We start from the raw sequence: 57,671 nt of genomic DNA, 5'->3' as shown, positions 1-57,671 counted from the left end.
TATCTTTAGTAACTTATGCATTTTTATCATCTCCCATAGTTTTTAAGTATTTTTGTTCTAAGCTTTCTTTTACCTCGTATACGCTTCTAATTGGTATGTTCTTTTTGCTTATACTTAAAACTAAATTTTCTAATTCATTAGGATTTAATGCAACATGCAATTTATCTTCACCTAATATTTTATAATTCAGCTTTTTATCATTAAAAAAGCTCTTTAATTCTTCTAATTTACTTGTTACAAAAGCAATGACAGCAGTATCTTTTTCACTTTTCTTTAAACTTTCAATTTTAATTATTTTTCCTTCTTGTATAAATGCAACTTTGTCACACATTAGTTCTATCTCAGAAAGAATATGACTTGATATAAGTACTGCCGTTTTCTTTTCCTTTGCTATATACTTTATGAATTTCCTAAGCTCTGGCACTATGGCAGGATCTAATCCATTAGTAGGTTCATCTAATATTAATATAGGTGGATACGTTAAAACTGCCTGAGCTACTCCCAGTCTTTGTTTCATTCCTAAAGAATATTTTTTTGCTTTTTTATTCACATAACTTTCAATGCCTAATTTTTTAACTATTTCATTGATTTCATTTTTATCTTTTAATCCAGATATTTCAGCGAAAAATAATAAATTTTCATAGCCTGTTAAGTCTGGATAAAAGCCAGGTGTTTCTATTACACAACCTATTTGCTTTGTATTATGTTTTTTCTTGTTTTTTATATCTTCATCTTTTATATAAACATCCCCATCATATTTTTTAATAAGTCCTGTAATGATTTTCATAAGGGTAGTCTTTCCTGCACCATTAGGTCCTACCAGCCCCATAATTTCACCTTGCTTTAAGGATAAATTAACATTATCAAGTACCGTTTGTTTTCCGTAAACTTTAGTTACATCATTAACTTTTAAAACTTCATTCATAAATAATCTCCCCCTAAATCTAAAAAATTCAGATTTAATTTAATCTGTTAAGATTATTCTATAGCCCAAAACATAAAAAAACTTAAAGGATTCCTTAAGAAAATCTTAAGTTTGTCCTTTAAGTTTATACCCCATTCCCCATAAAGTTTCTATATACTCTTCTTTTGGATTAGCTTTTTGTAATTTGTTTCTTAAATTACTCATATGAACATTTATCGTATTATCATCGCCTAAATATTCTTCTTTCCATACACTTTCAAATAAATTTGCCTTTGAAAATACCTTTTTCGGATAACTCAAAAATAACTGGAGTATATTAAATTCTCTTGCTGTGAAATTAATTTCCTTATTGTTTACATAAACCTCTTTGGTTTCTTTATTCAAGGTTATATTTTTATAAACTAAATTTTGGTTTTCATCATTGTTATTATTAAACTTCATGTACCTTCTAAGATTTGAATAAACTCTAGCTGATACTTCCTCTATATCAAAAGGCTTAGTAATATAGTCATCTGCGCCTAGATTAAGTAGCTCCACCTTATCTTTTTTATCAACTTTAGCTGAGATTACAATTACAGGCATTTCTTTAGTTTTTCTTATATTTTTAATTAATTCATCCCCTGCTATTCCAGGCAACATCAAATCCAAAATTATTAATTGAAAATCCTTAGCTTCAATACATAACATAGCCTCTGTACCTGAATAAGCTTGAACTACATTATATCCCTTTTTCTCCATAAGCCTAGCGAGTAAAGTATTTATGGTATTATCATCTTCTACTATTAGTATATTAATATTTTTATTCATATTCTCTCCTCAGAGCACAGGTGCCACTACCCGGCAAGTTTATTAGTTATTCCTGTGAATCCATTTTACTGGAATATTCTATATTTTTAATACCATTATAAATTCTCCACTAATATCTAATTCTCCATTAAACCTAAAATTAAATTCTTCATATAATCTTTGTGCATTAACATTGTCTTTTAAAATACTTAAATAAATTTCATCACATTTATACTCTGATATAATGTGATTTATTAATAACTTTAGTACAATCTTACCGTAACCTTTCCCTTGATGATTCTTATCAATCATAAGTCTATCAAGCCACACACGTTTTTCACAATGAAAATACCCATACATTGCAAATCCAATAATATCATTATCATTGTATATAGCAACCGGCCTCCAATGATCTCCTGTTTTTGATTCTTCCAAAGAAACTTCATTACTTTCAATAAAGTTTCTCTGACTTTCTTCTACTGATAGTAATATTACCTTTTTATAATTTTCACTTGTTACTTTTTTAAAATATATATTCATACATTATTCCCTCCAGGGTTTCAGACAAATTCTCTTAAGCTACTCAGCACTTAAGAGATGAAATCTTCTCTATCTATTTATTCTTGTATATTAAATTCATTCTTATCAGCCTTATATTCTTTAGTAAATATGAAAGGTAAATAAACTATAGCAAACAATAAAATTGAAATAGCCACATCTTTTAAGGTCAATATTGCTCCATAACCCGCTCCAGCTGACAAGGAAGAATTGTTAATTATATGAATAATTATAACGGACCAAAGGTTGCCTGTTTTCATATAAACATATCCTAAAAACACTCCAATTATAGTACAATAAAAAACATGAGAAATAACGCAGAGTATAGGTGTAGCTGGACTGTATAACATAAAACATAATGGAAAATGCCAAAATCCCCAAATAAACCCTAAAATTATCACTCCTAGCTTTTTACCAAACATAACCTGAAGTCTTGGTTGTAAATATCCTCTCCATGCAAATTCTTCACCAAAAAACATAATCCAAATTAGTACAATGTTAATTGGAATTGTAATTATTGATAAGATAGTTTTTGAAATATCATTACCAGATATTGAAAATACTTGCCCCGGTAAGATTGCATATACAAGTGAAACAACTAATTTCAGTATAAAAAATATTACTGCTAATATAATTACCATTTTAAAATTCTTACCAAAAACCATATTTATTTTTTCGAAACAATTTTCTTTATTTTTTATAACCAAACTAAAAGTTACTATGCTAAATATGCTAAGCACTATTGCTTGTATAATCTCTAATTTATGCGGAAAAAGAAAGACTCCTAGTATTTGAATAGCAAATGAAATTATAAATAACCCTATATAAATTTTGTAAAATATCAATATGTTATTGTTTATTTCTTCTTTATAGTAAAACATCTTTAAAGCAATAACAACAAAAGCTGGATAAAACATTTGCACCTCTGCAAATGTTGCTAAGTTAACATTTATCATGGTTTTATGAACATAGAGCATAAAACCGCCCATAAGAAAAGTGATTAAAAATGTTATAAATAAAAATAGTGAGACTTCATCTTTTGTTTGTTTTAAATTTTCGCCCATAAAAATTCCTCCAATTTTTCTAAAACATACTATATACTATATTCTACATTAAGTATATAATTCCTTTTCATGTAAATGTACACCTAAGTATCAATAAATTTATAAACTAAAATAAGGAGATAACTTAAAGTTACCTCCTTTCCAAAATTTTTAAGAGAATGCTACTTCGTCACTTATAAAATCCACAGAACTTTTATTGTTAAATAATTCTAATAGTTTAGGTATAGTCAAATTTTTCTTTTCCTCACCACTAATATCTAGTAGTATTTCTCCAGCATGGAGCATTATTAACCTATTTCCTATATCTATAGCATAATTTAAATTGTGAGTTATCATCACTGTAGTTATATTTTTTTCACTAACAGTACTTTTAGTTAATTTTATTATATTTTCAGAAGTTTTAGGATCTAAGGCTGCTGTATGTTCATCCAGCAGCAATAAGTCTGGATTAGATATGGTTGATATAAGTAGCGACAAAGCTTGTCTTTGACCCCCAGATAACAAACCAACCTTTTTACTTAAATTATTTTCAAGGCCTAAAGATAGTCCTGATAATGATTCCTTAAATAGAGCTATTTTTTTCTTGTTAATGCCAGGAGTTAATCCAAACTTACGTCCTTTATTAGAAGCCATGGATAAGTTTTCTAATATAGACATAGAAGGGGATGTACCTAAAGTTGGATTTTGGAATACCCTACCTATAAATTTTGTTCTTTTATGTTCAGGAAGGGCTGATATATCTCTTCCATTTAAAGAAATAGATCCTCCAGTCGGTAATATTGAACCAGATATTAAATTTAAAAGGGTTGATTTTCCGGCACCGTTGCTACCTATTACAGTAATGAAATCCCCTTTATTTATATGAAGGTTAAAATTGTTGAATATTACTTTTTCATTTATTGTGCCTTTATTGAAAACTTTTTTAAGATTATTTATTTGGAGCAATTGGCACACCTCCCAAATTAACTCTTTTTAACATTTTAAAATTCAAATTAAATTTTCGCCCGTTTAAAGCCAAAGCAAATATAACAATTATACAAGTTACAAGTTTTAAATCTGTTGGTGGTAAACCTAATTTTAAAGCGAAAGATATACTACCTTTGTATAATATTGAGCCTAAAATTGCCGTAGTTGTTGGAACCCACCATGAAGCTTTTTTGAAAATAGCTTCTCCTAATATAACAGAAGCTAGCCCCATAACTATAATTCCAGTTCCCATACCTACATCAGAAAATTTTTGGTATTGGGCCATCATAGAACCTGAAACTGCTACAAGACCATTTGAAATCATAAGACCAAGTATTTTAATAGTTCCTATATCAACGCCTAGTGAAGTTACCATTTGAGGATTATCCCCTGTAGCTCTTAATATAAAACCAAGTTTTGTTTTTAAAAACAAATCTAAAGCTATCTTAACTAAAATAGCAAATAGTGCAATTATGATTACCGGGGAAATATCATTAGAAAAAATAGTGTTTTGTGAAAATAGTGGTATATTAGCTTTGCCCATTATTCTAAGATTTATAGAGTAAAGTCCAATCATAACTAGAATACCCGAAAGTAAATTTGTTATTTTAAGCTTTACATGAAGTATCCCAGTAACCCCTCCAGCCATCATACCTGAAATAAAAGCTAAAAGTAGTGATATATAAGGATTTACACCTTTTATTAGTGCAGCTGCTGTAACTGCAGCACCTAATGCAAAGGTTCCATCTACAGATAAATCAGGAAAATCTAATATTCTATAAGTTATATAAACACCTATAGCCATTATTGCAAATATAAATCCTTGTTCTAATATATTTATAATTAAGCCATCCATTACTTAGCACCACCCTTAACTAGCACTGCTTTTGACTTTAAATCACTAGGTATAGTAATCTTAAGTTTGCTTGCAACGACTTCATTTATGGTAAGTGTTGTTTCCTTTAACGTCTGCACTGGCATATCTTTTGGCTTTTTACCATTTATGATATCAACTGCCATAAGACCTGTTTGAAAACCAAGTTTGTAGTAGTCTATACCCTCTGTAGCTAGTGCACCAGCCTCAACGTGGGCTTTTTCAGCGCCTATTACAGGAATTCCTTTTTCAATGGCTTTAGAACTAATGAGAGGCATTGAAGATGCTACCAAATTATCCGTTAGTGTATATAAAGCATCAATTTTAGGAATCAATGAATTTAATGCTTGTGATATCTCATTAGAACTTGAAATCCCCACAGCTATTATTTCTAAATTCATCTTTAACCCTTTTTCTTTTGCCATATTTACTTGGATTTCTGAATTTGCTTCACTAGTATTATACAATATACCTACCTTTTTGCAGTTAGGTATTAATTTTTTCATTAACTGAAATTGTTTATCCATAGGCAATATATCACTAGTGCCTGTAACATTTGTACCTGGTTTATTTAGAGATTTTACAAGACCGGATTTTACAGGATCAGTTACAGCAGTTATAAGTATAGGAATATTTTTAGTACCGCTATATGCTGCCTGCGCGCTAGGTGTTGCTATAGCAAATATTAAATCCTTCTTTTCGGAAATGAAGTTGCTTGCAATAGTTTGAGCTGTTGGTATGTCCCCTTGGGCATTTTGAAAGTCTATCTTGATTTTTTCGCCATCTTTAAACCCCTTAGAGCTAAGGGCATCTATAAATCCTTTGCGAGTTTTGTCTAATGCTGGATGTTCTACGAGTTGACTTATTCCGATATTTATCACCTTATCAGAATTACTTTGATTTTTTGTTTTAGCAGATAAACACCCTGTTAAAACAAAGGCACCTAAAAAAGACATGCCTATTACACCTAATAATAATTTTTTTGCTACCATACTACCATCCTCCTAAAATATTTAGTTATAAAAATAAAAGCTACTATTTAATTTATAGCCAGCTTTATTTACGTATTAATTCCTACCATTTAATGCCTACCATGCTACGCTACCATTCTACATTATCTACATTACCTACATTACCTACATTACCTACATTATGTTCTTCCTCAAATTTGTTACTACTACCTCTTTAAAACTTTATAGATATAGTATAACAATATATTTGAAATGTCAATATATTTTAAAATACGAAACTTTTAAATGCTAAATCCTAATTAATAAATATCAGGTATAGAACGATGTGCAAGTCCTATTACAACTTCATTCAAATGGAGTAGTCCTATACTTAAAAATATACACACACTTATATGTTCACCAGATCTAGCTATTCCTATTTTACCGCCCACATTTAAGCCGTTTGCTTTAGATGCAATCTGCGATAAGGCTTCTTTAGTAGCACCCGCTACAGCACCCTCATGAACGTGACAATCCTTTATAAGTCCACCTCTTTTAGATGCTACAATAGCACTTTCAATTACCTTTGTAGTAAATCCCGAAAAATTACCTCCAATATCTATTGCAGTAACTATTACTCCTTTTTCTTTGTAAGCTATTATGAGCTTTTCTTCACTAGCTCTTGAACATAGGGACATTTTTACAGAAACTTTAGCAATGTCTGTACTTTTATGATCCATAAGTATCACCTCTACCTTAATATTTTTTACTTGTATTATAACATATATTATAGTAGCATCCAAAATTTAAAAACAACAAATAATTAATCTAATATAATAATTAATATTTGTTCACAATCACTGATATAATTTAGATTTAGGGTTATAGTATAGTAAATAAGCTAATACTATTAAAAAAGGAGAGGATTACAAATGACAGATAAAGAAATACAACCTAAAAATTTGAGCCCAGAGGAATCAGTAAAAATAGAAAAAGCTAAACTTGAAAAAGCAAAAAAAGAGGCAAATTTTGTGCCAGAACCATCAGATTCCGAGTTTGACATATGTGGGCCTTTAGATTGTGACAAACAACTTTAAACAATCTAAAAAAAGCAATCTCTTTACCTTAAATTTATTTCAGGTAAAGAGATTGCTTTTTTTTAAGCTTAAGTTCAATGCAACACTTTTGACACATATATCTAGCTCTATTAAATCATCATATGCGATGCTACTACATTGACAATTTTACGCACTAACCTACAACACTGCCTAGGGTTAACTACAAGAACCAACCATATACAATATAGGTGGACCTCAAGATGCACTTGACTGGAAGGCAAAACTTCAAGATTTTTCAAAAGAGCCTTGGGTAGCACAAGCTTACCCTGGAACCTTAGACGCTGTGAAAATGGATGGCAAACTTGTGGGTATGCCATTTAACCAGGAAGGATATGGACTTATTTACAATAAAGAAATATTCACAAAAGCAGGAATTGATGCTTCAAAAATTAAAACCTATGCAGATTTAGAAGCTGCATCAAAAACATTGGATTCAAAGAAAAAAGACTTAAAACTAGATGCGGTATTTGCTTTGCCTGGCAAGGAAACTTGGGTAACTGGACTCCACTTATCTAACATTGCTTTTGCAAATGAATTTCCAACAGTTTTAGATGCATTTAATGCAAAAACAACAACATTTAAACAAAATCAACCATTAAAAAAACTATTAGATCTTCAAATTAAATATGCATATAAACCAGATGGTTCTAATAAATCAATTAATAGCTTAGATTATTCAACGCAAGTTGAAAAAATGTTCTCTATGGGTAAAGTAGCAATTATTCAACAAGGAAACTGGGCTTTTGGATCAATCGATGGTATCGACCCAGAATTATCTAAAAATATTGGTATATTACCAACGCCTTTAGATGGTGTTAAAGAAGGTTGGATTTACAAATTATGTAACCGCTTTTAATGATCCAACTTTTCTTGATTCATTCAAATTTACAGCTTTATTTACTGTAGTTTCAGTAGTAGTAATAAATTGTATCGGATTTGGGCTTGCTTTACTTGTAACAACTGGAATGAAAGGTAACAATCTACTTAGAACTATATTTTTTATGCCTAACTTAATTGGTGGACTTATACTTGGATTTATTTGGCAGTTTATTTTCACACAAGTTTTTGCCGGACTTGGAAATGTCCTTCATCAGAGACACAAACATTACCACTGCGAACTTTCTTCTTCTTCTTTGGTGAATATACCAAGCAATGGCATTTAGCTCTTGCTGGGTTAACTCTCGCAATTATTCCCTATTGTTTCGTGCAAACGCGTGCACAAACTACTGAAAAATAAAAGACAAGGATTTCAAAGTAATTATACTTGAAATCCTTGCTTCCTTTACTCCTCAGATAAAGTCCATAATTCTTGTTTTGTTGTTGAAATTGCCATGGCTCCTGCACTAATTGATTCCATTATATCCTTTTTAGTTTGAATTAAGCCCCCTGCTATAATTGGTACTCGAACTTGATTTTCCATACTTTTAATAATCTTGCTTGCAACTCCTGGCATAACTTCTACAGCATCTGGCAGCACAGATTGTATATTATGTATTCCTGTTTTAAGGGAAAGTGAATCCACCACAAATATTCTCTGTATAACACAAAAATTTAATTTTTTTCCATTTTTTATATTTGTTGCTTTTGTAGTTATAATACCGTAGGGCTCTCCGCATTGCTTTATAAAAAGCAGTCCAGTATAATCCCCTTTTAATCCTTCTATCAAATCCACATGAACAAATACTACTTTGCCTGCCTCTTTAAGCCTCACACATATTTTCTTTAGACTTATTATGCTTCCATACAATACAAACACAATAAGAACACCACTATGAATTACTTTTTCTAAATCTTCTTCATTTCTTATTGCTGCAATAACCGGGTTTTCTATTAGTAATTGATCTAAGTTTTCCAATAATATATCCCCCAAAAATTTATTTTAGTTTCCATAATATAACCTAATATAATAAAACAAAATATCAAGAATACGCTACCTTAAATTATAGTTCCCTTATCTTCAACCTTATATTAATAAAATTAATTTTATCACACTGCTATTTTTCTTTCAAGTTTATTTATTTGTTATGCTTTTATACCAAATACACAAATATAATCTTTAGGTTTTAATCATAACATTCTAATTAAATCATCTATGGGAATTATATTTATATATACATTATTTGGTTTTATAATTATTTGCTCTTGCAATTGTTTAATTATTATGCTAGTATTAAATTAAATAATTTAGAGGCGAAGAGAAGAGAGCCTTGATCTATAGGTATTTTATACCTATTTTTCAAGGTTCTCTTTTTGTTTGCGTTTAGGAGGTAATATGATGTTTGATGTAACTATTATTGGTGCTGGTATTGTGGGATGCTCCATTTCAAGAGAGCTATCTAAATATAATTTGAAAACATGTGTGCTTGATAAATCTAGTGATGTGGGTTCTGGAACCTCAAAGGCAAATAGTGCTATTGTTCATGCAGGGCATGATGCAGATCCAAGTACTCTGAAGGGGAAATTAAACGCCCTAGGTAATGCAATGTATACAGACCTTGCCAAGGAATTAGATTTCCCATTTAAGAGAAATGGATCATTGGTTTTATGTTTTGACAAACAGCACCTAGGAGATCTAGAAAATTTACTTCATCAAGGACAAAAAAACGGAGTACCTGGTTTAGTTATTCTTACTGGCGATCAGGTTCGCGAAATGGAACCTAATATAACTAAAAAATGTGTTGCTGCATTATATGCTCCAACAGGTGGAATAGTTTGTCCATATGAAATGACTATTGCTATGGCAGAGAACGCATATAACAACGGTGTCAAATTTGAATTTGAAACTGGAGTCACTTCCATAGAAAAAAAATCAAATAATTATATTATAAAAACTAATAAAGGTCCCATTGAAACAAAAATAATCATAAACGCAGCTGGTTTGTTCTCGGATGAAATTAATAATATGGTAAGCGATCACAAATTTAAAATACTTCCCAAACGAGGAGAGTACGTTTTATTTGATAAAGCTGTAGGAGATTTAGTTACAAAAACAATTTTCCAACTTCCAACTAAACTTGGAAAAGGCGTTTTAGTTACACCTACTGTGGATGGCAATCTGCTCGTTGGTCCTGATGCTGTAGATGTAGAAAGCAAAGATAATCTTTGTACAACTAAGGAAGGTATTGATGATATTTTATTGAACGCAGGACTAAGCATTCAAGAGCCACTTCCTATGAATATGGTAATAACCTCTTTTGCAGGCAATAGAGCAAAAAATAGTGGAAATGATTTTATAATTGGGGAGGCAATTGATGCTAAAAACTTTATTAATGTAGCATCAATTGATTCACCAGGTTTAACTAGTGCTCCAAGCATTGCTGTAATGGTAGCTGATATAGTAATAGGAAAATTAGCACCTGAAAAAAATTCAGAATTTAATCCTATACGACAAGGTATAAGAAAATTTAGAGAAATGTCAAATGAAGAGCGAAAAGAAATAATTAAAGAAATACCTGAATACGGTAAAATTATTTGCAGGTGTGAAACCGTAACTGAAGGCGAAATTATAGATTCAATAAGAAGACCCCTTGGAGCAACAACACTTGATGGCGTTAAAAGACGTACAAGAGCTGGAATGGGGAGATGCCAATCAGGCTTTTGTGCTACAAGAGTTGTAGACATACTATCAAAAGAACTTAATATACCTCGCGACCAGGTTACAAAATCAGGTGGGAATTCTATTTTAATAACTGGCAAAAATAAAGACTTACTATAAATTGGAGGAATAAATATGCAAGAATATGATTTAGTCATAATAGGTGGCGGTCCAGCAGGACTTGCAGCTGCGGTTTCTGCAAAGGATCAAGGCATAAATAGCATTTTAATTATAGAAAGAGATGACCAATTAGGTGGTATTCTCAATCAATGTATTCATAATGGTTTCGGTCTTCATACCTTTAAAGAAGAATTAACTGGTCCTGAATATTCAAAACGATTTATTGACAAGGTTGTTAGTCTTGGCATTGAGTATAAGCTGGATACTATGGTTTTGGATGTAAATGATAATAAACAAGTTACTGCAGTAAATGCGAAAGACGGTATTCTTGAGATTAAGGCAAAAGCAATAATACTTGCAATGGGCTGTCGTGAAAGACCAAGGGGAGCTTTAAACATACCAGGCTCAAGATGTTCAGGTATTTATACAGCAGGAACAGCTCAAAAATATGTTAATGTGGAAGGCTTAATGCCAGGCAAAGAAGTAGTAATCCTTGGTTCCGGAGATATCGGACTTATAATGGCAAGAAGAATGACCCTAGAAGGAGCAAAAGTAAAAGCTTGTATAGAACTTATGCCACATTCAAGTGGACTTAAGAGGAATATTGTACAGTGCTTAGACGATTTTGATATTCCACTAAAATTAAGCCACACTATAATAAATATACATGGTGGAGATAGACTTTCTGGAGTTACAATAGCCGCAGTTGATGATAAGAGAAAGGTAATTGCTGGCACTGAGGAATATATTCCTTGCGATACATTACTCTTATCTGTTGGACTTCTACCTGAAAATGAACTTTCTAGAAAAGCAAATGTTAAACTTTCTAGAGTTACTGGAGGACCTGAGGTTGATGAAAGTATGCAGACAAGTATCTCTGGTATATTTACCTGTGGTAATGTGCTTCATGTTCACGATTTGGTAGACAATGTAACCACTGAAAGCTACACTGCCGGTAGAAATGCCGCAGATTATATAAATGGAATTCACCATGAGGGAGCTTCGATTCCAATTTTCGCAACAGGTGGTGTTAGATATACAGTACCAACGACTATCAATGCTGAAAATATCGGTAATGGAATAGATGTTAGATTTAGAGTAGGCGAGGTCTATAAAAATTCTTATATATCTGTATACTTTGATGATGCTTTAGAAATGCATTTGAAAAAGAAGATTTTGACCCCTGGCGAAATGGAAAGTGTTAAATTAACTAAAGCAGTTTTTGATAAATATAGTGAATGTACGAAGATTACTATAAAAGTAGAAAAGGAGTAGTATATTATGAGTACTAGAGAATTGACTTGCATAGGCTGTCCAGTGGGTTGTGCTCTTACAGTAGAGCTTTCTGGCAATGAAGTTATAAGTGTATCCGGCAATACCTGTAAAATCGGTGAAAACTATGGTAAGAAGGAATGTACAAATCCAACAAGAGTTGTTACATCATCTGTTTTAGTAACAAACGGAAAAAGTGCGATACTTCCTGTAAAGACTGAGAAGGATATTCCAAAGAATTTGATTTATGACTGTGTAGGAGCATTAAAAAATCTTTCAGTGAAAGCTCCCATCCATATAGGTGATGTAGTACTTAAAAACGTACTTAACACAGGCGTAAATATTATAGCAACTAAGGATATTGAAGAGGCATAATGTTCTTTATAGCATAGTACCATCAAGGTGGCAAATGGCATGTGTCAAGTTCCACCTTGGTGGCAAATTAATTATTGTTAAATTCACGGTATTAATGAGTATAATACCGTGTTTCTACAAACTTCAAGTAAACGTTTTCCAATAAATTCAAGAAGGAGTGTAAAAATTTATGGCTAAGTATGTAATGGCATTAGACCAAGGAACAACAAGTTCAAGATGCATTTTGTTTAACAAAGAAGGACTAATTGCAAGTGTAGCACAAAAAGAATTTACACAGATATTTCCAAGTGCAGGTTGGGTTGAGCATGATCCTATGGAAATTTGGGCTACTCAACTAGGTGTGGCACAAGAAGCTATGGCTAAAATCAATGTAACAGCAGAAGATATCGCCTCTATCGGTATCACAAACCAAAGAGAAACTACAGTAGTTTGGAATAAACACACTGGAGTTCCTGTATACAACGCAATAGTTTGGCAGTGCAGAAGAACAGCTGGTACTTGTGATGAATTAAAAGCAACTGGTTTTGATAAAGTGGTAAGAGAGAAAACCGGCCTTATACTTGATGCTTATTTTTCTGGAACAAAGATAAAATGGATACTTGATAACGTTAATGGTGCTAGAGACGAAGCTGAAAAAGGCAATTTAATATTTGGTACTATAGATACTTGGTTAATTTGGAAATTAACCAGAGGAGAGGTTCATGTAACAGATTATACAAACGCTTCCAGAACAATGCTATATAACATTCATAAACTTACATGGGACGATGAACTACTTAGTACTTTAGATATCCCTAAATCAATGCTTGCGCAGGTAAAACCATCAAGTTGTGTTTATGGATATACTGATAATTCAATATTTGGTTCTCCTATAGCAATAGCAGGAGCCGCAGGAGATCAACAAGCTGCTTTATTTGGACAAACCTGTTATCAAGCAGGAACAGCTAAAAACACCTATGGTACTGGTTGCTTCTTATTAATGAACACTGGTGAAAAAGCAGTTGATTCCCACAACGGTTTGCTTACAACTATAGCCTATGGTATTAATGGCAAAGTTAACTACGCTCTTGAAGGAAGTGTATTTGTTGCAGGAGCAACTATTCAATGGTTAAGAGATGAACTTCGAATGATAAAGACCGCACCTGAATCAGAAGAATATGCTACCGCTGTTGAAGATACAAACGGTGTATACATGGTTCCGGCCTTCGTCGGACTTGGCGCACCTTATTGGGATCCATATGCAAGAGGAGCCGTAGTCGGGTTAACTCGCGGCACTAAGAAAGAACACTTCATAAGAGCCGCTCTTGAATCCTTAGCTTATCAGACAAATGATGTATTAAAAGCTATGCAAGAAGATTCAGGTATTACACTTAAGGCTTTAAAAGTTGATGGTGGTGCCTGTGCTAATAACTTCTTAATGCAGTTCCAGTCAGATATATTAGATGTTCAAGTTGACAGACCAGAAGTTATTGAAACAACAGCCCTTGGTGCTGCATATTTGGCAGGACTTGCAGTTGGCTATTGGAAAGATCAAGAAGAAATCGCAAAAAACTGGGCACTTTCAAAATCCTTTGAATCAAAAATGGGAGAAGAAAAAAGAGTGGAACTTTTAAAAGGTTGGCACAAAGCTGTTGGAAGATCAATGGACTGGGAAGAAAAATAAGTTTATCATAGGGAATGTATTAATAATACTTAATATAAATATTGATAAACTAAGGGGGAAATAAGATGTCAACAAAATTATTAGCTGAATTTTTCGGTACTATGATACTTATTCTTTTAGGCGACGGTGTAGTTGCAGGAGTTGTACTAGGCAAAAGTAAATCTCAAAATGCTGGCTGGATGGTAGTTGCATCTGGTTGGGCAATGGCAGTTATGTTACCAGCCTTCATTTTTGGTGCAATAAGTGGTGCCCATTTTAACCCAGCACTTACTATAGCACTAGCGGTTGTTCATAAATTCTCATGGGCACAGGTGCCTGGTTATGTTATAGCTCAACTACTAGGCGCAATGGTTGGTGCTGTGCTAGTATGGCTTGCATACTTAGACCACTGGAAGGCAACAGATGATAAAGCAGGAAAGCTTGCAGTATTCTGTACAGGACCAGCAATTAGAAATTATTCTTCAAACTTTATAACTGAAGTTATTGGAACATTTGTATTGGTTTTTGTTATATTAGGTATAGGCGGAGTTAAAGCCGCTGATGGAATACCAACATTTGTTGTTGGTGGATTAATTTTAGGTTTAGGTCTTTCTTTAGGTGGCCCAACTGGCTATGCAATTAATCCAGCAAGGGACCTGGGACCAAGAATTGCTCATGCTCTATTACCAATAGCTGGTAAAGGAGATTCTGATTGGTCATATTCATGGGTTCCAGTAATTGCACCCATAGTTGGTGCAATCCTTGCGGCATTAGTTTGGGTAGCAGTATTTTAAAATAATAAATATAATTTAACAAAAGCTGAAGCCTCTATCAGATTGGAGGCTTCAGCTTTAATATTGTAGTATTTAGGATTGTGAATAGCTGTGGATGCAATTATTTAATGTTCATTTATAAAATCATTAATCTGCCCATGCCACTCATCTGGTTCAAAAGTACCAGGGATTGTATCCTCTCCAAATAAAAGGTCTACTAAATATCTAGGTTTCTTACCTCCTATATATATTGATTTAGAGCATGAAACACAATAAACAACAACATCAGTAGCTGGCATCTCTCCAGCACGCTTTTTCATTTTATCTTTAACTTGCTCCAGAGGAAGAACACCGTAAAAACTATCTCCACAGCAAGTACCCTTTGTTCTTGTTTTTTCTGGCTCTAACACAATGATATTCATCCTTTTCAATAACACTCTTACTGCATTATGAACCCTTTCCTGATGCCTTGTAGGACATGCATCCAGAATTGCCATTTCTTTTCCTTTATAATCTGGAAATGAAAATGTTTTACTCTCAGCTAATACCTCCCAAAGTGAAATTGTTGTTACCCCTTCATATAGTTCTCTATACCGCTTATCACAACCGGCACAAGTATTTATTATTTGTGTCCTCTTGTCCAAAGTTGGTTCATGTCTACAGCAAACTAGATATTCATCTATCTTTCCTAAATCACTATTTAAAAAATCCAGCACTTTTCTCCCTAGCTCTGGTTTGTAAATCATTAAAGCACACCCTGGTGCAAATACTTTTTTCATAATAATCTCCTAACAATCTTCTTAAATTTTTAATCCCCAAGGTTGGTTTTCATAGCAAACTTTAACTTTTCCTGAAACATCATTATTATACACATAGACATAAGCTTCTTGAGTCTCATTCTTATAATTGACTACATTAATTAATTTTTTTATATATAAACTGCCTTCTTCCTCAAGTATATCTAGTTCTCTCAATATTCTACTATCGATAATATAAAGCTGGCCTTTAACATTATCATTCTCACTGTGAATTATTCCAGGATAACTACCTAAATCGTATAGTGCAAATCCTTCTGCTATAGCATCTCCTACAAATCTAGCCTTTGACAGGTATCTTTCATGATTACTATTTCCACTCATAAGTGTTCCATAGACAAAAACCACTATTGATTCAGATAATTCATCTACAGCTTCTTTGATTTTACTAATGTATTCCTCTAAACTACTTCCTGATTGAATATTTTCTCCCCCTGTTTGAAATTCACCTACCATATTATACCCCTCCATAAATTGTTATTTTTAATTGCGTTATATAGATTATATCACTTTAAATAATCCAGTTGTGAGCAAAAAATTATAGTAGGTGTGTTGATATATGCAGTTCCTAGTTATTTTATAATAAATTATGATTTAAAAAGATATATTAACTCTAAAAAAACAATATGAATACCTCACTCTCGTGCTAATACCAAATGAAACAACTTGATAATTTATTAACATAATGATATTATTCTTATGTAATTAAAACAATTTACCTGGAGTAATATATATATATTTATGAAAACAGTAAATATACTTTGCTCCCTGTTTGAATTTTAGAATTTAGTATTTATATCACAATATTGTAAAAATAGGAGCGGCGATAAATATGAAAACTTTCGATAATGATATACAGCTTATAAAATATGAGGTAATAAGAGAAGTAGTTAAGCTTTCTATTAAAGGAACTCTAAAAAAAGAAGGTAAAAATCTATTTAAGGTACTTGTTCCAGGACCCAAAGCAAGAACCCGTTGTTGCATTCATAAAGAAAGAGCAATTATTGGTGAGAGAATAAAGCTTGTAATGGGTGGAGATAAAAAAAATAAAAATGTTGTTGAAGTAATAAATATTGCTTGTGATGAATGCCCCATACAACGATTTACTGTTACTGAAGCTTGCAGAGGTTGTCTAACCCACAAATGTGTTCAAGTATGCCCAGTTGGTGCAATTCACTCCATAAATAGACGTTCTTATATTGACACCAACAAATGTATTGAATGCGGTAAATGCAGAGATGTTTGTCCATACAATGCAATCTCTGATGTTAAAAGGCCTTGTATTAGGGCTTGTAATGCAGGTGCTTTAAGCATTGATGAAGATAAAAAAGCGGTAATTAATAATGAGAAATGTATACAATGCGGTGCTTGCGTTTATCAATGCCCTTTTGGTGCAATTATGGATAAATCTTCAGTAGTAGAGATTACTAATTTATTGCTAGCAGCAAAAGAAGATAAAAATAAACATGTATATGCCATAGTTGCACCTGCAATTTCTAGCCAATTTACTTATGCTAAAATTGGTCAAGTAGTCTCAGGAATAAAGAAAATGGGTTTTCAAGATGTCATAGAGGTAGCCCTTGGTGCAGATATGGTAGCACAAAATGAAACAAGCGAATTTTTAGAAAATATTGAGCAGCTCAAAGCTATGACAAGCTCTTGTTGCCCAGCTTTTGTGTCTTACATTAAGAAAAATTACCCAGAACTCGGTAAATATGTTTCAAACACAGTTTCACCAATGATAGCAATTTCTAAACTAATTAGAAATACAGACCCACTAGCTAAAATTGTATTTATGGGACCTTGTACGGCTAAAAAAATGGAAATAAATGAGGCCGATATAAAAGGCATTACTGATTATGCAATGACTTTTGAAGAGCTTCAGGCAATGCTTGATGCTTTTGACATAGATCTTCTAGAATGCGAAGAACTTCCCTTGAACAATGCTTCTTTCTATGGAAGAATTTTTGCTAAATCAGGTGGTCTTACAGAAGCTGTAAAACATTTAGTAGAAGCTGAAAATACTTCACTTGAGTTTACACCTATAAGTTGTGATGGCCTTATTGAATGCGATAAAGCACTAAAATTATTGAAATTCAACAGATTAAATGGTAATTTCATAGAAGGAATGGCTTGTAGTGGTGGATGTATAGGTGGGCCAGCCTCCCTTAATCATGGTCCAAAGGATAAAAAAGAAGTAGATAAATATGGGCAGTTAGCCTTAGAAAAAGATGTCAGTGATTCATTAAGAGTAATTAAATTAGATGAAATTGATTTACATCGTGGCAAAGACTTTATGTCTAAATAATAATTTATCTTTAAAATTAATATTCTATCCAATTATAAAATAATCTTTATAAAAGAGCATAAACTAAAAATAGTTTATGCTCTTTTATACATTATTTCATTAATTCCCTTTAAAAATCTAGATACTATAACTTCAGATTCTATTTTATATAAAAAACAATAGCTTCATATGGTCTTAAAGTTAGTTTTTCAATATTATTTTCAGTATCTTTATAATTTGATATTAAAATAGTGGATTTGCCCTTAAATTTTAAACCTTCTGGCAATATAAAATTAACTTCTTTCCCATAAAAATTATTTATAACTAAAAGTCTTTCCTTCTTCATTGAACGAACATAAGCAAATATCTGAGAATCCTCTTCTAATATAATCTCAAAATCGCCATAAGCAATTATATCATATTTTTTTCTAAGCTCTATAAGCTTCTTGTAGTGATAAAAAATAGAATCTTCGTCCTGTAATGCATTCTCAGCATTTATTCTCTTATAATTACTACTTATTGATATAAGCGGTGTCCCTGTAGTAAAACCAGCATTTACATTATCATTCCATTGAACTGGAGTACGGGAATTATCTCTTGATTTTGATTGCAAGATTTTAATTATTTCTTTATTATCCATACCCTCATCTTTTAAAGTATTATAACAATTAATCGATTCTACATCTTTATATAACTCAATTTTATCAAAATATGGATTTGTCATACCAAACTCTTCACCTTGATAAATATAAGGTGTTCCTCTTAACATATGTAGCGTTGTTGCCAGCATTTTTGCAGATTCACTATGGTATTTTTTATCATCTCCAAAACGAGACACAATCCGAGGCTGATCATGGTTGCACCAAAATAGTGCATTCCAACCATTACTTTCCTCCATACCAACCTGCCAGTCATTAAGAATTTGTTTTAACCCTAAAAAATCAAAATCCATCAAACTCCACTTATCACCATTTTTATAATCCACTTTAAGATGATGAAAATTAAATACCATAGACAATTCTTTTTCCTTAGGATTTGAATATTTGCCACAATTTTCTATAGTTGTTGAAGACATTTCTCCAACTGTAATAATATCTTCATTTTTTCCAAAACTCTCCTTATTAAGTTGTTTTAAATATTCATGAATTTTAGGACCATCTGTATAAAAACGGCGACCATCGCCTGTATAATCATCTTCATATTTTTCAGGTTTTGAAATTAAGTTAATTACATCAAAGCGAAATCCCTTTACACCTTTTTCCATCCAAAAATTAACCACTTGAAATACTTCTTGTTTCAATTCTTGATTTTCCCAATTAAGGTCTGCTTGTGTTTTGTCAAATAAATGCAAATAGTATTCATTGAATTCTTCTGTATATTCCCAAGCAGAACCTCCAAACTTAGAAATCCAATTAGTTGGTTGTTTCCCATCCACAGCTTGTTTAAATATATAGTAATTTTTATATTTTTCATCACCCTTTATAGCCTTTTGAAACCATTTATGCTTTGTAGATGTATGGTTAAATACCATATCTAGCATAACATCTATGCCTAATCTTTCAGCTGCTATAACCATTTCATCAAAATCTTCCATAGTTCCAAAACTACTATCAATACTACAATAATCCGCTACATCATAACCATTGTCCTTTTGAGGTGAATTATAAAATGGTGTTAACCATATATAATCTACTCCCAATTCTTTCAAGTAATTTAATTTTTCAGTAACACCTTTTAAATCACCAATTCCATCTCCATTTGAATCCTTAAAGGATCTAGGATAAATTTGATAAACCACACTTTTTTTAAAATCTTTCATAAACTCTGATACTCCTTTAAATGAATGCATATAAAAGGATTTACATGAAATATTCCTTTTATATACATTATAAATTTATAGTTACTTAACTACTAATTTTATTAGTAATTAATCCTCTGGCGCAAACTTTGCTGCAAATTTTGTTTTAGAAAGAAGAAGAGTTAATATAAAGGGAACCACTATTGCAACCAGCATTGCCAATGAGAAAACCAACATATATTTAGGTTGAATAGATAATATACCAGGAAGTCCACCAACACCAATGGAGTTTGCCATAACTCCTGAGGCTACAGATATTACCCCTGCAATTGCTGATCCTACCATAGCTGCTAGGAATGGATATACGTATTTTAAATTAATACCAAACATAGCTGGCTCAGTTACTCCTAGGTAACATGAAATAGCAGCTGGAATTGACACTTGTTCTTCTTCTGGTTTAGTTTTTTTGTTTATAAATATCATTGCTACAACTGCAGATCCTTGAGCTATGTTTGACAATGCAATCATTGGCCATAAATTTGTTCCGCCAAACTCAGCCATAAGTTGCAGATCAATAGCATTTGACATATGATGTAGCCCAGTAATTACTAATGGGGCATAAAAGAATCCAAAAACCGCTGCAAATAGCCATCCAAAAGCAGAAGTTAAACTGCTGTACACTACCCCTGATATAGCTGAACCTATTGCCCAACCTATTGGGCCTAAAACAGTATGTGCTATTATTACAGTTGGCACCAATGCTAGGAAAGGTACTACTATCATAGATATATATTCTGGAACGATCTTGCGCACATTCTTTTCTAATATTGCTAAAACAAAACCTGCAAGGATGGCTGGGATAACTTGCGCCTGATACCCTATCATTTGAATGTGGAAAGTCCCAAAATCCCAAAAGGGAATTTTATCTGCAGCAGTCTTTGCTACATCATAGGCATTTAAAAGCTGAGGAGATACTAAAGTAAGACCTAATACAATTCCTAGTATTTGAGTTGTGCCCATCTTTTTAGAAATAGACCAAGTTATTCCTACTGGTAAGTAGAAAAATATAGCTTCACCAATTAACCACAAGAAGGAATGAACTCCAGCCCAAAATGGATACAACTGAGTTATTGTTTTAGTTCCACCTTCAAGTAATTTGATATCTCCAATTACGTTACGAAAACCTAATATCAAACCTCCAACTATTAGTGCTGGAATAAGTGGTGTAAATATTTCTGCTAAATTAGCAAGCATTCGTTGAATAAAATTCATGTTACCTTTTGCTGCATCCTTTGCCTTATCCTTACTAACCCCATCTACTCCTGACACTCCCACAAACTCATTGTAAAAATCAGGAACTTCATTCCCTATAATAACTTGAAATTGTCCAGCCTGTGCAAATGTTCCTTTTACAGATTTAATATTTTTGATTTTTTTAATATCTGCTTTTTTATCCTCCTTTAAAACAAATCTCATACGGGTGGCACAATGGGATACTGCTACAATGTTTTCACTACCACCAATGTGTTCTAGTAATTGTTTCGAATCTTCTGTGAATTTACTCATAAAAATTCCCCCTATATAATTTTTTTATCTTTAATGCACTTCAATGCTGAAATTCCGCTAAAACTTATATGCACAGCTTGTCTGTACAAGTTCTTTATATTTTTATATTAACTCATATATACAAGTTAGTCAATAGATTTAACTGAAAAAATGTAAACGATACAAAAATGTTTAGTTTATATATTAAAGCATAAAAAAAATCGCCTTATCGGCGACGAGCAAAATCAGAAAACACAAAACGATCTGGGCGATGGCGTGATTCAGTATATTCAAATTGTGTTCCATCACTTAAGTATACATAATTTTTAACCACCACAACAAAATTATAAGATTTCATATCTAAATTTAATTTATCTCTTGAAGTAGCAGTTTCAACTTGAATAACTTTACTAGCAAAACCTATTTTTACATTTAAACTCTCTTCAATATATTCATAAATAGATTTTTCTCCAATTTCCACTGTTAATCCTTGTACTACATCCTTCAAAAAATAATTAATATCAAAAATTATTTTTTCATCTTCTAAACTGCGCACTCTATATAATTTATAAGCTTCTTTTCCAATAGTTAAATTACTTTTTTTGCTTATTGCTCCATCTATAATAACTTCCTCAAATTTAGGTACCATGGTACTAAATTTTTGCTTGCTACTTTCACTGGCTTCCTTAAAACTTACGAGCCCACCAAAAGAGAAATTAATAAAATCATTTTCTAAAACAAATACGCCTTTTCCATGAAGACTATTAACAAGGCCTTCCTCTGCAAGCATCTCAAGTGCTTTTCTAACAGTTCCACGACTTGCTCCAAACTCTTTACAAAAATCATTTTCTGAAGGTAGCTTTTCTCCTGGTGTATAAATTCCCTTAACAATATTTTTTTTTATATTATCATATATATCTGTGTATAGTTTTTTCATTTCAATCCTCCATAAAGTAAAATCATATAAAATTAATTATATCATAAAACCCCTCAAAATTAAGAGTGTTTTAATTTTCACTGGGTTGTTTAATACTGTGTTATAATTTTAATAAGCTTAATATTACACAGGAGATGATAAAACATGGATACAAACATGCTAATAAAACTACTACTACTATTAGTTCCAGCTGGTCTATTTATTTACTTTGATAAAAAACTATTAATTAGCAATAAAGTGCAAACAAAGCTTAAGATAACTAATTTTTTAGGATTATTTGCTTTTATAACAATATCTTTAGTACTTAGTGCAATAGTAGTCGGAACATTATCAATGATTTTGCGCATATCTAACACTTTTACCTATGGGATTCAATCCATTCTAATGGGAGTTCTTTTGGGGTTATTCTCAAATATACAAAAGATAATACGAAAAAAAACTAAAATTTAGAATATTTTTCTTAAGCAGAATGATTTAATTTTTGATAATTCGAATACAAAATTGAGTATAAGCAAAAAAAATATAGAAAAATCTATTTATTTGCAATAAAACCCTTTAGAAATATATAATTAACACGATAATATATACATAAATGTCATATATTCAATAATGATAATAATATGAAATAATTTAATATGTTATGCTAAAAAACCAAATATGAGGTGAATTTATGTTATCGTTCAAAAAAACATTACCAATTAATGAACTACAGGTAGGAATGATTTCTGCCAACGATATAACCATTCAAGGTAATATATTGCTAGGTAGTGGTATCGCTATTACAGAATCAATACTAATCAATCTAAAAAAGAACTATGCTATTGATGAGCTAGAGGTTTATTTAGAAGATAATTCAAGCAAGTCTTTGAAACTTAAAACCGTAAAAGAACTTGAAAGTACCTTTAATGAATTTTCTTCTAATTTAGAAAATATATTTGATAATATATCTACCTTAGATGTTCCTCAAATGAACGAACTAAGAACTTTCTCACAAAATATTCAGCAGGAATTCACAGCAACGGGGATAGTTATTAGAAATATAATCTTCTATGGTAGTGGAAATGATTCAATTTATAGGCATAGCGTAAATGTAGCCGCTATTAGTTTTATACTAGGCAAATGGTTAGGGCTTGATGAAAAAGAACTAGGTTTATTAACCTATTCGGCAATATTGCATGATTTTGGTAAACTAGAACTAAGTAAGGATATTCTAAACAAAAAAGAGAATCTAACCTCTGATGAATCTGATACTTTAAAGACACACCCCGTGGTAGGGTATCACTTTGTTAAACAAATTCCATATCTAGATCCTTCTGTGGGCCTTACAGTGCTGATGCACCATGAAAGAATGGACGGATCTGGGTACCCTCTACATGTTAGCAATGATAAAATACCAAAATTCGCTAAAATAATAGCAATTGCGGATGTGTTTGACGAACTTAACTCTAACAGATATGCTAAAAAAATCAAAGGCCCACTGGAAGCTCTAAAAGTGATTCAAGATGAGAGTATTACAGAACTTGATCCCATATATTGCAATATGTTTTTAAACCAGATAATAACTTACTATATGGGTGAAAATGTACTACTGAGCGATAAGCGTTCCTGCAAGATTATCCAAATTCAAATAAATGACTTAACAAATCCTATTATGCTTGATGATAATGGATTCATAGACTTAAAAAAAGAAAAAGATTTGTATGTTGAAAAATTGCTAATCTGATAATCACTTTAATGCTAAAGATGTAGGGCATTCATACATCTTTAGCATTTAACAAATGTAATAATAAATCTGGTTCCTACCTCCATCTTACTTCGCACTTCAATCATTCCATTATGCGCTTCAACTATTGATTTTGAAAGGGCAAGCCCTATTCCAATAGAATCGCTTTTCTTTGAGGTCTTTGCTTTATAAAACCGCTTAAATATATTAGGTAAATCAGCCTCATTTATCCCTTCTCCTGTATCTTCTATTGTAATTCTTGTATACAAAGGGTTTTCAAAAAGTTCCAAATCAATGGTTCCACCGCAAGGCGTATGTTCTATACCATTCTTAATAATATTAATAAGTGCCTCTTCAAGCCACAATCTATCATGCTTAAAAGCTATCTCTTCTTTTTCTTTAAAATCAATCACAACCTGTGCATCATATGCCTTGCTCTCCAGTGCATCTATTGCATCTTGCAATGTTTCATTTAAGCTTTGTTTTTCTTTCACTATTTCTATAGCTTTAGCATCTAATTTAGCAAGCTTAAGTATGTTTTTTATGAGCCAGTTCATCTTTTCTAGTTGATTTTGATTGTTTAATAAAAAGTCCTCCCTTTGCTTTGATGGCAACTGCTTTGTAAGCATAATATCATTATATAAAATTACAGATGAAAGTGGAGTTTTTAGCTGATGAGATATATCTGATAACAACTCTACTAGAAATTGTTTTTCTCGCCTAAGATCACTTAAATTACTCCTAATAATTCCTCTCATAGAGTTAAAAGAAATTGCTAGCTTTGAAAAATCTCCTTCTTTATTTTCATTTATAGCTATGTCATAATCACCCTCAACTACCTTCTTTGCAGCAAAGGTTAAACTTCTTATCCTTTTATAGAAAAAACCATATTGAAAATAATTAAGTGTGAATAATATAGCAGCCATAATAATAAAAATTAAAATAATTGAATAGTTGTTTTTTACAATCGCCCTATTTACATAGGGGAATAGCTCATCTTCCACACTTTCTGTTAACCCATATTGCTTTAAAAAAACACTTCCACGTGTAGCTTCTTCCTTAGAAACCTCCTTTGTAATAAGTGGTATAATCTCCTTTTCCATTTCAGGGTTCTTTTCAACTACCCTTGCGCTAATTGCTCCTAAACTTTTTATATAGTCAGCCTTTAAATTATCATTATGGGTTTTTAAACACAAGCAAGTAATTAGTAAAAATAGTGTCATTAACAACAAAAGAACAGCCGTGCTTATTTTCAGTCCAGAATTAATAAAATATCTCTTCATAGTAATTTGCTCCTTAATTATCTTCTTCTAAATTGTTTATCACCTAGGTTGCCACAACATTTTTATTCCATTTATACCCTAGTCCACGTTTATTAACTATATACTGAGGATCCTTAGGATTGTCTTCTATTTTCTCTCTTAATCTCTTAATATAAACAGATAGTGTGTTTTCATCAAAAAAAGGATCTTGTCCTTCTAATAATTCACACAATATCTCATCCCTCTTCATTAAAACATTAGGTTTATTCATAAATATTAATAAAAGCTTATATTCTTGTGCTGTTAGATTTATAATATCGCCATTTTTCCTTACTGCTCCTTTTATATTATCAATAAATATACTTTCGCTTTTCAATATATTTTCTAATGATCTATTTTCTAAGTTCATATTTTTAGAGTTGCGCCTTATTAAAACCTTTATTCTTGATAAAAGTTCTCTTACGCGAAAAGGCTTTGTTATATAATCATCTCCACCTATTTCTAGCCCCTGCACTATATTAACCTCATCATCACAGGCGGTTAAAAATATTATGAGCACATCACTTTTGCTCCTTATGTATTTACATAATTCATATCCATTTCCATCAGGCAGGTTAACATCTAATAAAATCAAATCAAACTTCTCTAAATGGAATAATTCTTTTCCACCTTCTACCGTTGAAGCTCTGGAAACCTCGTATCCACCATCTTCTAGTGAAAATTCTATGCCAATGGCCAAGGATTCATCATCTTCTACTAATAATAATCTATTCATACTTCTCACCTCATTTTAAAATATTGTAAAGTACTAGCACCTTAATAATACCTCAATTATGTCTTAAGTTAAATCTAACATATAGTTTTAAATTAGAAAAGAGAAGATTATTAATAATCTTCTCTAACTGCTTAAATCAAATTTTCTTTTCCCTTATTCCTTATATTGAATCTTAAACTTAGCTTGTGCATTACCTAAAAATACGATTGTTCCATCTTTAGGTAATTTAACTTTTTTAATCCCTGTAATTAAAGAATCATTCACTAAAACTCCCTTGCTGTCATAAACTGCAAAGGCTGCTTTTTCAGGTATATCTACAGTAATCTCCTTATCAGCTGATTCCTTACTTATTTTATACCAGCTACCATATCCATCTTTATTAATTGTACATTCGAATTTATTCTTTGTTGAAAAAGTTTCAATTGCATCTTCTTCTACAAAAATATAACCACCTGCACTTAGGTATTCAAACTTATCCTTTTTATAAAATGTGTAGTCGGCTATATCACGTGACAATACACCTGGCCCATCTAATATAGCAACAGCCGAATTATTATCCACAATTTTATTTGATTTAAAATATCCTTCAAGCCCTTTTGTAAAGCTAACTTGCAAATCGGGATATGCCATATATTGTAATGAGGAGTATTTCTCGTTTAATAAGAAGTATTTCTTGCCCTCTCTTTTTGACCAAGCTTGTGAAACACTTTCTGTTAATTTATTTACATTCTCCTTTTGTGCTATATATAAACTTGATATTGTTTGACCTAGGAATGGTATACTTGAACAGCTTGTTTCTTTTATATAAATTTTCCCATTTGTCTCTTCTACGAATTTTAAGCTTGTGCCTCCTTCGCTAGATACAAAAGTTCCGTCCTTTGTATAAACAAAAGTTTGCGAAGCATTTTGTGGTGCCTCAGGAGATGATAAACTTAATATACCTGTTTTATCAATTTTGATATCAATAAATCCTGATATTGATGCATATAAGCCCTCATATTTTTTTATCTCTGTCGGAACAGTTATTTTTTCTGGTGTAGTAAATGTCTTATCTGGTTTGATTTCACTAATTACACCTTTTTCTTTTAATGCAGCAAGAAGTATTTCTTGAGCCATTACTTGATCATAAATACTGCTTCCGCTAGAGCTTATTACAGCCACCGCCATATTTTGTTCTGGTAAAACAGTCAAATTACCGTGATAAAGAAAACTATCTCCGCCTTTTGATAAGGCTTTAATATTATACTGATTGAATGGATAAGCATTTACACTATCCCATCCTAGTCCGTAGCCCAATATATTATCAGTATCATCTGGCCAAATTCCATTTAGATATTCCTTATTCTCCATTGCCTTTATGGATTTTTGTGAAAGGATTCCATTTGAATTTTTAGTAAAAGTTGTTGCAAAAGTACATAAATCTTCTGCACTTGAATAAATCCCTCCAGCACCAATAGCATTTAAGTTTTCTACTGGTAACTCACTAGAAATTCCGTTAAAATATGTCTTTGCTAATCTAGCTCTATCAAATTTACTAACTGGTGTTTTAGTATCCTCCATTTTCAGAGGACTCACAAATGTATTTGTTACATAGCTTGTATAATCAATTCCTGACACATACTCTACTAGTATTTGAGCAAGCGTAAAACCATCATTACAGTATACGCAGTAAGCACCAGGATCTGCTTTGAGCCGTTGCGACTTTAATTGCTCTAAAAAAGTATCATGAGCATATGTGTCATTATCTCCGAAAAGCATTGTACTTAAAAAACTAGTTCCCATTAAGCCTGATGAATGATTTAACAACATTCTGGCTGTGATCTTCTTGTATCTGTCATCTGCCATTTTAAAATCTTTAATATATTCTATAATCGGTGTATCCAATTTAATTTTACCGTCATCTACCAATTTCATTACAGCAGCTGTTGTAAACATTTTACTGATTGAGGCTATACCATACATATTATCAGCCGTTAGCGCTGTAGTATTTTCTTTTGAATATACACCTGAATTACCAGATAACACAATCTTTCCATTATCTATTAAGGCATATTGTAAACTTATACTTCCGTAAGTAGTAGTCGTACACGAAGCTTTTTTCTCTGCAACAGCTTTCGTATCGGCGTAATAACTGGTTTGAACCCTTTTATCCTTCTTCCTTCTTTCTTTCTTTACTTTTACTTCACCGCTAGTTTTAATTTTCAAATCTGTTGCAATTGAATCAAATGTCGATTTTGTTGTCAAAGTTCCTATTGATGTATTACTTACAGCGAAAGCTGTCATTGATGATGATGTACACATTAGCACCATCAATAAAAATGTAAATATACGTCTCTTCATCTTCATTTTAATATCTTCCCCCTTTTGCTTATGAATGTCGTCTGACAATATCATATTACCACAAAATAATGGGATAAAAAGAAATATATTGAAAAAAGTTTAATATACCGCATTATATATCCCGACATAACACTTAAGGGACATTACTAAATTCAGATTAGAAAGTTATTAATAATCTTCTCTAACTGCTTCAATTAAATTTTCTTTTTTAATTCTTGAAAGTGGCGCTAATACTGAAATATAGCTTATTGCTATAGATGCAGCTCCCGCAATAGCTATTGCCTCAAAGGGTACCATCCATCCGAACTCTCTAAATGAGCCCATTGATAATCCTAGGAGGTAAGATACTCCGCAACCTATTATCGATCCGTATATAGACCCAACGATGCCATAGAGAAGTCCTTCTAGTACAATCATTTTCTTTAAACCCTTCTGAGTTAGCCCTATAGACTTTAATGTAGCAAACTCACTTTTTCTAAGAATAATATTTGTTGTTAATGTATTTATAATATTAACACTACCTATTAAGGTCACTACTAGTATAAATCCATAAAGTAATATTTGGACCATTAACATTGTGGATTTTTTAGTTCTATTATGATCTATATTATTTATTAACATTAAAGCGGGGTTTGATTTTATGGCATTTTCTATTCCTATTTTTCCTGCCTGTTCATTTTTTACATCTTTAAGAACTATATTTAAAATTAAAGGTTTAATGGCCTTGCCGCCTATCAATTTCTTTCCCATTTCTTCTGTTGTGATTATTTCAAGTCCATTAGAGTTTCCAAAATAATCAAAAGGCTCACCCTCAAGAATTGCCATAACCTTTACTTTATTAACTTTGCCTTTACCAAATACAGTCTTTGCCTTAGCATAATCATAATATTGAAGATCTATTTCATCTCCTACTTTTATATTTGCTATTGGTCCGAAATAATCTTTCTTTGTAGCTTCGTCATGTATTCTATTTTTGTTAATCAATATTACTCCATTTTCACTATTTAGTTTTTCTATATCAATATTACCAGACTCTAAATATTTTTTAGAAACTTCAAGTGAATCCTTATCATAAATTGCAATAGAACTTTCTATAAGGGTTTTCTCTACTCCACCTAAATTTGTTTTTTTGTATACACTTCCCATATCCTGAATTTCTTTTGCTTGACTATTTTTATTTATTGCCATATCGAAATCATATCGATCATAGACTCCATACACCTTATCCACGGACTTCAGTGATTTAATATCATCTTCTATTTTATTACTTATAGTTGCATTGTCTGCGCCACCTGGAACTCCTCCGAAAACTTGGAAGTGAATGTTTTTAGACTCATTAAGCTCATCTGATATCTTGAGTGACATATCCATGAAAGATTTAAAAGCAACAAATAACACCACACTTATTACTATAGAAAAAATAGTTAATCTATATCTTTTTCTATTTCGCTTAATATTTTTAGCTGCCAATGCTCCCTCAAACCCAAATATTTTTTGAATAACTTTATTCTTTCTTCTTTTTATTTTCTCCTTTGTTATAGATGTTCTACCACTTATAGCATTCAGCGGTGAAATTCTTCCTGCAAAATATGCTGGCACTAGTGCTGATATGTATATTGCTATAAGACCTACTGCTGCGCTTATGCATAAAACCATAGGTGATATAGAGATTTTCATATTCATAACTGAATCTGCACCAATTAATTTAAATGCAATATTTATTCCATATATAGCTATAATGCTGCATATGAGGCCTAATGGAATAGCTATTGCCGCCAGGATTGTTGCCTCTCTTAGGACAATTTTTCTAATTTGAAGTGGAGTAGTTCCCACTGCTCTTAAAAGTCCAAACTGTTTAATCCGCTCTACAACGCTTATTTGAAATGAATTATATATTACGGCTATTGTTGCTATTAAAACTATTCCAATTATTATTGCTAGGGCTACATATAATCCTTTAAGACCTGAACCAGAATCTCCTGCTCCCTGCATTTGTAGCAACCGACTGTTTTCCTCAACGGTATCTTTCTTACCTAACTGCTTTAATTCTTTTACAGCAGTTTTTAAGTTTGTTTTTGAGCTTATTTCTATCAGTAACGCTGCATTTTGTTTATTAATATTATTATTTTTGGATAAAATTACTCCGCTACCAGCCATTTGACCTGCTAAACTATCCTCGAGTATTCCTACAAGAGTATACTCCTTATTACTAACTTTAATTTTATTCCCTACTTTAGCGTTTTTATCAATAGCTGGTAATATCCACTTTTCCACCGCTACTTCATTTTCTTTTTCCGACAATCTCCCTATCTTTGCTTTATATGGCAAAAGTTCTAAAGCTTTGTCTGTTGCTGTTATTACGTTAACAGCAACTTTATCCCCTAACTTTATCTCCTTACTTACATCATAAAATCCACTCCTAGACACTTTAGGATTATTAACTATTTTAGATATTAACCTTTCATTGGTTTTTTGAAATGCTAAATGATACGAACCACCACTACTTTTAGCATCTTGTATCTGTGCATCCTGCATTCCTTTAAAGAAAAGTCCTGTTGTTGATATAAGTGCAACTGATAACATTATTCCAATAATCGTAAGTACGGTTCTTTTCTTGTTTTTCTTTAAATATTTTCCTGTGAGCTGTTTATAACTAGTTATCATCTCTTTCACCTCCTATTTTACTTTTAAATTTTTGTCCGAAGTTATTTCACCATCGTAAATGGTGATAACTCTATCTGCCATAGCTGCTATATTAACGTCATGTGTTATAAGTATTAGTGTTTGATTATATTTTTTAGCAGTAAATTTTAAAAATTCCATAACATCTTTTGAATTTTTAGTATCAAGATTTCCTGTTGGTTCATCTGCAAGTATTATTGACGGCTTATTAAATACCGCTCTACCGATTGATACCCTTTGCTGTTGCCCCCCTGATAATTCTGATGGAAGATGATTTCTCCGCTCGCTAAGTCCGAGTACCTTAATAAGCTCTTCTAAATAGATTTTATCCACCTTATCATTATCAAGAAGTGCTGGAAGTGCTATATTTTCTTCTACATCTAAAATAGGTAGTAAGTTAAAAAATTGAAATATAAAACCTATCTTTCTTCTTCTAAACACTGCAAGTTTTTCTTCCTTATAATCATAAATACTTTCTCCATCAATAACTACATTTCCAGATGTTGGCCTATCGAGTCCACCCAGTAAATGAAGAAGCGTACTTTTCCCAGAACCTGATGCTCCTACAATTGCTACAAACTCTCCCTTATGTACTGATAAATTTATATTTTTAAGTGCCTCCACCTCATTTTCACCTTTGCCATAAGTTTTAGTTAAATTTTCAACCTTTAAAACTTCCATTTATATCTCTCCCCTTTTCTTATTTCTCATTTTCTCATCACTATATACATACTATACTTCATACATTGCATGCACTCCATGTCTCTCCACTTACAAATAAAAAGGTTATCTTACAGTTTTGTAAGATAACCTAAAAACACACTAACAAATATTGTCGTGTACTTATAAAGTTTACAACTATATTACAATTTATTTATAGCCAAAATGAATAATTTGTAATAAACTTAACCTAATATATATAATTATAAACTATAATGGGTTAATATTATATTTTTTAGAATTAATAACTTATAAAAACTAATATTATGGAGGGTTTATATGGATAATAACTTAGAAACGCAAGAAAATAGAAGAATTGGAATCAGAACTAAGAAAAAATCGAAAAAAATATTTAGCAAGATACTTTTGGGTGTCATGATTATATGTATCTCGCTTATAGCCATAAATTATTTTACTAAAGATGATTATATTACTCTAAGTAAATCACAAATAAATCTTTATATTAATGCAGCTGATGCTGTAAGTAAAGGTAAACTTCAAGTTGATTGGAAAAACTTAGCTGCTATTGATGGAGTTAGATATAAAAAAGATTTTTCAAAAGCTAATAAAGAAAACTTAAAAGAACTAGGCGAACTATTTTTAATGAAAAATAGTACCAGCAGTAAAAAAGTTAATTACAAACTTATAAGTATAGATGATGTGTTAAATAACTTATCTTTTAATAATAAAAATAAAGATAAAATTCATAAATACTTAGCACAACTAGAATTTATAGGTTTAGTAAATGGCAATTTAAAGAAAGATTCTTCATATAGAATTTTTATTGAGGAACTTTCACCAAAATCTATTGAACTATATAATAAATATAAAATCCTTCCTTCTATCACAATAGCTCAATGTATATTAGAATCTGCTTGGGGTAAATCAGATTTAAGTGTTAAAGCAAATAATTTATTTGGAATAAAATCTGATAGTAGTTGGCATGGTAAAAGTGTAAATATGACTACCTCAGAATATAATGATACAATTATAAAAGCTAATTTTAGACGATATGAAAACAAAGTAAATTCTCTAGATGATTATGGAAAATTTCTTTTTGACAATATTAGATATAAAAAAAATGGAGTTTTTGAGGCTTCTCAGTATATACAGCAAGCTCAAGCACTTGAAAATGCTGGATATAGTACTAAGCAAGATAATAATGGAAATAACGTATATGCCGATTTATTGGTTTCCATAATAAAAGAAAATGATTTACAGCTTATTGATAATAGAGCACAGAGTCAAAAGTAAAAGGTGCCACCCAGGTGGCACTATTTTCCCATAATTTCTGAAGTCTCTTTTATCTTATATTGACAAGCTCCATCCTTAGTGAGCTCAATAACTTTTTCAGCGATTTTATTAATAAAGTATCTATCATGAGAAATACAAATTATCGTACCTTCAAAATTCATTAAAGATTTTTCTATCATTTCTCTTGAGTTAATATCGAAGTGGTTGGTAGGTTCATCTAAAATTAATAAATTGATATCTTGCTGCATAAGCTTGCATAGCCTAAGCCTACTTCTTTCTCCACCAGACAAGGTTCCTATGGTTTTAAATACATCATCTTTAGTAAATAGAAACTTTGCCAAGGCACTTCTTGCTTTCTGCTGTGAAATAGCTAAATCCTCTCTAAAGGCTTCTAACACTGTTTGTTCATTACTTGTAAATGTAACATTTTGTGCAAGATAACCTATTTTAACCTCTTCGCCATATCTTATAATCCCTTCATCAGCTTTACATTCTTTTACAAGCATTTTGGCTAGTGTACTTTTTCCTGTTCCATTTCTCCCTACAATGGCAAGCCTGTCCCCATACTCAACCTTTAAATTTAAATTTTCAAAGAGCATCTTATTATGGAAGGATTTAGAAAGTCCTACAATCTCTAATACCTCATTAACCTCTTTATCCCTTAAAGCAAAATCTATATTAATCTTCTTATTTTCCAAAGATGGCTTTTCCATTTTAACAATCTTATCTAGTCTTTTCTGCATACTTGCAGCTTTGATATAGAACTTACCGCTACCCCCTCTCATTTCCCATCTTCTTAATCTATCAATAGAATTTTTAATGGTCATCATTTTTTTATTTTGTATGTTATATAAACTCAACTTTCTATTATACCTGTTTCTTTTATCTTTAATATAATAAGAATAATTCCCATGATATATTGTTGATTTCCCCTTTTCTATCTCAACAATTTTTTTAACCACTCTATCCATGAAATATCTATCATGGGATATGATAAGAACTGCTCCTTCATATTCTTTTAAGTATCCTTCAAGCCATTCTATTGCTTGTATATCAAGATGATTGCTAGGTTCATCTAAAAGAAGTATATCTGCCTTTTGAAGAAGAATCTTCCCAAGGAGAATTGTAGTTTTTTCTCCTCCACTTAAAGTATTAAAGATTCTCGCCTTCATATCATCATCAATCTTTAATCCCATACAAACATATTTTATGTTTGTATCAATATCATATCCACCCATATGTTCAAACTTTCCTTGAAGTACACCATATTTACTTATAGCATTTTCTAAGCTTTTCCCTTGAAGTATTTGCATCTTATTTTCAAGATTCACTATTTTACTCCGAACATCTAATACTTCCTCAAAGGCTAAACGCAAAATATCAATAACTTTATATTTTTCTAAAGTTTCAGGCATCTGCTCCAAATAGCCTATAGTTGCATTTTTTCTTATATCAATCTTTCCATTTTCATACTTTTCAGTGCCGCAAATCACTTTAAATAATGTGGTTTTTCCGCTGCCATTTAACCCAACTATTCCTATTTTTTGACCTGTTTTAACATTAAAAGTTATGTCCTCGAGTACCCTAGTTGCACCATAATATTTTTCTATATTTCTTAATGATAATTCAATCATTTTAACACCTTCCTTAATTTGTAGACAATTATCAATTAATAAAAATAAGCTGTAAATGAACTAATGTCCATTTACAGCTAATAAATATGCATAAATATTCTTAACTCATTTTTCTAAAAGAAAACTTTACCTCTCTTAGATCCGTATTCAATTAATACATTTAGTTAAGACTGACTAACTTCATGATTTTACCTTCTTATTAATTTGTATTTTTATAAGTTAGAATTCATTGTTAATAAATAAAATTTAACATTAATTGATACAATTGTCAATATCTTTTAGTTATTATGTATTAATGATCATGAAAGTAATGACAAGCTAATAATTAATAAAGTTAGGAAAGTTTTCTTATAAAAATTCTTTCCATTGTATGATATATACCCCACGTGTGATAATAATATTGGCTAGTTTATATATAACTATGAATTGATCTTAGATTGTCTCCACAGAGGAAAATATCCTAGCTATGATGCGGCTAACCTTGAATCTGTGGCTTTAGCCCAAAAGCTTGGCTATGTGCTAGACGAGCCTTATGACACATACTATATTCATTCCAAAGAGAACTAAAATAATTATATTTTAACTTTAATTGTAATTGTTTACATGGTATAATTATGAAATATATTTCAAAAAATGGTAAGGCTATTTATGGATATCTTTGCTAATCAATAAACAAGGAGGCTAAGTAAATGAAAGACGTAAATCAATTAAAACAGCAGTTAATAGATATTAGAGACAATAACTGGAGTATTCCAAGTGATATTGATAAGTATGAACTAGCTCTAGAGATGCTAGAAAATATAGGTTCAATAGATCCCGACCTTAGAGATGGGCTTATTTTAGAACTTCTTTCAGACATGATTGTAGAAAACTATTTAACAAATGAAGAGGTAAAAAATATATTGGAATTATCATTAAGTGAAAAACATTTATTTTACAATATGGGTAAAACTGAAGATGATTCTGTTTTTAATAGAACCTTTACATTATTAATTATAGATGCAATTCTTTATCGTCATAACCAAAGTGAGGATCCCCTTTTTACAGAAGAAGAAATAAAAATGATTTATGCAGAGGTAATAAGATATTCAAGGCAAGAAAAAGATGCAAGAGGGTACGTAGAAATTAAGGGTTGGGCACATTCAACTGCTCATACAGCTGATGTACTTAGTGAAATTGCACAATGCCTAGAAATTAAAAAACCAGAATTAATAGAGACATTAAAAGCAATAAAAGAGAAGGTATGTATAAACCATTATGCATATACAAATTGTGAGGACGAAAGGCTCATAAGTGCTGTTACCAAAATAATTGAGAGAGCAATTCTTAATGATGAAGAATTTATAAATTGGATAAAAAGCTTTGAAAATATTAAACTTACTGGCAAGTATCCAGAGGACCACAATATAACAAGTAACCGCAAAAACTTTCTATCAGCACTATATTTTAGACTTAAAAGGAGAAATGCGAAAAAATCATTTATGGATACAATAGAGCAGGTATTAAATAATACAACTCCAAATCATTTTAAATAGTTGCATAGTAGAATTTTTAACCCAAAGTGCCACCCACGTGGCAAGTTACAAAAAAAATAGTGCCCCAATGGCACTATTTTTCTAAGTTACATCATCCCCTTCTTAAATCGTTAATAATGCACATTCTCTCATAATTTCATGGCCTTTTTCTGTTAGATGAATCCCGTCAATGTACAATTGTTTAGGATTTAAAGTTTTTTTAGCAGTTTCTAAAGCATTATAAAAATCTATAAACAAAACTTGTTCTTCATTACAATAATTTAATACCCACTGCCTATACAATTTGATCTTTTCATTTACTTTTAAATAATCCACATCAAAACTCCAATGTTCAAGTGCTAAATCTTTGTCTGTTAGAGTTTGTATGCCTATAATAGGTATTATTCCATATTCTTTTGCTTCCTTAATTAGGCGGCTTATTTTCGCTTCAACACTACTCACCGTATATCCCTTTAAAAAATCATTACTACCACCCATTATAATTACATGACTTGGAGTTTTTTCTACTATATCAACATAATACCTAGAAATCATATCAGCAGTTGTTTCGCCATTAACACCTTGATTTATAACTTCTACATCTAACTTTTTTCTAATTAAATCTACCCAACATTTCCCTCTCATAATCCCATATCCATAGGTTAAGCTATCACCAAAACATACCAATTTCATAAATTTTGTTCAGTCCTTTCTAATTATAATATATAAAACCATATTTCATAAAAAAACTCTTCGTCTTTTCAATGAAAACAAACCATAATTTATGATTTGGTTATATTTATATATATAAGTATAACATTAAATTCATTGACAATAAGTTCAAAATGCGATATCGTATATATATGGTATATACGATATCGCATTTTATATACGCTAGCTAAAAAGAGGTGAATTAATGAATATTACTATAGATTATACAAGTGACTTACCTATGTATGAACAAATAAAGGCTTGTATCAAATCAAATATACTTTGTGGAAAACTTCAATCAAACGACACCCTTCCCTCAGTTAGGCAGCTAGCGAAGGAATTGAACGTCAGCACTATTACCACAAAAAGGTCATATACAGATTTAGAACATGAAGGCCTAATATATACGGTATCTGGCAAGGGTACTTTTGTAAATACTGTGGATGTGTCAAAGTTATTATTAGAAAGAAAAGATAAATTAATTAAAGAATTTAAGAATATGACTCGTGAAATAATAGAAGCTGGGGTAACTAAAGAAACGCTTATGGAAATAATTCAGACTATCTAGGGGGCAATAAAAATGGAGAATATATTAGAAGTTTTAAATTTAAATAAAGATTTTAGTGGTTTTAGCTTGGATAATGTAAGCTTTACCCTTGAAAAAGGATGCATTATGGGATTTATAGGACAAAACGGAGCAGGGAAAACTACTACCATTAAATTAATATTAAACGCAATAGGGAAATCCTCAGGACAAATTAAAATTTTCGGAAAAGATAATGTTAAAGAAGAGATATTTGTAAAATCCCATATTGGCTATGTACCAGATGAAGATTATTTTATAAGTACCTCTACTGTGCACAATCATGCAAAAGCACTTAGCTTATTTTATGATAATTGGAGTAATGATATTTTTAATAACTATGTTTCCAAATGGCGAATTCCCTTAGATCAAAAAATAGGTGAGTTTTCTAAGGGTATGAAAACAAAAGCAATGTTTGCTCTTGCCTTTGCACATCAGCCAAATCTATTAATTCTTGATGAGCCCACCGCAGGACTTGACGCAGTTGCAAGAATTGAGATTTTAGATATACTTCGTGAGTTTGTGTCTGATGGAGAAAAATCAGTATTCTTTTCAACACATATTACCTCAGATTTAGATAAAATAGCGGATTATATAACTTTAATTCATGGTGGTAAAATAATAGAAAGCCTTTCAATTGATAAACTTGAAGAAAAATATATTGTATTAACTGGAGGCATGGAAGAACTAAATGGGCTCGAGAATCAATTTATTGGAATTAGAAAAGGTGAGATTGCTTTTGAGGGTTTGATTTTAAGAGAAAAGGCTAATGAATTTTTTAGGGACATCAAAGGTACTAATCCTAGTGTTGAAAATCTATTAACTTTTAATATTTGGGGATGTGATAATCATGAAAAGAACTATTAAGATATTTAAAGCCTTTTGGTTTATGTATCCAAGCAATACTGAGTGGTTATTACGATTTTGTATATTTTTCACTGGACTAATATCAATAACGATAGGTTATGATACAACAAGACTCGTACAGAGTTATGTAAATATAGGAACAATGGTAAATTTCAAAGGTATAGTTCTTCAGTTACTTAATTTAATCAACTTATCTTATATATTCATTTTAAGCACTAAAGGTGCTAATGGATTAACAACAAAAGTCACCAGTAATCTCAATAATTTTCTAATGCAGGCACCAGTATTAAAAAAAGATATATATAATGTGAAATTCGGAATTTTTCAAATGGTAAGTATTCCGTATTTTATCGTAGTAATATATTTTATAGGATTAAATATTTTTGTTAGCACAAGTGAGCTTATATCAGCATATTCAGGATTCTTTGTATTTATCTATTGTATATGGACTATGACTGTAAATATATCAATAGGATTTTCATCTTTATCCTCTAATAAATATAAGCCTTTTAGGTACTTGTTTCCTGCACTCTTATTGATAATGCTTGTATTTATGTTTTATTTGATATCTCTTCCCAAGCTACAACCAGGTATTTTAATAAACCAACAAAATATGTTCAGTGGTTTAGGAACAAGGTTCATTCCTATATTAAAGGCTTGCAGACATATCGGTGGAGTTTCAGGGTTAATTGTTATTCTTATTTCAACTATAATCAGTTATCTTATAGGCTGCAAATTACCTTTGAAAATCTCTGAGAAGGTGGGTAATTGAAATGAAGAAACTACTATTCAACTATGTTAAAATGCTTAAAATTGGATTTTTTTATAAAACCTTTTTATATGCATTACTTTTGATTAGCCCTTCAGTAGTAAAAGCCTTTGCCACTGTGCAAAGCAACTTTTATGAAACATTTTTTGTAATAATAGTAGGCTTTCTCATTTTACCCTTGGGTATGAATGAAATATCGAAAAAAAGATATATTTTCTGCTTAACTCTTCCTATAAGAACTAAAGATATTATAAAGATTGCTTATCTTCATACCTATGTAATTTATATTTTAGGTTTCATTGGTACTATTTTTGTATCAATTTTTAGTCATCAGGAATTGCCTCGGTTGTACCTATTCTTTATTGTGCTTTATCTTTTATGTACAAATTTGCTTTATCCAACTTTGGCTTCCTGTGAACTTAAGCTAATCAATGATCAAGAGTCATATGCGTCATATGCATCTACTATATTACTTGTGGGTATGGGTTTTATAGCCTTATGTTCCCAGATTGTTGGACCTACTAATGTTTTATGTTGGGACTTCCTAGCAATTATAATTGTTAGTTTCCTAGTAGCATTTACACTTAAGAAGTCTTATAAACTAACATTAAAAAAAGTGATGGGATTTTAAGAATCAGGTGACCTAATTATTAGGTCGCTTTTTATTTTCAATTCACTAGTTCAAATTTTTATTATATATCAAAAATAGGTTGTAATTTTTAATACAAAATAATATAATAGAATCAAATGTAAATGCAAATGGTTTGCATCTACACAATTCAATAAAAAAATTATTTTTGGAGGCATAGAAAATGAAAACAAAAATCGACATAATTTCAGGGTTTTTAGGGTCTGGTAAAACTACTTTAATAAAAAAACTACTTAAGGAAAAACTACATAGTGAAAATATAGTTATAATTGAAAATGAATTTGGTGAAATTGGTATTGATGGAAGCATACTTGAAAAATCAAATGTTGAAGTAAAAGAAATTAATTCTGGGTGTATATGTTGTACGCTTGTTGGTGAGTTTGAAAAAGCTATCCAAGAGATTGTAACAAAGTATAATCCAGATAGAATAATCATAGAACCATCTGGAGTAGCAAAACTTTCAGATATAATCAAAGCCTGTGAAACAACTAAATTAAAAAATCTAATAAAAATTAATATGATTATAACTCTTGTAGACATATTAAAATATGAACTATACATAGATAACTTTGGTGAGTTTTTCGAAAATCAAATAGAGAATGCAAAAACAATCATCTTAAGTAGAACTGAAAAATCTGATAGAGAAAATCTAGAGTCTGTAGTTGATTCTATACGTAAGTTAAATAATAAGTGTAATATAATAACTACAGCATTAGAGTGCCTAACTTCAGATATTATAATAGATGTTGCAGAGCAAAATGATTCAGCATCCTTAGAAAAGCAAATAATGAGTGCAAAAAACTTTTCTATAAAAGGTCACACCTACACTAAAGAGACTGAAAATGTAAATTCTCACCCCCATAACCATGCTGCGAATGAAGTTTTTCAAGTTTGGGGCGTAGAAACTTCAAATATATACAAGGAAGATGAATTAAATAAAATTCTCAGCAATTTATCCAATGATAAAACTTATGGATTTATTTTAAGAGGAAAAGGCATTGTACAAAGTGATAAAAACAAATGGTTACAATTTGATTATGTGCCTGGCGAATTTGAAGTGAAAAATATAGACCCTAACTACACAGGGAGATTATGTATAATTGGTGAAAACTTAAATAAGAATAAACTTTGTAATTTATTTAATGTAACAGAATAGATGGGGTTTTAGATAATGAAAATAAAAGTAGATATAATTACTGGTTTCTTGGGTTCTGGTAAGACTAAATTCATAAATGATAAGCTTATAACTGAAGATTTGATAAAAAATAAAATAGTTATAATACAATGCGAAAAAGGACAGACAACCATAGATTATGTGCGTATAGATAACGAAAATTTATTTATTGAAAATGTAAGCAAACAAGACCCTATAAATCTAGAGTATATGAATAAAATCATTGAAAAATATAAACCAAATAAAATCATTATAGAAGCCAACGGAATAGAAAAAATCCATGACTTATTAGAAATCTTTGACTATTTTAGTATAAGTAGAAAATGCACTACGCCTAAAATTGTACATCTTATTGATGCCACAACCTTTGATCTTTTTATGAATAATCTGGGGGAAATACTTATAAACCAAATTTCAAATAGTGATTTTATCATTCTAAAGAATACAACTGCTTTAAATAATGAAAAAATAAAGAATATAAAAGGAACTTTAAAAGGGATAAACAAGTCAGCTAAAATAAGTGAAGAAATTTTAATTGAGACTAAACCAAATTTTTTTAATAATGAACTTTTACTTCTCATGACAATCTTTTTTCTAACTGTAGCCTATTTTTTGTATTCTATTATAAAACCAATAGGCTTTGACATTACTAATACAATTCTACCTTGGCTACAAAGATTCAATACAATATTTCTAAGTATTTTAATCCAAGCCTTTCCCTTTATATTATTTGGTGTATTTTTTTCTTCTATAATACAGGTATTTGTATCAACAGAAAAAATAACAAAGATTTTCCCAAAGAATACTGCACTACAATTTATTGTGGCTATATCGGCAGGATTTTTCTTTCCGGTATGTGATTGTGCCATTGTACCTGTAGGCGCACGACTTGTAAAAAAAGGCGTACCTCTACCTGCAGCTATAACATTTATGCTGGCTGCGCCTATAGTAAATCCAATTGTTATCGCTTCTACTTTGTATGCATTTCCAAACCAACCACTTATAGCGGTATACAGGACATGCTTAGGCATTATAGTAGCGTTTTTTGTTGGTTTAGTATTTCTTCTTTCTCCCGAAAAAAATCCTATGCTATTAGACAATAACAATAAATCATTTTGTAATTGTGGATTCTGTAGTGATGATTATAACAATATAGATGGATTTAGGCAAAGGATAGATGCTATATTCAAACATGCAGGGTCTGAATTTTTTGGAGTAGGAAAATTCTTAATTATTGGTTCATTTCTTTCTAGCATAATGCAGACTATAATCCCAAAAGATCTATTTCCAACCTTAGGTGGCGGAATTATAATTTCAATTTTAATCATGATGTTATTTGCATTTATACTTTCAGTATGCTCAACATCCGATGCTTTTATAGCAAGACCTTTTATAAATCAATTTCCTCTGGGATCCGTAATGGGGTTTTTAGTACTTGGTCCTATGTTAGATATAAAGAACTTGCTTATGCTTTTGGGAAACTTTGAAAAAAGGGTTGTTATTAAACTTGTAATTCTAATAACTGTGATTTCCTTCGTGGTATTAATTTTTTTCTCTATGCTATTCTAATGGAGGTATAACTTATGCAATTAATGAGACTAAAAAAAATAAACATAGAAGTATTATTAAAACTAATTATATTAATTGGATTCGCATTTTTCTTTTATTACATAATAAAAACAGATAAAGTGCTACTTTACGTTAGCCCTAGGATTATCCCCTATATGAAATTTGGAATTGTAGCAATGATTTTACTTTCACTATTCATTGCAGGCGAATTATTTAAACCAAAGAGAAAAGTAAATATAAAGCCTTATTTATTTTTTATTATTCCTCTGTTTATGACCTTCCTAATACCAACAGCATCAGTTTCTTCAAAGTCAATGTCACGCACAACTCCTAAAAACGTTGAAAAAATTGTTGTTACAAATCAGAATAACATTTCAGACAATAATATAATAGATACTACTAAAACTACAGATACTGCAAAAATAAATTCTAGTAAAATAGATAAAGCTTTAAAAATGGAGGATAACACCATCTTTATTAATGATAATAATTTTGTGAAATGGGTACAAGAGATTTCTTATAATATGAATAAATACGAAGGTAAGAAAATTGAACTAACAGGTTTCGTATTTAAAGATAAGGCATTTAAAAGAAATGAGTTTGTTCCAGCTAGATTTATGATGTCCTGTTGCGCTGCAGACCTACAGCCAGTGGGCCTTTTGTGTCATTATGATAAAGCTAAGGATTTAAAACAAGATACATGGATACTTGTTAAAGGCAAAGTAGAAATAATAGATTATAAGGGTGAAAGAATTGCTATAATTGTAGCACAAAGTATAGCCAATGCGGAAAAGCCAAAAAACGAATACGTCTATCCTTTTTAACAAATAAATTAATACAATTTATCTCATTACTAATTTAATAACCCTATCTATTTAAGTTCATAAAAAAAAGGAGCCACAGCTCCTTTTTTTATGAGTAAATTTTCATTTTCATAAAAAATGTAATTCCAAAAAACATTGATGAAATCAGCACCATAGTAGCACCCGAAGCAGAACCTAAAAAATAAGATAAAATAAGTCCTGCTACTCCTGAAATAAGGGCAATTGCTATAGAATATATATGGTACTGCCTCATATTGCTAGAAATATTTCTTGCAGCAGCGGCAGGTAGCACCAGCATGGAACTTATAATTAGAACTCCTACCCATTGGATGGACATTGTTACAATAATTGCAACAGTAGTTGTAAATAAATACTCATAAAAATTAATGTTAATACCTCTGCTTCTTGCCAATAAAGGATTTACACTTACTAATAAAAGCTTATTAAAGGCAATTACCCAGATAATAACCACAATTACAAATATAATTGGAAGTATTAACAAATCAATTTGACTAATGCTTAATAAATCACCTATAAGATAAACCGAATATTTTGTAAAGCCGCCTCCAAATGATAACATTACGACTCCAAGGGCAACTGCTGTAGATGAAAAAACACCTATTATAGTATCCGTTGAAGAAGTATTTACATTCTTAACTTTAGTTATTACTACAGCGAGCATAAGTGAAAATGCTAGCATAGACCATATTGGATTTTTAATACCTAAAATTACCCCAATTGCTATTCCCGTGAGAGCTGAATGTCCCAGTGCATCTGAAAAAAAAGCCATTTTATTATTTACAACCATGGTACCAAGTAAACCAAACATAGGAGTAACCAATAAAACCCCCAATAATGCATTTTTCATAAATGTATAATGAGCCCAATCAAAGGGAAGTAAAAAATCTACCATACTATACCATAAAGACATTAGTCATCCTCCCCATCGTTTCTATCTACCAAAACCTTATTCCAATCTACACCAAACACATCAATTACTTTTTCATTGCTAAATACTTCCTCTGCCGTACCACAGCATTCAATGGTTTTATTATTGATAAATGCAATGCGATCCGCATATTTTGATACTAAATGTAGATCATGAGAAACTAAAATAATAGATAAATCATATTCTTTTCTTAAATTTGATACAGTTTTATAGAATAATTTTAGCCCATTCTGATCAATTCCTGATACTGGCTCATCTAATAATAATATATCTGGTATAGGCTCTAGTGCTAAGGCTAAAAGCACTCTTTGCAATTCTCCACCAGATAGTACTCCTAAACGCTTATCTATAAGATATTCTCCATCGACCAAAGATAAACTCTTAAGAGCTTTTCGCCTTATATCTTTTGAAATAGAAAACCAAATCGGTCTACTACTTAATGTAGCCGCAAAAATATCCATAACACTTACAGGTGAGCTATTATCAAAATCAAGTTTTTGAGGTACATAGCCCATTTTAGGGTTATTTATAACCTTTTTATTTCCGCCAGCAAAAGTAATATGCCCTGAATGTGGTATTCCTCCCAATAAGGCTTTTATGAGCGTACTCTTTCCTGCACCATTTGCTCCTATTATAGCAGTCAAATCTCCGCAATGAATATGGAGATTGACATCTTTTAATATTTCTGTTTTTCCAATAGTTACACCAAAATCTTTTATTTTTGTGCAACATAACCCACAGCTACATTTCTTACAATTTATATTTTTATTACTATTTATTATCTTGTTACTATTTGTCATTTTATTACCACTTATTAATTTATTATTATTTATCATTTTAATGCCTCTTCCAATATTTTTAAATTACTGTTCATTATATTAATATACGCGTCTGCATCCATAGGTCCTGTAACACCTGGATCCAGGGTATAAACCTTGGAGCCTGATTCTTTTGCAATAGTTTCAACAGCCTTAAGAGGATATTGTGGTTCTGCAAACAATGCTTTTACTTTTAGTTTTTTCACCTGTTCAACAGTCTCTTGCAACTCTTTTGCACTTGGAGCAGAACCAGGTTCACGTTCAATAACCCCTACTATGTTAAGATTAAATTCCTTGGCAAAATAGGGAAATGCCTCGTGGAAAGTAACTATGTCACGGTTTTTAATATTATCTAATGACTTGTGCATTTTATCTCTTTGAGCCTCAAGTTTCACTACATATGCATCAGTATTTTCTTTGTACTTTTGTGCATTAGTAGGATCTATTGTAGCTAACTGCTGTCCTATATTTTTCACTTGAGTTATACCATTAGAAATACTTACCCATAAATGTGGGTTGTATCCCTCGTCCCCCTCACCTTTAATCAATTTTATTCCTTTGCTTGAATCAATAACTTTAAGCTTAGGCATTTGCTTTGTTACCTTATCCATAAATGATTCCATATCTGCACCATTAGTTACAAACACCTGGGAATCATCTAGTGTTTTCATATCATCAGTAGTAATTGAATAATCATGAAGACATCCTGTAGTTGGTTTTGTCATATTTATAACTTTTACATTTGGAATATCCTTAGCAACATTTAGTGAAAATATGTACATAGGATAAAAGGAGGTTGCAACCGTCAATGTTTTTTTATTATTTGCACCAGCACCAGCTGATACCTCATTGTTTTTTTGCGTGGTACATCCACTAAAAAGTATTACAGATACAATCATTAGTGATGTTAGTTTAACCCTTATATTTTTCATTTTTTTATTCACCCTTTCGTTAAATGCAAATCATTTGCATCTAAGCATCTTTTATATTATAGTATTACTCATAATAATTTGCAACTTTAATTTTAATTAACTACTATCTAAAATTCAAAAAAATTTTTCCTTATTTCTAGGCAAGTTATTATGAAGTTTAAAATCTACATTTCACTTTTTACATATCGATTAATTACTCTGAATTCTTTTAATAACTTATAAAATAATTCGTTGCAAATGATTTGCATTCGCATTTATATGATACATATAAATCCAATCTTTGTCAATAATATAAACTGCCTATTTATTATAAAATACATATTTTTTGTATAAAGTAAAAATCACACATAATAGTTTGTGTATTCTTAGTGATTATATTATACTATATGCAGTTGAGCTTATTTTTAAAATAGCACAATTTTATAAAAGGTACTAGGGAGGGTTAACTGTGGATATCGTAGATGTACTAAATCAAATAAATAAGATAGGTGAAGATACAAAAGATAAAATTGCTCCTTTTCAAGTATTAAAAAAGTTTAAAAGCGGAAGGTCTGCTGCGGGAGTATATATGGTTGAATACGGCAGTGCTAATAGAGTAGGTATTTTAAAGGTAACTAAAAATAATGAAGGAAAAGTATTTCAAAAAGCTTACGCACTAGCTGTAGAAAACAATATGCAAAAGTATATAGCTAAACTCATATCTAGTTATAAAATTCAAGACAAAAGCAAAGCTACATTTTATGTCAACTTATATGATTTAGCTGGGGATGATATATACAATAGTATGACATTTTTGGATAAGGTTCTAAATGAAGATGAGCTTAAAGATACTATAATATCAACAATAACTAAGTTTTTATTTACTTGGAACAAAGAGCATGTTAAACAGAACATGTCTCCAATGGATATAGTTAAAAATGAACTTTCATATAGATATATGGACAGTAAATATATAAAATCTTTTGAATCAATGGGGATAGACAAAAATATAAAATGGATATCTTTAGATGGAACGGACATATTACTACCTAATCCATATTATTATTTTAATAATGAAAATGTTTGGAATAATTTAAAAGTAATTTGTCTTACCTCCTATGCACACGGAGATTTCCAAGGAGATAATATTATAATTACTGAAAATAAGCCTATTATAATTGATTTTTGTGATCTTCTAGAAGATTGCAATGTTTTCCACGATTTAAGATATCTTGAGTCCATAACCATTGGCGATTGTTTAGAAATTGATAAAGAGTCAGATAGAGAATTATGGACTAAGGTATGTGAGAGCTTAAGTGCTGAAATAACAGACGTAGAGCTTCCTCAAGGAAAAGGGATGACTCTTTTAAGACAACTTGTAAGCAAGCTTCGAGAAAACGTTAAGTTAATAGTTTGCGATAGTCGTAATAGCTTATATGATCCATCCTTCCATCTAGCAGGCATGGCTTGTGGATTAATTAATATGAGAAAATACCCAACTGTGAACAAGAAAAAGGCAGCTTTTATATATGCAGCCTTTAACTTAAAAAACTTTCTCAAAGATGAAGCTGTTAATATGTATGACCCTAAATTAGATTCATGTATGGTTTTTAATTGGAAGAATCAAAAAATTGGAAATCAGCTAGTAGTTTTAGAGCCAACTAAATAACATAAAATGAGTAACCGAAATTTGAAATAATTTCTGGGGCATGTGGCTAGATTTGTGTGAATAAATCTAGCTACATTCCCCTTTTTCTATAATTTTTCTTTCCCCATCCACTTTCTTAATACTTCGGGGATAATAATGCTTCCATCCTCTTGCTGCATTTGTTCTACTATCGCAGGAAGTAATCTACTTGTAGCTAGACCAGATGCATTTAGAGTATGAACATACTCTGTATTTTTGCTTCCATTTCTTTTAAACCGAATCATTCCCCGTCTTGCTTGATAATCCCGAGCATTTGATGCTGAACTTACTTCTTTATACTCATTCATGCTGGGGATCCATATTTCAATATCATAAGTCCTTGCCATAGATGCACTGCAATCTTTTGCAGCTAATTTACTCACGCGATAATGAAGTCCTAATCCTTGAACAAGCCTCTCTGCCTTACCCAAAAGTTCTTCGAAAGCAGCATCCGAATCTTCTGGCCTTGTATATTGAAACATTTCTACCTTGTTAAATTGATGTCCTCTAATCATTCCTCTTTCTGATGCCCTGTAACTTCCTGCTTCCACCCGATAACAAGGGGTATATGAAAAATATTTTTTCGGAAGTTCCTCTTCCTTTAGAATTTCATCTCTATGCAAATTAATTAATGCAGTTTCAGAGGTTGGAAGTAAAAATTGACTATTTTCATTGTTTTTATTATCAGTAACTTTAAAAACTTCATCCTGAAATTTAGGAAACTGACCTGCTGTTAATCCACACTGGTATGATAAAATATGTGGAGGTAAAATAAATTCATACCCATCCTTTATATGTTCTTCTATAAAATAATTAAGAAGTGCCCATTCAAGCATAGCACCATCACCCTTATAAATCCAAAAACCATTTCCTGCAAGCTTTACGCCTCTTTCATAATCTATTAAATTATGCATTGTTACAAGCTCTACATGATCTCTCGGAATAAATTTAAAATCAGGTTTTTTACCCCACTCTCTTATCACCTTATTATTTTCCTTTCCTCCAGCTACTACATCATTATCTGGTAAATTAGGTAAGGCCTCTAAGAAGGTATTTATTTTTTCTCCAAGTGGCGTCAATCTATCCTCGAGCATCTTTATATTACTTGAAACCTCTTTCATTTCCAAATAATAAATTTCAATATTTTCACCCTTTCTTTTAAGTTCCGGTATTTCTTTAGACACTTTATTTTTTTTATTTTTTAAGATATCAATGTCAAATATTAATTTTCTTCTTTCTGCATCCCATTGAAGTAGCTCATCAAAATCAATATTATCCATGCGCTTAGAAAGTGCCTCTTTAACCATTTGGGTGTTTTCTCTAATTAAATTCAAATCTAACATAATATAATACCTCCTTAATATATTTTCAATAGCTTAGACATTGTAGTTAATATTTTTTTAAAACAAAAAACTCCCATCTCTATAAACCTATAGAGACGGGAGCTAAACTCTCGCGGTGCCACTCAATTTGTCATATGTAAATATGACCACTTTATTGTGAGATAAAGGACACAAACCTTTCACGCTTTAGCTTGTTGCTATGGAATCGGAGGGATTATATTGCACACTGATTTTCACCAACCACCAGCTCTCTTAATTGCTATAATAATCTTAATTTCCATAATTGCTAAAATATATTAACATATTTTAAATCTGCAAAGCTATTCTTTACGATATAATATCATTAAATGTAAAAAAAGTAAAGAATCTAAATTAGATATCTAATATTTATATAAATCTTTATATATTTTCTTAATATCCTCTAGGGTCATTTCAACATAATTATTTTGAAGTAATCTTCCTTGAGTTTCTATAACACTTTGACTAAATATTTCTATTTCTTCTTCCTTCATGCCATACTCATTTAGGCTCTTCCTTACTATTAGGTTATTTAATAGCTCTTCCAATGCTTCATAAGCTTTTTTCTCTGGCACATTAAGAATATCAGCTATAAATTGATTAACTCTCTTGATTTTACCATTTGGATTACTTTTATTGTAAAATTTAAACACTTCTATAAAGAATGCATAATTTGCTTCACCATGAGGCACATGATACTTTCCTCCTAAGGGATAGGATAGTGCATGTACAGCACCAACTCCTGCATTTCCAAAGGCTATGCCAGCATAGTTACTCCCTATAAGAAAGTCTTCTATTATCTCTTTTCTATAATCCACACCTTTTTCTATTATAGCCTTATAACCATTTATTATTATCTTAATAGCCTCAAAGCTAAACATTTCGGTGTAAGTATTTGCTTTTGGGGATACTAATGACTCTATAGCATGTATAAGCGCATCTATTGAGCTATATACAAAGAATTCATAAGGAAGTTCCTCTGCAAGTTCAGGTATTAAAACTGCGTAATCAGCATATAGCTCGTCGCAAGCAAGACCCATTTTTGTACCTTTTGATTTTATTTCTGTAATTGATATATTTGTAACTTCACTCCCTGTTCCACAGGTTGTAGGAACTATTATAAGCTTCTTTTCCTTTATTACAGGTATCTTTCTTTCAAAAAGCTCTTTAGTTGTTGTTACGTCCTTTAGTATTAATATTTTAGCAATATCTATTATAGAACCCCCACCTATTGCAATAACTCTATCTATTTTCTTATACTTTATTTCTCCTATTATTTTATCTATTATATCATCTGACGGTTCTTGGATATTGTAGTCCCCTTTAAATATATAGTTACAATTTATATTTAATTTTTTAAGGAATTTTTCATATAAAAATTTGTTAGTGAATATTAAGTCCTTCTTTCCCAGTTTAAATTCATTAGCAAACTCTAAGCAATTACTGAATTTATATATTTGTGGTTTTAATTCTAAAAGTTTCATTGTTACCTCCCCGTGTTTCTTAATCATATTTTAAACTTTTGCACCATTTCATTAAGCTTCTGAGCAAGTCCCGCTTGACTTTGTGCAATCATCGCTACCTGTTTTGTAGCTTTCGTAGTATCATCCATACTCTCTTTTATTGTTTCAGCATGTTCATTGGATTCTTGTGAGGATTGTGCCATATTCTGCACTGCTTCACTTACTTGACCTACTGTAGCTGTAATTTCTTCTGACATAGCCGCAATTTCCTCAGCCATTCTGCTTGCAAAATCAGAGTCATTATAATACTGATTTCCTGTTTCACCATATGCATCAAATTGTACCTGTATATCCTTGTTAATAAATTCTAATATATCACTGCCAGTACTAGTACTACTTTTAAATGCACCCTGAACTCTTATAATTGTATCTTGAATACTTGTTACTGCCTGGGATGATTTTTCTGCAAGTTTTCTAACCTCATCAGCAACCACTGCAAAGCCTCTTCCCTGTTCGCCAGCTCTCGCTGCTTCTATAGCGGCATTTAATGCAAGTAAGTTAGTCTGTTCCGCAATAGTTGCTATGGTATCTGCCATAACCTTGATACTATCTACTACCTTACCATCCTCAATAGCTATTAGCATCTTATCTTGCTTTTCGGCATACAATTTCTGAGTATCTTCTATGGCTTTTTCACTGCTTTTTTTAACCTCTGTAGCCCTTTCTTTTGCTACATTTGCATTATTACTTCCATCCATAGCCTTTTGAGAAAGCTCGTTAATGCTTGAATCTACTTCTTCTATGGATGCACTTATTTCCTCAGTTGCTGCACTTGAGTCTTGCATTCCATTTACAATATTCTTAACAGCATTGTCTACTGTTACAATTGTTGATGTTAATTCCTCCATGGTTGTTGAAAGTTCCTCTGAGGATGTTGTGAGAGTCTGGGAATTATCCATAATCCCCTTTATCAAATGAGAAACTCCATTTCGCATATCAGATAATGAATTTGCTATTTTGCCTATTTCATCTTGCCTTTTTGTAAGTTCATTGATTTCCTGGCTATCAGTAAAATCAAATTTACCGATTTTATCAATTCCCGTTACCATCTTGTTAAGTGGTGCAAGTGCTCTGCCAAAAATAAACATAAGCAAGATACTAATTATTATAAGTGAAACAATAGATATTATAGATTGAATAAGCAATGTTTTATTTGCAACCTCTGTTATACCTGCTTCTGGTATACCAATATCAAGTGTTCCCATTAATTTTTCATTTTTGTATACCGGTACCATAATGTCATATGTCCAATTTTTTTGAACATCGGCATAAAATCTGGAGGTTTTTATATTTCCATTCTTTGCTCCATCTATAGTATAATCATCATCATAAACTTTTCCTATTTTCATACTATCACTGTGAGCTATAGCTTTGGCATTGGTATCTAATATAGCTACGTAAGTAATATTGCTTTGCTTTGACTTGTTAACAACAAAGCTTTGTAAATCTTGAATATTACTGTCTTTTGTGTCTAATATGTTTTTCACCTGATAAGAAATCTCCTTTGCAGTTTCCAATGATTTACTTAGTAAAACAGTTTTCATCTCATTTTTTATGAGAAGACTTACAACAAATGTACTTAGTAATAATACCGCAAAAAAAAATAGCTAAAGTTATAAAAACTAACTTCCCCTTTAATGTCTTTGATTTTTCATTTTTCATTTGTATCACTCCTCGTATAATATAAAAAAATTGAATCCCAAGCTTAACAGTTACATTCTTAAAACGAAACAGTCTTGTTAAAAATCCATTATTCTACTATGGCATTACAATCCATAACTACCTATTCTATCATAAACTATTGGAAATTTAAACTATCGGAAAGATTGACCACAGGTAACCATATTTTTTTAGCGTCTTAACATATATTTCCAACCAAGGTTACGTAAAGAGTGAATCTGGTGCTGTTAAAATCGTCATAATTTCATTAAAAGATATACCTGGAACAAGTCCTGCAGTATTTAAATACATCTAATGTTAAGGTTCAACACAACAATTCCAAGCCCAAGCAACTCAATTACAACAATTTAAATACAAGGAGCTTAGTGTCTTTAGGAATTAAAAGCTGGTGAGCTTGATGGCGAAAGTATTCCAAGTTTCAATCTCCAATGGAGCTTAATGTCTTTAGGAATCAAAGACACATAAATATAGTATGTCACCAAAATATGGGTTTCAATCTCCAATGGAGCTTAATGTCTTTAGAAATGAACAGGTACAAATTCGTTTGCATAAACTATTCGAGGGTTTCAATCTCCAATGGAGCTTAATGTCTTTAGAAATGTACCTCTGCCTCAATCGCACCATTTATTATTTTTATGTTTCAATCTCCAATGGAGCTTAATGTCTTTAGAAATTAAATCTAAGTACCCAGTTTATGCAAAACCATAAAGTTTCAATCTCCAATGGAGCTTAATGTCTTTAGAAATTTTAACAAATTTTTCAGCTGTAGAACCTATATCAGGTTTCAATCTCCAATGGAGCTTAATGTCTTTAGAAATTAGGTAATGCTAATGGTATGACTAAACTCACAGGAGGTTTCAATCTCCAATGGAGCTTAATGTCTTTAGAAATTAGGTAATGCTAATGGTATGACTAAACTCACAGGAGGTTTCAATCTCCAATGGAGCTTAATGTCTTTAGAAATTAATATACCGGCATTTGTCTTTGCTGCCGCTAACGCTGTTTCAATCTCCAATGGAGCTTAATGTCTTTAGAAATATACCATAGATAAAATGATTGAAGTAGCTACTGTAGAGTTTCAATCTCCAATGGAGATTAATGTCTTTAGAAATTTCTGTGGAATGTAAGGATGAAATATTATCAGCCGAGTTTCAATCTCCAATGGAGCTTAATGTCTTTAGAAATATTTACTATGTGTAAATTATATAATATAATGTATGCAGTTTCAATCTCCAATGGAGCTTAATGTCTTTAGAAATTTATACCCGTGATAGGTATTCCCATGCTAATAATAAGTTTCAATCTCCAATGGAGCTTAATGTCTTTAGAAATATAATAAGTTAAAGCTCCAAAACATATAATTTCAGCTGTTTCAATCTCCAATGGAGCTTAATGTCTTTAGAAATTTTATTATTTTTTTATGTTTAACCGCTCTAGCTTTGTTTCAATCTCCAATGGAGCTTAATGTCTTTAGAAATGTATCGCTGATTCCATGCCAACCCTCCCTTTTATCTTGTTTCAATCTCCAATGGAGCTTAATGTCTTTAGAAATCTTTAACAATTAACCTTAATATCGCCACTGAACTTGTTTCAATCTCCAATGGAGCTTAATGTCTTTAGAAATCTATAGTATCTTTCTGAAGTCTAGTAACTTTAAAATTGTTTCAATCTCCAATGGAGCTTAATGTCTTTAGAAATTTTTAAAACATTTAAATGATAGGATGAAAGTTTTAAGTTTCAATCTCCAATGGAGCTTAATGTCTTTAGAAATCATACTCCAATCATTTTTTTGAACATTAATTTCTAGTTTCAATCTCCAATGGAGCTTAATGTCTTTAGAAATCACAAACAATATAATAATATTTCTCGTTGTTCTTTAGTTTCAATCTCCAATGGAGCTTAATGTCTTTAGAAATTAAAAAATTATTTGATGACAAGATAAAATATATAAGTTTCAATCTCCAATGGAGCTTAATGTCTTTAGAAATTTTCATCCCATATTTGTGATGGAGATTGAACAATGTTGTTTCAATCTCCAATGGAGCTTAATGTCTTTAGAAATGCACCTAATTGTAAGCATGTTGTTAACTTTACTAATGTTTCAATCTCCAATGGAGCTTAATGTCTTTAGAAATACGTTAATAGATTTTATGTAGATAGTCAAGATGCGTTAAGTTTCAATCTCCAATGGAGCTTAATGTCTTTAGAAATAATATACATAGCGTTCATGTTAATTCCTTTAAACGTGTTTCAATCTCCAATGGAGCTTAATGTCTTTAGAAATGGTTGCGTTTGCTCTATATTGAATAGGTAAAGAATAAGTTTCAATCTCCAATGGAGCTTAATGTCTTTAGAAATGGAAGATACATTAATTGGGGAACGAGATTGGACTAGTTTCAATCTCCAATGGAGCTTAATGTCTTTAGAAATGAAATTAAGGATAAAAGAACATTTTTGCTGAATAAAGTTTCAATCTCCAATGGAGCTTAATGTCTTTAGAAATGAAGTATTTTTCACACTGTAGCAAGAACTGCACCTGTTTCAATCTCCAATGGAGCTTAATGTCTTTAGAAATAAAGATTTAGTAAATGTAATTTATCCAATATTATTGTTTCAATCTCCAATGGAGCTTAATGTCTTTAGAAATCACTGTCCGCTATTTCTTCACAAACATTATGTTCTAGTTTCAATCTCCAATGGAGCTTAATGTCTTTAGAAATAAGATAGATAAAAATGGTGAGCCTATAATGTTACCTGTTTCAATCTCCAATGGAGCTTAATGTCTTTAGAAATAATGCACCACCCAGTGATTCTCCATCTTCTAGTTTCTGGTTTCAATCTCCAATGGAGCTTAATGTCTTTAGAAATATTTTAAAACATCATCTAGTATTTCTTTATCGCCTAAGTTTCAATCTCCAATGGAGCTTAATGTCTTTAGAAATTGAACAATTTTTCATTTTAACTTTAAAATCACTTGGTTTCAATCTCCAATGGAGCTTAATGTCTTTAGAAATAAATTATATGTTCCATCCCATACTTGATGCTGTTGCCAGTTTCAATCTCCAATGGAGCTTAATGTCTTTAGAAATTCGCAACTAACAGAAATGCTCTGTCTGGCACCAGTGTTTCAATCTCCAATGGAGCTTAATGTCTTTAGAAATCACCACCACTTGCACCTATTACACCAACAGACGCCCCGTTTCAATCTCCAATGGAGCTTAATGTCTTTAGAAATTGATAAGAGAAATATAAAGGGGGTGATTTATATTGTGTTTCAATCTCCAATGGAGCTTAATGTCTTTAGAAATGGATTATATTAATACTAATAACATAACCGTTGAAAGGGTTTCAATCTCCAATGGAGCTTAATGTCTTTAGAAATCAAAGAAAAAGTAGATGCCATTGTATTAAAGGAACTGGTTTCAATCTCCAATGGAGCTTAATGTCTTTAGAAATAAATTGCCAGTAGTATTATATTAGAGAACCTATCTAAGTTTCAATCTCCAATGGAGCTTAATGTCTTTAGAAATCAATTCTAACTATAATAATTAACATTAACTGCGCCCAGTTTCAATCTCCAATGGAGCTTAATGTCTTTAGAAATTGTAGCAGAAGAAGTTGAAGTTGAAGAAGGTGAAAGTTTCAATCTCCAATGGAGCTTAATGTCTTTAGAAATAAAAGAAAAATACCAAGAAGCTTACAAAGCAGTAAGGTTTCAATCTCCAATGGAGCTTAATGTCTTTAGAAATACTGCAACGCTACATAGATATAGCACTTGCAGATATGTTTCAATCTCCAATGGAGCTTAATGTCTTTAGAAATTTGAGTTATTTTTAGTGGTTTAGCATCATTTCGCATGTTTCAATCTCCAATGGAGCTTAATGTCTTTAGAAATTTGAGTTATTAAATACTCTGGTGAACCAATACCACCGTTTCAATCTCCAATGGAGCTTAATGTCTTTAGAAATCCCAATGCTCCAATGGCTTTATTTGCCATTGATTTTAGTTTCAATCTCCAATGGAGCTTAATGTCTTTAGAAATGGGCGGTGAAATGATGAAATATGAATTAAGTGTACTGTTTCAATCTCCAATGGAGCTTAATGTCTTTAGAAATCTTTTTCTTGCATATTTATTTCAAGCCAACTTTTAATGTTTCAATCTCCAATGGAGCTTAATGTCTTTAGAAATTTTAGCTGATGGTACTGTTGTGCTTGGGAATACCGCGTTTCAATCTCCAATGGAGCTTAATGTCTTTAGAAATACATTTGAATTTGAGTGGGAAGATGCAATTACTAAAGTTTCAATCTCCAATGGAGCTTAATGTCTTTAGAAATATTCACAGTATACTAACTCTGCTCCTATATCTTCTGCTGTTTCAATCTCCAATGGAGCTTAATGTCTTTAGAAATACGAAAGTTGAGGGAGAATGGGGCCATATTTATGAAGTTTCAATCTCCAATGGAGCTTAATGTCTTTAGAAATCATTATTAGATATGATCACCGCGATGCTAGGCGAGCAAGTTTCAATCTCCAATGGAGCTTAATGTCTTTAGAAATGGACAAAACCGAAACACCATTACAAAAAGGCTTGAGTTTCAATCTCCAATGGAGCTTAATGTCTTTAGAAATAAACAAAAGTTGAATGGAGTTAGTACGCAATCCAAAGTTTCAATCTCCAATGGAGCTTAATGTCTTTAGAAATGGCATAGCAGGGTTAAAAGGCGGTGCAGAGTTTGGGTTTCAATCTCCAATGGAGCTTAATGTCTTTAGAAATCATACTGCGTTCTTAGGTATATATACGTTCTTTGCTTCTGTTTCAATCTCCAATGGAGCTTAATGTCTTTAGAAATACATAGATTACAATACGCAAGTTGTTAGGCGCAGGGTTTCAATCTCCAATGGAGCTTAATGTCTTTAGAAATCTAAACAAATTTCCAACGAATTAATTGTAGCTCAAGTTTCAATCTCCAATGGAGCTTAATGTCTTTAGAAATCAGCAACTTCTTTTAACCTGTCTGTTATAATTCCAAAGTTTCAATCTCCAATGGAGCTTAATGTCTTTAGAAATGTTTACTATGTGTAAATTATATAATATAATGTATGCAGTTTCAATCTCCAATGGAGCTTAATGTCTTTAGAAATTTATACCCGTGATAGGTATTCCCATGCTAATAATAAGTTTCAATCTCCAATGGAGCTTAATGTCTTTAGAAATATAATAAGTTAAAGCTCCAAAACATATAATTTCAGCTGTTTCAATCTCCAATGGAGCTTAATGTCTTTAGAAATCC

The 57,671-nt window shown here is 31.3% G+C and carries 50 protein-coding genes and 1 CRISPR repeat array (1 of these 51 cut by a window edge); of the genes, 21 read left to right on the top strand and 29 right to left on the bottom strand.

What is annotated here, in order from left to right; genetic code table 11:
• From Ctaglu_RS02130 to Ctaglu_RS02090, 9 genes are all read right to left on the bottom strand, one after another.
• Positions 1-21, bottom strand: partial view of a hypothetical protein gene (locus tag Ctaglu_RS02130; protein ID WP_124997593.1) — the 5' portion only. 720 nt of this gene lie to the left of the window's left edge; 21 of the gene's 741 nt are visible here — the first part of the coding sequence; the start codon lies at positions 19-21; its stop codon lies beyond the left edge, outside the window.
• A complete protein-coding gene (locus tag Ctaglu_RS02125) occupies positions 14-925 on the bottom strand; it encodes an ABC transporter ATP-binding protein (RefSeq protein WP_124997591.1) in 912 nt (303 codons plus the stop codon). Before Ctaglu_RS02125 ends, Ctaglu_RS02130 begins: the two co-directional genes overlap by 8 nt.
• A gap of 105 nt (positions 926-1,030) precedes the next feature.
• Positions 1,031-1,732: a response regulator transcription factor gene (locus tag Ctaglu_RS02120; RefSeq protein WP_124997589.1), complete on the bottom strand. Its 702-nt coding sequence runs from the start codon at positions 1,730-1,732 to the stop codon at positions 1,031-1,033.
• Positions 1,733-1,810: 78 nt separating this feature from the next.
• On the bottom strand, positions 1,811-2,251 hold the full coding sequence (locus Ctaglu_RS02115) for a GNAT family N-acetyltransferase (protein ID WP_124997587.1): 441 nt from the start codon (positions 2,249-2,251) through the stop codon (positions 1,811-1,813).
• Positions 2,252-2,328: 77 nt separating this feature from the next.
• Positions 2,329-3,333 (bottom strand): type II CAAX endopeptidase family protein, encoded by a 1,005-nt coding sequence (locus tag Ctaglu_RS02110; RefSeq protein ID WP_124997585.1) that lies wholly within the window; start codon positions 3,331-3,333, stop codon positions 2,329-2,331.
• Between the two features lie 150 nt (positions 3,334-3,483).
• Complete coding sequence (locus Ctaglu_RS02105; RefSeq protein ID WP_124997583.1) at positions 3,484-4,278, bottom strand: ABC transporter ATP-binding protein; 795 nt, start codon at positions 4,276-4,278, stop codon at positions 3,484-3,486.
• The gene (locus tag Ctaglu_RS02100; RefSeq protein WP_124997581.1) at positions 4,262-5,155 is read right to left on the bottom strand and encodes an ABC transporter permease; all 894 of its coding nucleotides are present in this window, start codon (positions 5,153-5,155) and stop codon (positions 4,262-4,264) included. Before Ctaglu_RS02100 ends, Ctaglu_RS02105 begins: the two co-directional genes overlap by 17 nt.
• Complete coding sequence (locus Ctaglu_RS02095; protein ID WP_124997579.1) at positions 5,155-6,165, bottom strand: ABC transporter substrate-binding protein; 1,011 nt, start codon at positions 6,163-6,165, stop codon at positions 5,155-5,157. Before Ctaglu_RS02095 ends, Ctaglu_RS02100 begins: the two co-directional genes overlap by 1 nt.
• A gap of 278 nt (positions 6,166-6,443) precedes the next feature.
• Positions 6,444-6,863, bottom strand: coding sequence for a HutP family protein (locus Ctaglu_RS02090; protein ID WP_124997577.1), 420 nt, complete (start codon positions 6,861-6,863; stop codon positions 6,444-6,446).
• A gap of 192 nt (positions 6,864-7,055) precedes the next feature.
• On the opposite strand from Ctaglu_RS02090, the gene Ctaglu_RS24980 reads away from it, so the two are divergent.
• Positions 7,056-7,220: a hypothetical protein gene (locus Ctaglu_RS24980; RefSeq protein WP_185732568.1), complete on the top strand. Its 165-nt coding sequence runs from the start codon at positions 7,056-7,058 to the stop codon at positions 7,218-7,220.
• Positions 7,221-7,416: 196 nt separating this feature from the next.
• Positions 7,417-8,097, top strand: coding sequence for an ABC transporter substrate-binding protein (locus Ctaglu_RS02085; RefSeq protein ID WP_124997575.1), 681 nt, complete (start codon positions 7,417-7,419; stop codon positions 8,095-8,097).
• Here Ctaglu_RS02085 and Ctaglu_RS26440 read toward each other — a convergent pair.
• Both Ctaglu_RS26440 and Ctaglu_RS02070 read right to left on the bottom strand, forming a co-directional pair.
• The gene (locus Ctaglu_RS26440) at positions 8,080-8,298 is read right to left on the bottom strand and encodes a hypothetical protein (RefSeq protein WP_124997573.1); all 219 of its coding nucleotides are present in this window, start codon (positions 8,296-8,298) and stop codon (positions 8,080-8,082) included. The two genes, Ctaglu_RS02085 and Ctaglu_RS26440, sit on opposite strands and share 18 nt — an antisense overlap.
• Before the next feature lie 225 nt (positions 8,299-8,523).
• A complete protein-coding gene (locus Ctaglu_RS02070; protein WP_124997569.1) occupies positions 8,524-9,096 on the bottom strand; it encodes a glycerol-3-phosphate responsive antiterminator in 573 nt (190 codons plus the stop codon).
• Positions 9,097-9,516: 420 nt separating this feature from the next.
• Here Ctaglu_RS02070 and Ctaglu_RS02065 point away from each other — a divergent pair, with 420 nt between their 5' ends.
• The 5 genes from Ctaglu_RS02065 to Ctaglu_RS02045 all read left to right on the top strand — a co-directional run bounded on the left by Ctaglu_RS02065 (position 9,517) and on the right by Ctaglu_RS02045 (position 15,039).
• Entirely contained in the window at positions 9,517-10,956 is a 1,440-nt protein-coding gene (locus Ctaglu_RS02065) for an NAD(P)/FAD-dependent oxidoreductase (protein WP_124997820.1), read from the top strand.
• A gap of 15 nt (positions 10,957-10,971) precedes the next feature.
• Complete coding sequence (locus Ctaglu_RS02060) at positions 10,972-12,231, top strand: NAD(P)/FAD-dependent oxidoreductase (RefSeq protein ID WP_124997567.1); 1,260 nt, start codon at positions 10,972-10,974, stop codon at positions 12,229-12,231.
• Between the two features lie 6 nt (positions 12,232-12,237).
• The gene (locus Ctaglu_RS02055) at positions 12,238-12,603 is read left to right on the top strand and encodes a DUF1667 domain-containing protein (protein WP_124997564.1); all 366 of its coding nucleotides are present in this window, start codon (positions 12,238-12,240) and stop codon (positions 12,601-12,603) included.
• A 169-nt stretch (positions 12,604-12,772) separates the two neighbouring features.
• On the top strand, positions 12,773-14,266 hold the full coding sequence (glpK, locus tag Ctaglu_RS02050; protein ID WP_124997562.1) for a glycerol kinase GlpK: 1,494 nt from the start codon (positions 12,773-12,775) through the stop codon (positions 14,264-14,266).
• A 65-nt stretch (positions 14,267-14,331) separates the two neighbouring features.
• A complete protein-coding gene (locus tag Ctaglu_RS02045) occupies positions 14,332-15,039 on the top strand; it encodes an MIP/aquaporin family protein (RefSeq protein WP_124997560.1) in 708 nt (235 codons plus the stop codon).
• A gap of 104 nt (positions 15,040-15,143) precedes the next feature.
• Here the strand turns inward: Ctaglu_RS02045 and Ctaglu_RS02040 are convergent, their stop codons facing one another.
• Both Ctaglu_RS02040 and Ctaglu_RS02035 read right to left on the bottom strand, forming a co-directional pair.
• Complete coding sequence (locus Ctaglu_RS02040) at positions 15,144-15,797, bottom strand: (Fe-S)-binding protein (protein ID WP_124997558.1); 654 nt, start codon at positions 15,795-15,797, stop codon at positions 15,144-15,146.
• 21 nt (positions 15,798-15,818) lie between these two features.
• On the bottom strand, positions 15,819-16,289 hold the full coding sequence (locus tag Ctaglu_RS02035) for a gamma-glutamylcyclotransferase family protein (RefSeq protein WP_185732567.1): 471 nt from the start codon (positions 16,287-16,289) through the stop codon (positions 15,819-15,821).
• Between the two features lie 376 nt (positions 16,290-16,665).
• Between Ctaglu_RS02035 and Ctaglu_RS02025 the strand changes: the two genes are divergently transcribed.
• Entirely contained in the window at positions 16,666-18,141 is a 1,476-nt protein-coding gene (locus tag Ctaglu_RS02025) for a 4Fe-4S dicluster domain-containing protein (protein ID WP_124997554.1), read from the top strand.
• Positions 18,142-18,280: 139 nt separating this feature from the next.
• On the opposite strand, the gene treC is transcribed toward Ctaglu_RS02025, so the two are convergent.
• The 3 genes from treC to treR all read right to left on the bottom strand — a co-directional run bounded on the left by treC (position 18,281) and on the right by treR (position 22,400).
• Entirely contained in the window at positions 18,281-19,939 is a 1,659-nt protein-coding gene (gene treC, locus Ctaglu_RS02020; protein ID WP_124997552.1) for an alpha,alpha-phosphotrehalase, read from the bottom strand.
• Between the two features lie 108 nt (positions 19,940-20,047).
• Positions 20,048-21,484 carry a PTS system trehalose-specific EIIBC component gene (gene treP / locus Ctaglu_RS02015; protein ID WP_124997550.1) on the bottom strand — a complete coding sequence of 479 codons (1,437 nt, stop codon included), beginning with the start codon at positions 21,482-21,484 and terminating at the stop codon, positions 20,048-20,050.
• A 205-nt stretch (positions 21,485-21,689) separates the two neighbouring features.
• Positions 21,690-22,400 (bottom strand): trehalose operon repressor, encoded by a 711-nt coding sequence (treR, locus tag Ctaglu_RS02010; RefSeq protein ID WP_124997548.1) that lies wholly within the window; start codon positions 22,398-22,400, stop codon positions 21,690-21,692.
• Between the two features lie 144 nt (positions 22,401-22,544).
• On the opposite strand from treR, the gene Ctaglu_RS02005 reads away from it, so the two are divergent.
• Together Ctaglu_RS02005 and Ctaglu_RS02000 are read left to right on the top strand one after the other, a co-directional pair.
• The gene (locus tag Ctaglu_RS02005) at positions 22,545-22,850 is read left to right on the top strand and encodes a hypothetical protein (protein WP_124997546.1); all 306 of its coding nucleotides are present in this window, start codon (positions 22,545-22,547) and stop codon (positions 22,848-22,850) included.
• A 220-nt stretch (positions 22,851-23,070) separates the two neighbouring features.
• Positions 23,071-24,123, top strand: a complete 1,053-nt coding sequence (locus Ctaglu_RS02000) for an HD-GYP domain-containing protein (protein WP_124997544.1) — start codon at positions 23,071-23,073, stop codon at positions 24,121-24,123.
• A gap of 41 nt (positions 24,124-24,164) precedes the next feature.
• Here the strand turns inward: Ctaglu_RS02000 and Ctaglu_RS01995 are convergent, their stop codons facing one another.
• The 5 genes from Ctaglu_RS01995 to Ctaglu_RS01975 all read right to left on the bottom strand — a co-directional run bounded on the left by Ctaglu_RS01995 (position 24,165) and on the right by Ctaglu_RS01975 (position 31,863).
• On the bottom strand, positions 24,165-25,406 hold the full coding sequence (locus Ctaglu_RS01995) for a HAMP domain-containing sensor histidine kinase (RefSeq protein ID WP_124997542.1): 1,242 nt from the start codon (positions 25,404-25,406) through the stop codon (positions 24,165-24,167).
• A 43-nt stretch (positions 25,407-25,449) separates the two neighbouring features.
• Entirely contained in the window at positions 25,450-26,160 is a 711-nt protein-coding gene (locus Ctaglu_RS01990) for a response regulator transcription factor (protein WP_124997540.1), read from the bottom strand.
• 153 nt (positions 26,161-26,313) lie between these two features.
• Positions 26,314-28,506: a serine hydrolase domain-containing protein gene (locus Ctaglu_RS01985; RefSeq protein WP_124997538.1), complete on the bottom strand. Its 2,193-nt coding sequence runs from the start codon at positions 28,504-28,506 to the stop codon at positions 26,314-26,316.
• A gap of 162 nt (positions 28,507-28,668) precedes the next feature.
• Positions 28,669-31,164: an ABC transporter permease gene (locus Ctaglu_RS01980; RefSeq protein WP_185732566.1), complete on the bottom strand. Its 2,496-nt coding sequence runs from the start codon at positions 31,162-31,164 to the stop codon at positions 28,669-28,671.
• Between the two features lie 12 nt (positions 31,165-31,176).
• Entirely contained in the window at positions 31,177-31,863 is a 687-nt protein-coding gene (locus Ctaglu_RS01975) for an ABC transporter ATP-binding protein (RefSeq protein WP_124997536.1), read from the bottom strand.
• 318 nt (positions 31,864-32,181) lie between these two features.
• On the opposite strand from Ctaglu_RS01975, the gene Ctaglu_RS01970 reads away from it, so the two are divergent.
• On the top strand, positions 32,182-33,156 hold the full coding sequence (locus tag Ctaglu_RS01970; RefSeq protein ID WP_124997533.1) for a glycoside hydrolase family 73 protein: 975 nt from the start codon (positions 32,182-32,184) through the stop codon (positions 33,154-33,156).
• Between the two features lie 20 nt (positions 33,157-33,176).
• On the opposite strand, the gene abc-f is transcribed toward Ctaglu_RS01970, so the two are convergent.
• Entirely contained in the window at positions 33,177-34,790 is a 1,614-nt protein-coding gene (gene abc-f / locus Ctaglu_RS01965; RefSeq protein ID WP_124997531.1) for a ribosomal protection-like ABC-F family protein, read from the bottom strand.
• A 426-nt stretch (positions 34,791-35,216) separates the two neighbouring features.
• On the opposite strand from abc-f, the gene Ctaglu_RS01960 reads away from it, so the two are divergent.
• Together Ctaglu_RS01960 and Ctaglu_RS01955 are read left to right on the top strand one after the other, a co-directional pair.
• Positions 35,217-35,357, top strand: coding sequence for a GNAT family N-acetyltransferase (locus Ctaglu_RS01960; RefSeq protein ID WP_307720455.1), 141 nt, complete (start codon positions 35,217-35,219; stop codon positions 35,355-35,357).
• Positions 35,358-35,479: 122 nt separating this feature from the next.
• Positions 35,480-36,325 carry a DUF2785 domain-containing protein gene (locus Ctaglu_RS01955; RefSeq protein WP_124997529.1) on the top strand — a complete coding sequence of 282 codons (846 nt, stop codon included), beginning with the start codon at positions 35,480-35,482 and terminating at the stop codon, positions 36,323-36,325.
• A 102-nt stretch (positions 36,326-36,427) separates the two neighbouring features.
• Here the strand turns inward: Ctaglu_RS01955 and Ctaglu_RS01950 are convergent, their stop codons facing one another.
• Positions 36,428-36,997 carry a GDSL-type esterase/lipase family protein gene (locus Ctaglu_RS01950; RefSeq protein ID WP_124997528.1) on the bottom strand — a complete coding sequence of 190 codons (570 nt, stop codon included), beginning with the start codon at positions 36,995-36,997 and terminating at the stop codon, positions 36,428-36,430.
• A gap of 223 nt (positions 36,998-37,220) precedes the next feature.
• Between Ctaglu_RS01950 and Ctaglu_RS01945 the strand changes: the two genes are divergently transcribed.
• From Ctaglu_RS01945 to Ctaglu_RS01915, 7 genes are all read left to right on the top strand, one after another.
• Positions 37,221-37,583 (top strand): GntR family transcriptional regulator, encoded by a 363-nt coding sequence (locus Ctaglu_RS01945; RefSeq protein WP_124997526.1) that lies wholly within the window; start codon positions 37,221-37,223, stop codon positions 37,581-37,583.
• A gap of 12 nt (positions 37,584-37,595) precedes the next feature.
• Positions 37,596-38,465 carry an ABC transporter ATP-binding protein gene (locus tag Ctaglu_RS01940; protein ID WP_124997524.1) on the top strand — a complete coding sequence of 290 codons (870 nt, stop codon included), beginning with the start codon at positions 37,596-37,598 and terminating at the stop codon, positions 38,463-38,465.
• Positions 38,449-39,237 (top strand): hypothetical protein, encoded by a 789-nt coding sequence (locus Ctaglu_RS01935; protein ID WP_124997522.1) that lies wholly within the window; start codon positions 38,449-38,451, stop codon positions 39,235-39,237. The genes Ctaglu_RS01940 and Ctaglu_RS01935 overlap by 17 nt, the downstream gene beginning before the upstream one ends.
• 1 nt (position 39,238) lies before the next feature.
• Positions 39,239-39,865: a hypothetical protein gene (locus Ctaglu_RS01930; RefSeq protein ID WP_124997520.1), complete on the top strand. Its 627-nt coding sequence runs from the start codon at positions 39,239-39,241 to the stop codon at positions 39,863-39,865.
• 181 nt (positions 39,866-40,046) lie between these two features.
• Positions 40,047-41,039 carry a CobW family GTP-binding protein gene (locus Ctaglu_RS01925; RefSeq protein ID WP_124997518.1) on the top strand — a complete coding sequence of 331 codons (993 nt, stop codon included), beginning with the start codon at positions 40,047-40,049 and terminating at the stop codon, positions 41,037-41,039.
• A gap of 15 nt (positions 41,040-41,054) precedes the next feature.
• Positions 41,055-42,626, top strand: a complete 1,572-nt coding sequence (locus Ctaglu_RS01920; RefSeq protein ID WP_124997516.1) for a permease — start codon at positions 41,055-41,057, stop codon at positions 42,624-42,626.
• Positions 42,627-42,640: 14 nt separating this feature from the next.
• Positions 42,641-43,450, top strand: a complete 810-nt coding sequence (locus tag Ctaglu_RS01915) for a TIGR03943 family putative permease subunit (protein WP_124997514.1) — start codon at positions 42,641-42,643, stop codon at positions 43,448-43,450.
• 88 nt (positions 43,451-43,538) lie between these two features.
• Here the strand turns inward: Ctaglu_RS01915 and Ctaglu_RS01910 are convergent, their stop codons facing one another.
• Genes Ctaglu_RS01910 through Ctaglu_RS01900 form a run of 3 tightly spaced genes read right to left on the bottom strand, consistent with a single transcriptional unit; the run spans position 43,539 to position 46,149 of the window.
• Complete coding sequence (locus Ctaglu_RS01910) at positions 43,539-44,381, bottom strand: metal ABC transporter permease (protein WP_124997512.1); 843 nt, start codon at positions 44,379-44,381, stop codon at positions 43,539-43,541.
• Entirely contained in the window at positions 44,381-45,199 is an 819-nt protein-coding gene (locus Ctaglu_RS01905; RefSeq protein WP_124997814.1) for a metal ABC transporter ATP-binding protein, read from the bottom strand. Before Ctaglu_RS01905 ends, Ctaglu_RS01910 begins: the two co-directional genes overlap by 1 nt.
• A gap of 32 nt (positions 45,200-45,231) precedes the next feature.
• Positions 45,232-46,149, bottom strand: a complete 918-nt coding sequence (locus Ctaglu_RS01900) for a metal ABC transporter substrate-binding protein (RefSeq protein ID WP_124997510.1) — start codon at positions 46,147-46,149, stop codon at positions 45,232-45,234.
• A gap of 448 nt (positions 46,150-46,597) precedes the next feature.
• Between Ctaglu_RS01900 and Ctaglu_RS01895 the strand changes: the two genes are divergently transcribed.
• Entirely contained in the window at positions 46,598-47,797 is a 1,200-nt protein-coding gene (locus Ctaglu_RS01895; RefSeq protein WP_124997508.1) for a hypothetical protein, read from the top strand.
• Between the two features lie 86 nt (positions 47,798-47,883).
• Here the strand turns inward: Ctaglu_RS01895 and serS are convergent, their stop codons facing one another.
• The 3 genes from serS to Ctaglu_RS01880 form a co-directional block, all read right to left on the bottom strand.
• Positions 47,884-49,158: a serine--tRNA ligase gene (gene serS / locus Ctaglu_RS01890; RefSeq protein ID WP_124997506.1), complete on the bottom strand. Its 1,275-nt coding sequence runs from the start codon at positions 49,156-49,158 to the stop codon at positions 47,884-47,886.
• 380 nt (positions 49,159-49,538) lie between these two features.
• Positions 49,539-50,660 carry a 4-hydroxybutyrate dehydrogenase gene (locus Ctaglu_RS01885; protein ID WP_124997504.1) on the bottom strand — a complete coding sequence of 374 codons (1,122 nt, stop codon included), beginning with the start codon at positions 50,658-50,660 and terminating at the stop codon, positions 49,539-49,541.
• 23 nt (positions 50,661-50,683) lie between these two features.
• Positions 50,684-52,243: a methyl-accepting chemotaxis protein gene (locus tag Ctaglu_RS01880; RefSeq protein ID WP_124997502.1), complete on the bottom strand. Its 1,560-nt coding sequence runs from the start codon at positions 52,241-52,243 to the stop codon at positions 50,684-50,686.
• Positions 52,244-52,794: 551 nt separating this feature from the next.
• A CRISPR array of direct repeats spans positions 52,795-57,669; the repeat unit is 37 nt; unit sequence GTTTCAATCTCCAATGGAGCTTAATGTCTTTAGAAAT.
• Positions 57,670-57,671: the final 2 nt, after the last annotated feature.

The organism is Clostridium tagluense (assembly GCF_003865095.1).
Taxonomy (GTDB): domain Bacteria; phylum Bacillota; class Clostridia; order Clostridiales; family Clostridiaceae; genus Clostridium_AD; species Clostridium_AD tagluense.
Note: the sequence above shows the minus strand (reverse complement) of the source record. Positions and strands in the feature narration are given on the sequence as shown.

Bases quoted from the DNA above. Each gene is read 5' to 3' on its own strand.
- Ctaglu_RS02125 (WP_124997591.1), bottom strand. From the start codon at position 925: ATGAATGAAGTTTTAAAAGTTAATGATGTAACTAAAGTTTACGGAAAA.
- Ctaglu_RS02120 (WP_124997589.1), bottom strand. From the start codon at position 1,732: ATGAATAAAAATATTAATATACTAATAGTAGAAGATGATAATACCATA.
- Ctaglu_RS02115 (WP_124997587.1), bottom strand. From the start codon at position 2,251: ATGAATATATATTTTAAAAAAGTAACAAGTGAAAATTATAAAAAGGTA.
- Ctaglu_RS02110 (WP_124997585.1), bottom strand. From the start codon at position 3,333: ATGGGCGAAAATTTAAAACAAACAAAAGATGAAGTCTCACTATTTTTA.
- Ctaglu_RS02100 (WP_124997581.1), bottom strand. From the start codon at position 5,155: ATGGATGGCTTAATTATAAATATATTAGAACAAGGATTTATATTTGCA.
- Ctaglu_RS02095 (WP_124997579.1), bottom strand. From the start codon at position 6,165: ATGGTAGCAAAAAAATTATTATTAGGTGTAATAGGCATGTCTTTTTTA.
- Ctaglu_RS02090 (WP_124997577.1), bottom strand. From the start codon at position 6,863: ATGGATCATAAAAGTACAGACATTGCTAAAGTTTCTGTAAAAATGTCC.
- Ctaglu_RS24980 (WP_185732568.1), top strand. From the start codon at position 7,056: ATGACAGATAAAGAAATACAACCTAAAAATTTGAGCCCAGAGGAATCA.
- Ctaglu_RS02065 (WP_124997820.1), top strand. From the start codon at position 9,517: ATGTTTGATGTAACTATTATTGGTGCTGGTATTGTGGGATGCTCCATT.
- Ctaglu_RS02060 (WP_124997567.1), top strand. From the start codon at position 10,972: ATGCAAGAATATGATTTAGTCATAATAGGTGGCGGTCCAGCAGGACTT.
- Ctaglu_RS02055 (WP_124997564.1), top strand. From the start codon at position 12,238: ATGAGTACTAGAGAATTGACTTGCATAGGCTGTCCAGTGGGTTGTGCT.
- glpK (WP_124997562.1), top strand. From the start codon at position 12,773: ATGGCTAAGTATGTAATGGCATTAGACCAAGGAACAACAAGTTCAAGA.
- Ctaglu_RS02045 (WP_124997560.1), top strand. From the start codon at position 14,332: ATGTCAACAAAATTATTAGCTGAATTTTTCGGTACTATGATACTTATT.
- Ctaglu_RS02040 (WP_124997558.1), bottom strand. From the start codon at position 15,797: ATGAAAAAAGTATTTGCACCAGGGTGTGCTTTAATGATTTACAAACCA.
- Ctaglu_RS02035 (WP_185732567.1), bottom strand. From the start codon at position 16,289: ATGGTAGGTGAATTTCAAACAGGGGGAGAAAATATTCAATCAGGAAGT.
- Ctaglu_RS02025 (WP_124997554.1), top strand. From the start codon at position 16,666: ATGAAAACTTTCGATAATGATATACAGCTTATAAAATATGAGGTAATA.
- treC (WP_124997552.1), bottom strand. From the start codon at position 19,939: ATGAAAGATTTTAAAAAAAGTGTGGTTTATCAAATTTATCCTAGATCC.
- treP (WP_124997550.1), bottom strand. From the start codon at position 21,484: ATGAGTAAATTCACAGAAGATTCGAAACAATTACTAGAACACATTGGT.
- treR (WP_124997548.1), bottom strand. From the start codon at position 22,400: ATGAAAAAACTATACACAGATATATATGATAATATAAAAAAAAATATT.
- Ctaglu_RS02005 (WP_124997546.1), top strand. From the start codon at position 22,545: ATGGATACAAACATGCTAATAAAACTACTACTACTATTAGTTCCAGCT.
- Ctaglu_RS02000 (WP_124997544.1), top strand. From the start codon at position 23,071: ATGTTATCGTTCAAAAAAACATTACCAATTAATGAACTACAGGTAGGA.
- Ctaglu_RS01995 (WP_124997542.1), bottom strand. From the start codon at position 25,406: ATGAAGAGATATTTTATTAATTCTGGACTGAAAATAAGCACGGCTGTT.
- Ctaglu_RS01990 (WP_124997540.1), bottom strand. From the start codon at position 26,160: ATGAATAGATTATTATTAGTAGAAGATGATGAATCCTTGGCCATTGGC.
- Ctaglu_RS01985 (WP_124997538.1), bottom strand. From the start codon at position 28,506: ATGAAGATGAAGAGACGTATATTTACATTTTTATTGATGGTGCTAATG.
- Ctaglu_RS01980 (WP_185732566.1), bottom strand. From the start codon at position 31,164: ATGATAACTAGTTATAAACAGCTCACAGGAAAATATTTAAAGAAAAAC.
- Ctaglu_RS01975 (WP_124997536.1), bottom strand. From the start codon at position 31,863: ATGGAAGTTTTAAAGGTTGAAAATTTAACTAAAACTTATGGCAAAGGT.
- Ctaglu_RS01970 (WP_124997533.1), top strand. From the start codon at position 32,182: ATGGATAATAACTTAGAAACGCAAGAAAATAGAAGAATTGGAATCAGA.
- abc-f (WP_124997531.1), bottom strand. From the start codon at position 34,790: ATGATTGAATTATCATTAAGAAATATAGAAAAATATTATGGTGCAACT.
- Ctaglu_RS01955 (WP_124997529.1), top strand. From the start codon at position 35,480: ATGAAAGACGTAAATCAATTAAAACAGCAGTTAATAGATATTAGAGAC.
- Ctaglu_RS01950 (WP_124997528.1), bottom strand. From the start codon at position 36,997: ATGAAATTGGTATGTTTTGGTGATAGCTTAACCTATGGATATGGGATT.
- Ctaglu_RS01945 (WP_124997526.1), top strand. From the start codon at position 37,221: ATGAATATTACTATAGATTATACAAGTGACTTACCTATGTATGAACAA.
- Ctaglu_RS01940 (WP_124997524.1), top strand. From the start codon at position 37,596: ATGGAGAATATATTAGAAGTTTTAAATTTAAATAAAGATTTTAGTGGT.
- Ctaglu_RS01935 (WP_124997522.1), top strand. From the start codon at position 38,449: ATGAAAAGAACTATTAAGATATTTAAAGCCTTTTGGTTTATGTATCCA.
- Ctaglu_RS01930 (WP_124997520.1), top strand. From the start codon at position 39,239: ATGAAGAAACTACTATTCAACTATGTTAAAATGCTTAAAATTGGATTT.
- Ctaglu_RS01925 (WP_124997518.1), top strand. From the start codon at position 40,047: ATGAAAACAAAAATCGACATAATTTCAGGGTTTTTAGGGTCTGGTAAA.
- Ctaglu_RS01920 (WP_124997516.1), top strand. From the start codon at position 41,055: ATGAAAATAAAAGTAGATATAATTACTGGTTTCTTGGGTTCTGGTAAG.
- Ctaglu_RS01915 (WP_124997514.1), top strand. From the start codon at position 42,641: ATGCAATTAATGAGACTAAAAAAAATAAACATAGAAGTATTATTAAAA.
- Ctaglu_RS01910 (WP_124997512.1), bottom strand. From the start codon at position 44,381: ATGTCTTTATGGTATAGTATGGTAGATTTTTTACTTCCCTTTGATTGG.
- Ctaglu_RS01905 (WP_124997814.1), bottom strand. From the start codon at position 45,199: ATGACAAATAGTAACAAGATAATAAATAGTAATAAAAATATAAATTGT.
- Ctaglu_RS01900 (WP_124997510.1), bottom strand. From the start codon at position 46,149: ATGAAAAATATAAGGGTTAAACTAACATCACTAATGATTGTATCTGTA.
- serS (WP_124997506.1), bottom strand. From the start codon at position 49,158: ATGTTAGATTTGAATTTAATTAGAGAAAACACCCAAATGGTTAAAGAG.
- Ctaglu_RS01885 (WP_124997504.1), bottom strand. From the start codon at position 50,660: ATGAAACTTTTAGAATTAAAACCACAAATATATAAATTCAGTAATTGC.
- Ctaglu_RS01880 (WP_124997502.1), bottom strand. From the start codon at position 52,243: ATGAAAACTGTTTTACTAAGTAAATCATTGGAAACTGCAAAGGAGATT.